Below are 54,328 nucleotides of genomic sequence, written 5' to 3' on the forward strand. Positions count from 1 at the left end.
CGAGGGAGACTTCCGGCCCGCGCGCGCTTTTCCCAGCCCACGCAGCACCTTCAACGACTCGTTCACGTTGACACCCCAGATCGTCACTTCGATCTGATTCCGCCACACCGAATCCAGAACCCCATACAGGTCGCGCCACGTCTCCGCGGACAGCAGATCGTCACCAACCCGAATCCGCGGGTACGCGGCCGTCATCGCTTTCGGGTTGTACCCGACGAGGTTGTCCGCGTCCACACCACGACGAGGCGGATTCTCAGCCACGAGAACATCCCACTCATCGGGATGCAGCTTCTCCACATCCAGAGTGACCTTCTCACCGCCGACCACAACGTCGACGCTCTGAAACACAACCTCGGTCAACTTCTCACGCTGCTTCTCGATCAGCGCCTTCAAATCAGTCATCTCTCACCTCTCACCACTCACCAGAAACGAAGAGAGACCGGGGGCAGGGTTGGTGAGAGAACCCCACCCCCGGAGCATTGAGTCACGCGACGAGAGTCACGTCCCGACGCGTCGGCTTCGTGATCGAGACGCTGTACTGAGCCGTGTCGACACCGTTCTCCACCGGAGCATCCGGCCGACGCACACCCACCACACCCGTGATGATGTCCACCAACTGGCCAACCTCGTGCTCGTCACCGTTGTCCACAGCACGGCGCACCGCGAACTGCGACTCCGCACCCGACACCGACAGCCCCGCGAGAATACGGTCCGCCGAATCCGGATCCGAAGAACCAACCACCGTCACGTTCAACGTCTCCGTGATCTTCCCCGGACGGGACAGATCCTGGATCAGCGTCAGACGCTTGTCCTCCACGGTCGCCTGAGTGATCTGGTGATCCCACCCGCCCTCAGTGATGCCGTACGTGATCGGCTTGCCCGCATCGAGCACAGCCACAGACGACGCATCCACAGCCGCCGCGACATTAGTAATACGCCAACGCCCATCGGACTGGGAGCTGGCAGGAACGGCTTCAAGCGCCATATTTCCTCCAAATGATCAGCCCCGATGGGGGCACCGTCACCGACGCCTGAACACGCCGGAACATGAGAAAAGCCCCGTCACACGACAGGGCTCATGAATGCGAACAGGGCTATGGGCGACGCGACCAGAAACGGAAACTGAAGTCCCGGAAGAACAAGTCGGCGGTCCGGTCGTAACCGTCCCCCTCCTCCACGTCCTCAACAAGCCGGATCGGGAAACAACGACGCCCAGGAACCGTCAGAACATGCCCAACAAGCTGCTCCAACACCGCGTCCCCAAGAACATCCAGACCCGTGTCATCCACCGCGACAACACGCACGTCGTACGTGAACCGGCGATCCGACTCGAACCGTTGAACTGCCGTCCACCGCCCATCCCCCAACCGGTCAGGCTTAGACGACTTCGCCACCACATAGTTCGCACGAACCGGCCCAACGTCGTCCTTACGCACAATCGGGAAGATCTTCCCCGCCAACTTCGGATGCGCGTCCATGCGGGCCTTGAACGCCTGAAACTCGGCACGCATCAGCCGTCCTCCACCTTGTCGATCAGGGCATCGGTGATCGCGATCTCCAGCCCCCGGTAGAAGTCTTCTTCGTTGGCCTCCACCGCGTTCCGCCCGGCATGCGTCGGCGGACCGTCCACCCCACCAGGCGCCTCCTCCAGGAACCCGGCAGACGCACCAGGAGTCTTGTGGAGAACCGGCCCGATCTCCGACTCGATCGCCCCACCTGGGTAGTGCAAGTCGTAGCTGATCGCGGCGGCGTACGACTTCGGGAACCCGTGAGAGATCTCCGCGCCTGCTCGCCAGTCGTCACGCAGGTTGATCGACGTGAACTCAATCGCGCTCTTGACCCGCCTGTTCGCCTCCGCAGGCACCTCGGAAAGATCCCGTGCCAGATTGGCAAGGTCGGAGAAATCATCAGCCATGCCGCCCCCTAGGAAAGTTCCTGCAACGGGTATCGGTGCGACGTGGTCTGCCCCGCCTGCGGAGCCCCCTGCACCCGATAGAAGCGCCCCACAAGCCCCGGATCGGACGATGACGACTCCACGTGAACCTCCAGGCCCTCCGGGATCGCAGGGGCCGTCGTCGGAACGCTCATGAGCGGCTGTTGCGCAGCCAACACCTGAGACGGCTCTTCCCGTTCGGTCACCGCCAGAGACACGTACTTGACTCGCGCCGGCCCCGAGTAGAACGCCTCGACCAGTACCCGCGTCGGGTTCCCCGTCTCCTCGTCCGTCCCGTCCTTGTACCTGCCAGCCGTGACCGTCTCCGTCATTCGCGCGTTGGCGAGCTGACGGCCCATCCCCAACGCACGAGTCAACAGGCTCACGTGTACGCCTCCACCACAGTCACATCACCGCGGCCAAACGCACGCCGAATCGACTTCTCCGCATGAGGCGACAGCGAGATGCCCGTCTCTGACCCGCCGTCCGCAAACGCAGCCCGGAAGTCATCGATCGACAGCGACGACAACCCGCCAGCCGACAACGCGCCCGTCGTCTCGAACATCTGCAACGCCTGAGCAGCCAGCACAAGAGTCAGACGCTTCAACTCCTCCGGCGGCGACGCGACCCCCCACGTGAAGGTCACGTCAACCGGCTCGTCCGAGCCCACCATGATGAACCCCGGCCGGTACGTGAACGGCACGTCCATCCCGTCGCGTTTCACCGACGACACCGCGACCACCGGCCACTGAGGCAGATCTTCGCGCCCGAACGTCGGGTACGCCGTGTACGTGCTTGTCGTCACCGGGTACACGTCCTGCCCGATAACGAACCGAAGGTGACCGGACGCCGCTTCCAACAACGCCTTCACCTGAACCCTGTCCGCACCCTCATAGGTGGTCTTCAACAGTGCTTCCAGATCCTCAACCGTCGCGAAAGCGGTCATCCCGGCCACCCCCGTTCTCAGGCCTTCAAAGCGGCGATGATCGCGTTCACCGTCGCCTTGGTGGCGTTAGCAAGCGCAATCGCAGTCGCCTCATCCGTCGCGTCAGCAACCGTGATAGCCGCAAGCGCAGCAACCTGCGCCTTCGCTTTCAACGCGTTCCCAACCTCAGTTGAGGTCGGAACGTAGTTGCCCGCCTTCGCCGTGGTCGCAGTCGTACCAACAGTCGGCGGGAACGTCGCAGGCTTACCCGTCAGAGTCGCCCACGTCACAGCTTCACCACCTGCACCCGGAACATCGCCAACAACAGCGAACTCCTTCGGCGGAAGACCCTTGTACCCCTCCGCCGCCGCAACCAACTTGATCGCTTCAGGAACACTCATCACAAACCCCCAAATCAGCACCACAACCGGGAAAGGGGGCAGGCAGAACGCCCACCCCCAATCACCGGTTACGGGGCGACCGTGACCTCAGCCGAAACGAGGTTGGTCGGGCGGATGACCTTCGCACCGTACAGGTGGAGGCCCTTCACGCCATCACCAAACGTGTCCTGAAGGCGGACACCCTCAACAGACGCGATCTGCTCCGCGTACGTAGTTGCGATGCTGTGACCACCGAGGACGGTGAACACTCCAGCAGCCTCCGGGACAGTGTTGCCCTCGAAGATGTCGAACCCGGCCGCACGCCCAACGAAACCGTTACGCAGACCCTCGGTCGTTCCCGACGCGTCCGCGCGGATGAACCGGTCATCCTTCAGCAGCACCGCATAAGCCTCGGGCGGAACAACCACCCAACGCCCACCAGCCGGAGTGTTCGACCGGTTCAGCTTCGTCCGGAAGTCGACCAGGAGGTCGTATGCGTCGCCCGCAGCAGCACCCACGGTGACTGCACCCATCTGGTTGCCGGCGTCAACGCCCGCCGCGATCAGACCAGACAGGTAAGTGTCAGTCTCGATCGCGAGGTTGTGCGCAGCGCCCTGCGAAGTCTCCTCAATGAACCCAGGGAGAGCCTGCCGCTTGTCGATGTCATCCACCTTGAAGGCGAAGTAGTCCGACTGGTCAACGATGAGCGCCTGAGACGAGTCGGTCAACAAGTCCCACGTGATCGTGCCGTTCTTCGTGTACTGACGCACCGCAGGGTCAGCAAACGAAGTGATGTGCACCGTGTCACCGGCACGAGCAATGTCGCCCTCGTAGTTGCGGTTGATGATCGGCGCCTGCCCGTACACGAGCTGATCACGCAGAGCCGACAGGATCGCCGGAGACCAGATCTCCGGAATGAAGTTCGTGATAGCCATCAGCTATCTCCTTTCAGGTTGTTGCGCCGAGCAACTTGTTCAGGCGTCCGCTCCTGCGGGCCTCGTTGATCTGCTCGGGCGTCATGTTCTTGAGATCGGCCTGGGTGAGTTGAGTGGGCTTCGCGCCCTTCCCCTTCGTCCCCTGATCAGCGCCGCCCTGGAATCGTGCTGTGCGCAGTTCCGGAGCCTCATCGAGCAGTGCCGTGATGGCCGCGTCGATCGACTCAGGGTCTACGTCCCCATCAGCGCTCACCTCAATGTCAGTGGTGTCGATGAGACGCAAAGCAAGAGCTGGGTTGGTGACCTTCCCGGCCATCGCGGCCTTCAGCTCCGCACGCACAAGTCGTACGTTCGCTGCGCTCATGGCTTCTTCGCGAGCTTCCCGGCGAGCGGCATCGAGCGCCGCTTCTTCAGCAGGCCTGTCCTTGTCTGCCAGTGCCTGCTCCGCAGCCTTCGCCCGGCGCTCCGCATCGCGGTGAGCCTTGCGCTCAGCCTGAAGAGCTTTACGAAGACCCGCAGTCGGATCTTCCTCTTCAATCGCGTCGGCGTCTACGTTCTCCTGCTCATCCGACTCGAACTCATCAGCTTCAACTTCTTCCGTCGTCTCAACGGCATCAGTCATGTGGAATCACTCCTTGATTGGGATACAGAAAAGCCACCCGTCACAGGTGGCTTGATTGGCACCCCAAACGGGGTGATTCACCGCTTCACGCGGGAAAACTAGGGGACATACCCGAACTGGCGCAGCAACTCCACGGCACGCACAGGATCACCCTCCGACATGCTGATGATGGTCTCTGGCATCAAACGCACTGAGGATGATCGCCGCGAACCATCCACCCGGTATTGGGAACCGAAGCGCATGCGGTTCTCCGTCGTGACGTACGCCTGGAACGTGCGCCCGTCCGGAGCAACAAGGGTCCGTGGCGTCGCACGGGCCACGAGACGCCCCGGTTGCTGCACCCGGAACATGCCACGTCGCGCGTTCACAACCGACACCGGGTCAGCGCCCATCCGGATCGCCTCAGCGCCCGCCTTCGTATAGATGCGGTCCTGCTCGGCCTTCGACAACGATTCGAAGTAGTCAGCCGGGGAGCCATACAAACCCTCCGGGAGAGGCGCATTCGGGTTGTCCGAGTAGATCGGGACTGTCGTACATCGGCACTCCGGATGCCGCTCAAAGTGCTTCGTGAAGTGCCCTACTCCGGCCAGGATTGCGCACCGAGAGCAAGCGCCCGGCGACACCATCCGCGCGTACTGGACCGTCCGTCCTCGCCGCAGGCCCGAGACCTTGTCGGCCATGTTCCCGGAGTCGCGAACCGTCGTCGCGGCGAGAATCGACATGAGCGCCGTACCCGCCTGAAACGCCGACCCAACACCCACACCACGCCCGATCAGACGCTTCGTCGTTGTCGCCGCTGCGAACAGCTCGGGGACGATTTCCCGTCCCTCCAGGGTCGCGCCCGTGAACGCCTCAGGGATGATCTGACCGGGCCCAGCAACGCCTTGTGCTCGCGCCGCCGCTGACGTGTAGCCGGCAGCCATGCGTGCCGCCTGCAACTGCCCGGCCGACACGACCTGCCCGAGCGCCGGCGCGATCCGATCCCAACTCGCGTCGATGTCAGACGCCTGTACGGACCGCCAGAGACGGGCCGCACGACGCGCGACCCGCTCCGACAGCTCAGTCCTCTTCCGCTGATGCTCCAACGCCAACCGGCTCAGGTCCGACATTCATCGCCCCCTGCACCGCTGCCTGGACACCAGCGCCCAACGCCTCATCCATCTCTCTCTTCCGGATCTCCATGATGTGCCGGATCTCATCCGGCGACTTACCCGCCTCTTCAAGCAGATACTCGAACGGATACCCCATCTGAGATTTCTTCAAAAGAGCGTCCGAGAGCTGCGACTCAGAACGCTTCTCCCGGTCCTTCCACGAGATGCCGGCGAGGCGTGCAGCGCTCACCAACGACGTGTCGTCCTTCACTAGGGCGACCAGTCTCACGATCTCTCGCAGGTTCGGGTCGGTGAAAGTGATGAACTCGTTCGCCTTCTGAACCAGCCCGATCTCGGCAGCCACCAGCGCATCACCCGATAGGTTCGACAGGCCCTTGTTCGACACGAGATAGTGCGGGGGCGTGCGAGTCTGTGCCGCTATATGGCCGACTGCGACCTCGATCGTGTCAGTGAAGATGTCGAGCGCCGCAGCCTTCCACGAATCGATCTTCGCGTTGTCCCCCGTGAGCGTGATCAGGCGCTTCTCTCGCAGATCCTTCATCTCAACGGGACGCTCGCCAATCACCTTCCCGTCCTTGTCCAGAACCGGGATCATCGGCGGACTTGTCGACAACATCACACGCGCATCCATCGACGCGTAATCAGCAGCGAGGAACAGATACGCCCACAGCAGGTTGATCGCATCCTGCATAGGCACGACGCCGCGAATCTCCGAGATCGGGTCGCCCTTCAAAGTGGGACGGTTCGAGATCTCCACCACCGGGACAACCTTCAGCGGGTTGTCGATGATCCACTCAGAATCATCCTCAAACCGAGGAATCCACCCACCATCCGACGCGGCACCCGTGCGGGCCTGCTTCGCCTGCGAATCCCGCTCGTTCGCGGTCGACATCCTCTCACGCTTCCACTTGAACAGAAGCTCCGGCGTGTACAGGGTTGCGTACTCGGTGCGCTCATCCACCCACGTCTTCAACGCGGCCTTACGGATGCGCGGGTTCTCCCAGTCGTACTCGATCTCCACGTTCGCCGGATGCTCGAACGTCACCAACGCGTCACCATCACCGTCATCCCAGACGATTACGTAGGCGCGGCCAGTCGTCAGCGCAGTCACGATTCCCTGCGAGAACTGAGCATCAAACTCGTTGATCTGCAACTGGTCCCACAGCTCACGCGCGAACCTCGGTTCGATGTTCTTCAGCCCGATCGGCTTCAGACGCTCCGCCTCAGCATTGACCACCGTCCCGCACCAGTTGTCGGAGAAGTCCCGATACCGCGCCGCGTTTGCTTCCTTCCACGCCTCAGTGGCGAAGTTCAACGGCTGCGCACCCGAGTAATACGACTCCATCGTGTCCACGTCGGAACGCCGCGCGTTCAACCGTGTGTAGATCCTCTGAGTGAGAGCCCTAGCCGCAGCGACATCCATAGGGACCCCCTAGAAATACACGTAGTTCTGTTTCTGCTCCAGTGCACCACCGGCGATCGCATCCATAACGGCCTCATGCGCCAACACAGAAGACATCGAATAGTCGATCTTCTGGTGCTCCTCAGGCTTCCCGAGAATGTAAACCCGCTCCTTAGTGAGGGGGTTCATCTTCCGAGACCGCACCACCGCGTTCCGAATATGCGCAGACACCCGCACATCACCGTCATGAGTAAATGGCGACTCCGAGTTGTACACATCCCCGCGCAACCGCTCCAACGCCGCATGCATCTGATCAACCCGGTTCGTCCGCCAACCCACGAACACCTTCTCGCCATACTTCGACGCCCACAGGTCGATCTCCGACTCCCACATGTGCACATCGCAGTAACCGCGGACGATCTCAAACTCAGTCGCCAGCTCATCAACGGCCGCGTTCACCTCAGCACGCGGGATACGACCGCCCCAATCGGACGGCTCCCACAACGTCGGCAACCGCCGGTCACCATAGACCGGAGTGAACTGGTGCTGATCCAACGTCTCCAACCGGATACCCGTGAAGTCGTTGTTGTCCGACCCATCAAACCCAAGACACACCCGAGTCCGAGGCTTGACCACCACCTGAGCGGTCTTCGCCTCCCACCGCGGCATATCCATCCACGACCCCGAGCCCGACACGATCCGGTTCCCAAAGAACCGCTCCGCATCAGCCGGCGCCGTGTCCAACATCTCCGCCGCTTCACCCTCGATCGCATCGATCGACACCCACGGGGCCGCGCGATAGTTGAACTCGAAGATCTTCCGCCGGTCCGCCTTCTTCTTGAAGTCCAAATCGGCGGGCGGCTGCTCAAAATCCTTGTTGATGTCACGTGACTTCGACTCGTACGTCTGCTGAGCCACCGAGTTGTCCGCAGGATTCCACGCGTTCGTCGTCTCAATCGCCCGACCGCCCATGCCGGCAAGACCCTGACGCTGCTTCTTCGCCAAGTTCCAACCACCGTTGGACTCCAACCACAGACCCGTCTCGTCCTGGACGACGAACGTGACACGCTGACCAAGCCGCGAGTTGCCCTTCGAGGTCACCGCATCGATGCGGCCACCATTCGGAAGGCGGATGAACTCCTCCCCCGTCTTCGTGATCACATCACTCAACGGGCCAAGATCGATCATCGGCCTCAACGCGTCATACGTGTTGTCCGTCTGATCCTCAGTCGTCGCGGTGATCTGAATCAGGGGTGACACCTGAGGTCGCCCCATCGGCTCCCCGGGCTCATACTCGTAGACCCACCCGCACCCGCAACCCCAGTCACGGCAGTCATACACCTCGCCGCCCTCAGCGAACCCAGCGAACACGGCAGGGCCAACACCCTCCAGACACACGAACGCCGACACCAGCGGAGACTTGCCCCACTTCTGAGCCCGAACGAGCTGCGAACGCCGAAACACGAACGCGTCCACCGGCTTCACGATCCGACCCTTGACCCGCAACCCGGCGGGCATCGCAGCATCCTTCACCGTGTAGTGGTTGCCCACGAACCGAAGCTGATCATCGCCAAGAGCAAACGGCTCTCCACGATGCTCCTGGTCCGGGATCACACAATGCGCCTCGATCCACGCCGCACCGACGAACATCACCTTAGGCATTGAGGGCCTTCAACCTGTCCCGCGCCGAGGCGCCAGCAGGCTTCACCGCCTCCTCGCGCCGCATCCCTACCTCATCCGTAGCGATCCGCCAGCGAAGCTGTCCCATACCAACGGTCGACAACCCCAACTCGGCTTCCTGGCGAAGCACACCCGCCAGCCACGCCGCCTTCGCGTCCGGATCCGACGCACGCACGAAATTGCGCACATAGTGAGCGACCTGCCACTTCAACCCAAGCGCCACCCACATGTGAGCCTGAGGCTTCAGCCACAACTCCGCCCACAGCGCCGTCTCTACATCCAACGCACCGCTCAACGGGAAGACCGGAACGCCCTCAACCGGAGTCAGCGGAAGATCAACCCACGCCTTGTCATCCTTCCGATCACGCCTCAACGCATTCGGATCCGGAGCAGGCCCAGAACGAGCACGAGCACCACCAGAAACCACGCGATCACCCCGTTCTCCGCATCACGCGGCACCGCATCACGCAGTGACGAACCTTCGAACAAACCTCGAAAACGAAACACTTTGAACCCGACAAACCAAAAGTTCCCCTCCCGGGCGACCTTTTAGGTAGGCCCTTTGAGGGGGTATCCCCCGGGGTATTGGTGGGGAGTTTCGAATGTCCCTACGCTCTAAATCCGCCGGGTGATGTTGCTGCGGTGTGTGCATTGTGGTGTTGTGCGCATAGACCACGTCCGTATTGTGGATCGTTTGGGTTTTGTCCGAGTTGCACGAGTGTGCGTCGGTCTTTTGGGTAGTGGTCGGCTACTGTTGCCCATTGCACGCATCCGGGTATGACGCAGATGATGTCGCGTAGGAGGACAGCTTCTCGGAAGCGTTGGTGTCCCGCTGTCCCGTATACCCGGTTGTCTACCCTGGCCCTACGGGCTTCCCGTTTGTGGGTGGGGCAGCGTCCACCGGGGCCGTTGAACAGTTCGGGGCAGCCTGGGACGTTACAGACCTTCATTGGTCGTCGTCTTGGTCGGGTGTGCAGCAGAGGGCTGCTGCTATCTCCCACCGGTAGGAGTCTCCGCACGTGTCGCACTTGGCCATGCGGTCACCTCCACCCATTGCCCGTTGACCCGGTAGCGGGGCGCCCAGTCGGTTGGGGTTGCTGGTTGGTCTCTGGTGAACAGCCATCGGATGGGGCGTTTCCAGAGGATGAGGGTGAGGATGATGGTCACCCAGAGGAGGGTTCTCATCGGGCCTCCCCTCAACGGGGGTGTGGAGTCTCGCTTATGAACGGCCTTGTATAAGCGGATCGCTTATCTCAGTCGTAGGACAGGCGGTATGAGAGGCGGTGTCTGCTCGGGTCGTATCCGGTGAGCTCGTCGTCTCCGCAGCATGCGTCGGCGGCGGTTTCCGAGTTCCATACGGTGTCGCACGACGCGCAGATGTACTCGTCAGGCATTGACCACTCCGGAGATGTTCACCGCGTAGTAGCGCTTCTCGTCCGGCTTCTCGGCCTTCGTTATGCAGGCTTGGATCTGGATGTTCGGACGGTGGAACTCGTCGACCCGTTCCATGACGAACTGCCAGACATCGGTGAGGGTGTCGAAGTCCTCTGTGTACCGGACGAACTTCTCAACCATCGGTGACCTTCTCCAGTGCCCTGTTCATGGCTTTCGCTTCCTGGCGTCGCAGATACGAGACCGTGCCCGCCAGGTAGCGGTACTCTTCGGCTTGCTCGATCTCGTTGTTGCCGATCGCGGCTTCTGCGAGGTCTAGGAGGCGTTCTACCCGTGCATCCATCGTCGTCACCCCAAAGTCACTCGCCCATGATCTGCTTCATGAGCATCCGCATGGCAGTGAGTTCTTCACGTTCCCTGCCGACGTAGCCGAATAGCAGCGCGCGACGGTAGGCACGTGTGTGCCGGATCAGCAGTTTCGCCATCTCGGCTCGATACGCTTCGGTCACTCGGTGTCACCCCATCGGAGGATCTGTTGGCCGGCGAGTTGTAGGAGGCCGAGGTAGGTGACGTCGGTTGCGTCGCCGCTGGTCTCGGTCTCGTAGGCGGTTGTGCCGTCTGGGAGCAGGTAGGAGGTGATGGTGACGCGGTGCAGCTCGATAGCCCCGTCAATCATCGTCTTCGCCTACGTGGTCGACCGTGGACAGCAGGTAGTCACCTTCGCCTTCAAGGTGCTGCAAGCTGAGATCGGTGATGATGTTCCGATCGCTCATCATGAGCGTCCCTTCGCAATGCGTTTGATGCCACAAGGGGCCGTGTGGGATCTATTCACACGGTGGAGAGTTCGACTACGAGTGCGCCGATCTCCTGCAACCGCGCCCAATGCTGCTTAGTGTGCGAGCCGCAATAGCAGAGCACACGGCCAGAAGGCAGAGCAGCAACCCAGCGGGCACGCACCCCGATCCCGCATTGGTCGCACGTCGCAGCTGAGTAATCCTCGTCATCCACCAGCCGCCTCCTTCAGAGGATGGTGAGCGAGGACAGATCCACCCGCGCTACCCGAGCACGCGACATGCGCCACTCGGTGATCGTTCTCGCGCCCTTCGACGAGTTGCAACTACCGCACGCCGGCGTCAGGTTGCCGATGCTGAACGCGCCGCCGCGGACCACCGGCACGATGTGATCCCACGTCACCGGGATCTCGTCAGAGAACCGCACTCGGCAGTACACACATCGCCCGTCAGCGCGGCGCAGCAGGCCGTTGAAGTCGCGGGCACGCATGCGGAAGACCGACTCGGCCTCCAGCGCGCGCCGCTTGTGCTTGTGGCGACTCTTGATCGCCCGCACGGCCTCACGGTTCTGCTGCACCCAGCGCGCGGCGGCTTCGCTCGCCTGCTCGGTGTTCTGCGCGTACCATTCCCGCGCCCGCTGCTGGTAGTACTCGCGTCGAGCCTCGTAAGCACGACTCGAAGACTCCCGCACCCGCTCAGGATGCTTGGCCCGGTACTCACGCTTCCGCGCGTTGACGACATCCGCGTTCTCGGCCCGGTACGCGTTCACCCGAGCGCGAACGCTCTCCGCGTTCTTTGCGTAGTGGGAGCGCACACACTCTTTGCACCTGGACTGGAGTCCATCGGGCCGCGCCGCGTTCTTCGAGAACCGTTCAGCCGGGCGGATCTGATCGCAGGTTCCGCATCGCTTCACGGCGCCTCCCTCAGAGGACGGTCAGCGACTGGAGGTCGAATCCGTCATCGGTCACGTCAAAGAGGAGCATGCCCGGATCACTGTCGTCCCCGGCCGTGTTCCGGTACCAGTCGGACCCGTTGTCGAGGGTCGGTGCGGTCAGGTGCCACTTCGAACGCCCAGTATACGGGTTCCTGCCGGTCGGGAGGATCGACAGGTGATGGTAGTGCCCCGACAGGAGAATGTCCGCGGCACCCACAGGTTGTGCGCCGTGGGTTTGTTTCGCCCACCATGTTGGAGCTTGACCGTCACGGAACTGGTTCCCGTGAACCATCCCCACCTTCGTGCCCCGCACGTCAACAACCATCGACTCGTTGAAATGCTCCGGGTACTCCCATACAACGTCAAGACGGGCCGCTTTCGCGACCTTCTCAACCTGCTTGTGTACGAAAATCCCGAGGTCGTCACCGGGTGCGCCAAGGTTCTGAGCGCCTCGCCGCCACGCGGTGTGATTCGACGGGACGACAGCTACCTTCACGGGACCGAACCGGCATGCGAGCTCAACGAACTTGTACAGCTCCGTGCCCGCGAGATCCATCTGCTGCGCCAACGACAGGTCGTTGGTGAACATCGGGTTCCCGCCTGATTCGAAGTTCTCGAACAGGTCATTGATGTCCGGGAGGAACACTTCCTCGGGGCGCCGGCGTTTCAGTTCCGCGGTCAACTTCTCCCGCTTCTCGGCCAAACGGTCGATCAGTTCGGGAGTCCCACCGCGAGACGCCACCTTGCCCATCTGAATGTCAGCAAGAACCGGCACACATGTGCGAGAGGTGGTAGTGGTTTGGATTCTCGCCCGTGGTTTCCGTCGCGCTTCGGCGTACAGCGCGGGAAGGTCTACCCGGTCATCGTCCGGGGTGATCTTCTCGGTCTGGAAGAAGAACGAGTACGTGTCGTCCTTGTCGTGGTGCGTCTTCGTCCACTGGGAGATCTTCCCGACGATGCGGAACACGTCGGGGTCGAACCCGGCGAGTTCCAGCAGTTGCCGTTCGTCGGAGATCTTCGTACGGACGGGGCCGGTGGCTCCTTCGCCCCTGCCCGTGTCGGTGTCGAACTCGGCCCGCTGCCGGTACTTCGCGGGAGGAGTCGGGGCGGTCAGGTCTGCGATGTCAGCGGCGAGATTCACGGAGTCTCACAATCGTCTCCCGGGTGATCGGGATGCCGTGCTTGCCGGAGAGTAGGACGGCTAGCCCGTTCTCAGGGATGCTGTTGTCGTACACGTAGGTGAGCACTTCGTCGCGCTCCTCGGGGGCCGCGATCTTCAGCCAGGCTTTGAAGTCCCTGGGGCGGCTCGTCTTCAGTGCTTGAACGTCGTCGGCAAGCGCCACGATCTGCTCCTTGGTTCGGCCCGGTATGGGCGCCAACATGACCTCTTGAGTTGTGAAGGGTGTTCCCGGCCTGTACTCGGCCCCGCGATGTCGATTGTTTGTCGGGGGTACGGTCGGGAAAGTGCCCAAGGTGGGGGTCGAACCCACATGCGCAAGGCGCACGCGCTTTTGAGGCGCGATCCTGAACCAGTTCGGAACTTGGGCGGGTGCCCGTAGATAACAACGACGGGCGGCGTCAGGGAGCGTCCTCCCACGACATCGGCAACGGACGGCTGTACAACCGCTACCCGTCCGACATCGGTCAATCTTTGCCACGGCAACGCGCCTGAAATCGGACTCACCAGGAGCGTCTTTACCGGCCCTCGGCCGTGGACTTCTGCGAGGGTGCACTCTCAGGATTTACGGCTGAGCGTCGGCTTCGCCGGCTTGCACAACCCAAGCACTCGCATTGTGGACGTGCGGGTAGTCGAAACCCGGTACCGCAGGGATCGTCCCACCGGCCTACCCGGTAGCGATGTGCGGGCGAACCTTTCACGCCCGTGCACGAGAAGCGGGGCAGGGCGGGCAGTTGCCACAATCGTGACGCCCGTGGTCCCTGTCCCCGCTCCCGCAGACGCCCCACCAGTCCCTGAGGAGGGTGGGGAGCAATGGCCTGCCTCGGCTTGACCCGGCTCAGGCGTGATGACACGACGGTATGCGCGCTTCGACCGGACGAGAGCATCGCCGTTGGACTGGCTACTCTCGGGGCCCATGGGCTGTCGTGTGTTTGTGTTTGTTGCCGCTTTGTCGTCGCGGCGTCCTCGGACCCGTCCTGCTGGGAGGTAGTCACCAGGCTTGCGGGGAGGAACAGAAAAGCCGCTGCACCTTCAGGTGAGCGGCCCGATCGGGATACAGTTCTCGATCTTCACTACTTATAGTCGCACTTGTCGCTAAGGATTGTCAACCACGACGACGGCGTGTCACCTTTTCCCGATCAGTGCGGATCAGATCCGGGACGTTAAGCCACAAAACCCTCCCCGGCCGCATAACCCGCACCAGCCCCTCCTTCACCCACCGGTAGATCGTCGCCCGATCCCTTTTCACGCGTTCGACCGCTTCCGGGACCGTCACCCAATCGTCTCTCACGTTTCTCCTTCAGGTTCGCGAACTCGGATGCGATGAGAGCAGTCATTGCCGCGAACTCCTCATCCGAAACAACATGTCGGCATTCCTGACACTGGACAGTCACCACGTCTCCCCCGAACTCGGGAGGCTGATACCGGAGCGACGTGTACCCGCACGCGGGGCAGCGAACGAACTGCACCTTGTGTGGGCGGTCCTCGAACGGCCACTTGTGTGCGGCGGTGGATACCTCGCGGGTGAACTGTCGGGCGATCTCCACCCCGTAGTCGTCAGCGGCGATGTCCTCCAGGTCGGACCAGCCGTTCATCTCCAGTGACAGTCGGGTGATGTCCTCCGCGGCAACCCAGGTTGGCGGGAGGCCAAGGGGTGGTTCGACCGCGGCGGATCGGATCTCGTCCTGTTCGCCCTTCACGTAGCCTGCGACTCGCAGCCAGGGGACGAGCTTCAGCGAGTATCCGACTGCCCACCGGAAGCGCCTGAACTCCTCCCACGACATGAACCCGACCTCATCCAGTTGTCGCAAATTCTGCGACAGTTCGGTCATCGCTCCCCCTCACTCCGGTTCGGGCGATCTGCCGCCCATCGAACGCCGTTCGCCGTCTCGTGCTCGGTGTGCCCCTCGTCGGTGCGGACGCACCAGACCTTCGCCCAGCCATCCACGAGCTGATAGTGCCGACACTGACCGTTCGGGAAGAACCCGGGTCGCGCGCTCATGACTCGCTCCCGTTCGGGCGGTCCGTGGCATAATCCGGGTAGGCGTCGGGGTGCACCTCGGCCCACTTCGGACCCTCCGGGCGGTTGGGTGTTCGGGTCTCTACGCCAGGAGTAGGCGCGGGCTGATCTACCGGAACCCACGGGCCAGCCTTGGCCTTCGCGCGCTTCATGACGTGCCCGTGATGCGTCAGGTCACCGGAGCTTCGGCCGTCCTGGATCTCGCGACGCAGATCTTCCGCGTACCGCTCAGCCCCGGCGAGGCTGGGGTGCTCGTGAATGCCCCATTTGGACGTGACGCCGTACTCCCATTCCTCGGTGCCCTGTTCGGCCAGGGCGGCGGCGCGCACCTCTGCATCGTGAGCGGCCAGGGCACGATCCCAATCCGCTTCGGAGGCGATGGCGGTGTAGGTCAACGCGGCGTGCTTGATCTCGTCCATCGTCGGCGTGTAGTCGCTCATCGGTCGGCTCCTTCTCGGCCGCGCTCCCGCCATCCGGACCGGGTGGTCTCGGTGACGGACACGGAGGTGTCGTCGATCATGACTTCGGAGTGCTCGTCGTAGTCCTCCGTGGCCGCCACGATGTCCCGTAGCGCCGCGAGGTTGAGCCTCGTACGTCCTCCGATCAGGCGCCGGGCCTGGACGTAGGACTTTCGCGACGTTGTCGTCTGCTCCTTGGCCCACTTCATCGGTTCCCTCCCTCGGCTTCGGCGGCAGCACGCAGAGCGGCGCGAAGGCCTCGCACGACCTCCGGCTTGGACGTGTGCGGGATGTTCAAGCCCGACGCCTCATAGAAGCGCTGGGCCATGACCCCGAGCGTCGCGTCGGACGGTTCGCCCTGCACGGTGCGGCGGAAGCCGAGAGCGATGACCATGTCGGCCACGTCCTTGCCCTCCGTGTCGCAGCCGCCCTCGGTGATTCGATGCATCTCATCGAAGGCGTCGCGCAGCGCTTCCCGCTCGTCGTCGGTCGGTTCAGGGTCGAAGCATCCGCCCCACTCTGCCGTCCGGGGGTAGCACTCGGAGTGGTAGAGGTGCCCACACTTGCATGAGCAATCGCCCAGTGCTTCCCGCTCGTCGTCGGTCGGGGCGTTCACGGTGCGGCGGAGAGGTGCTACCCACTCGGCAATCGCGCGCACGACATCAGCCCGCCATGGTTCGAGAACCCCATAACCGGCTTCATCCAAGATTCGTTCGACTGCCGTCTCTGGCTGCTCCCATTCACTGCCGTAGACCAGGGTCGGGACATGCGCAGTTTCCTGCACGTCCGACACAACGGGAACGAAACTTCCCACGGCGTGCGCCTCCTCGAACACGGAGAAGGCAGCACGGGCCTGCCGCATTGCGCTGATCCGGCGTGCCTCGGCCTCGTCTGCCCATCGTGGGTCATGCGCGATCCCTCCGGTCCATGCCGGCGGATCGATCGCCTTCGCGGCCTTCTCGATCAGATGCTCGCGGTTCATGCTCCTGCCCCTTCCTTCTCGATGCGGTCGGCGACCTGTCGAACGGCGCGTGTAGCCCGATGGACCCCTGCATAGTGCGCTGACTGCGACGGATGCCTACCAATGCCAAGCTCGGAATCCTCATCGACCCACCGGTCAGCCTCGTCCGCCGCTTCCCGCAACGCCTGTGCTGCCGCTTCTGCCCGTACACGGTTCAGTAGTGGGGTGAGGGCGGCGGCGTAGCGCTCGGAATCCTCGGTGTAGTCGTAGTCCGGGTCGAAGTCCGGGTCGTGCTTCATCTCCTCGCGCAGCTCAGCCGCGATCTCTTCCTGGATGTCCATCACTCGGCTCCGTTCTCGTTCAGGGCGCGGGAGAGGATGCGCCACATCCGCGTGCCAGATTCGGTGCACCGCTCTTCCTCTGCCAACGCCTCCACGAGCGCGGCCCGGTAGCGAGCCGCATCCTTCTCGGCGTCCTGGCATTGCAGCTCACTGCGGCGGGCAAGGTCCCGGTAGCGGTCGCGCTCGGCGGTCGTGGCTTCGAGGGTGTCAGCCAGGCGGCGCGTGTTGGCGACTCCGCGATCCAGATCTCGGATCACGTTGCGGCCCACCAGCACGGCCTTGCTTGCCCAGTCGCGTGCCTCTGCGATCAGAGTGCTGATGTTGTCAGTCATGACTACTCCTCGTGTTCCTTCTCGTGCGCCAGGATCCGAACCTGTACGGCCTGCCCCTCCCCCGGGATGAGGACAGGACAGGCCGGACACCGCCACAACGGATACTCAAAAGGGGCTGTCATCCCCGAAGCTCCCTGCCGTGTTCCAGGAATCCGTGGACTCCGTTGCGACCGGAACAGGCCCATTTCCGGAACGTCGCGGGATGACCCCGAGCGTCCCGAACTTCAACGACAGCCCCGCGTCCGCCGTACCGTCCTGCTTCGTGAACACCCGCAACTCCGGCTGACCAGTGATCGTCACGAGAGAGCCCTTCGACACCCTCTCGACCACGATCTCCGCGTCGTCCTCCCAGAACGACGCCTGCACCCACAACGTCGGGCCTGCGTCTTCCCACTGGTTCGTCTGCTTGTTCAACCGGCGCGGAGTGTGCGGAACGGTCACACTCGTCACCGCACGCCCGTTGTGATACTTCAGCTCCGGGTCCTTCGCAACGAAACCCTCGATCGTCAGTGTTGCCTTGCTCATGCTGCTCCTTCTCGTTTCTGCGCCTGAAGCGCCTTGTACTCAGCCGCCCGGCGACGATTCGCGGCACGCTCCCGACGCCGCTCGGCCTCCACCAATGCGGCCCGACGCCTAGCCATGTCCGCCTCAGCCCGCTTCATCACCGCCGCCTCACGAAAAATGCGCTTCCGCTCAATGTCGGCAGCGCATCCAGGGCGTTCGTTGAGAACCTTCCGCAACGGCGGGAACTGTTCCTTCAACGCGGCTCTCTTGCTGATCAGAACCATCCAGTCGAAGTCCTTAGTCACGTCTGTCTCCTTTCCGTGCACAACATGCACGTCCCATCGCCCAACCACCGATGCGCACCCTCCGCGCACGTCGGCGCAGACGAACGGTACGGATCAGGTTGATTCGACGGCTTCACCACGGGCGCGGTCTCGTCCTCCCACCGGGCATCGTTCAACCACCCCTGCGGATACTTCACCTTCGACCAGTCCGGCGAAGGACCGATCTCCCGCTTGTAGTTCTCCACCCCGGCAAGGATCTGCTCCAGGCTCGCCCCGGACTTGATCGCTTTCTCGAACGCCTTCCGTGCCGGCTGCTTGCCCTTCTTCAACGGCCACACGGACCAGAAGCTGTCGAAGAGTTCATCCACCTGTTTCGATGCGATCTTCGGCGCAGATGCGCGCGCATCCGGAGGGTGCGCATGTATCTGTTCCCCTGTTCCCCTGTTCCCCTGTTCCCCTGTTCCTACGGGTGATCCTCCGCGCGTTTGCACGGAACTTCCGCGCGTTTCCGTGTCAACAGGAATCCCCTGGTCAGGAGTCGGATTTCGTCTAGACGCGCGCCGCTCGTTCTTCTGGTGGTTGTCCCACGACGGGATGCAGTAGTACGGGCGTCCCTCGACCTCGTACCACTGCACTCCGTAGCACTCCGCAACTTCCGTGCGAAGGCGCGGAAAATCCGCCACTGTCACGTCGTCGTCGTTCGGGAACGCGAAACCGATGAGCTGCTTGGGGTTCGCTGTCCCGATCCCCCAGTCATCCGCCCAGTTCCACATCGCGATGAAGAACAAGCGCGCCCGGAGCGACGCCTGCGCGGTTCCGGGAGAGTCCCAGAACTCAGGCTTGATCGTGCGGATTCTGGCCATCTACCCAGAGCCTCCTTCCTGGCAGGTACGCCGGACCGGCGATGTTCTTCATCGGCACGAACTCAGCGATGCACGCCTTCTCGAGTGCGCAGATAGCGGTCTCGAGCTCCCACTGGTCGCCGCCCGTCAGAGCAACCACTTCGTAGGCGGTGACGTCGGGCCACCAGGCCTTCCGCGCGTGCTTCTCGAACCTGTACCGAACGCTCCACGCCTTGCCGATGTAGAGGAGGTCTTCGCCGCGATACAGGAAGTACACGTACCGCTTGTCGGCCGCCGGCGGCGCGGTCCGGTCTACGTCCGCCCACTTCAGGAGGGGCCCGGTGTAGAGGAACTCCGCGCCCGGCCATCCGTCCCAGAACTCCGGCTTGATGCTCCGGATTCTCACACCATCAGCTCCCTTCCTTGCCCCAGGCGTCACCGAGGATCGCTCGACGCACCACCCACTCATCCACCCGGCACGCACCCGAGATCTCCCCAACCTCCATCCCGTGGAAGTACAACGTCCGGTACACGTCATCCGCTTCATCCGGGTGGGCTCGTGCACGCCACGCCAGATGCTCGAACTGCCACGCCCTCACCGTCCACCTCCCATCAACATGTGCGCCGTCGATTCGTTGATCGGCTGCACAAGACGCCCGTTCTCGTCCGGCCCGTCCAGATACAGCAACCAGCCGATGCCGACATGCCAGGCAGGCCACAACTCGGGTCGGGCGTAAGACGGAACCGCGAACCCCTCCACCAGCGCGTCGGCCGGGTTCTCCGTCTTCCACTGGTGGCAGGTAACACACAGCAGTTGCAAGTTCGCGAGGGTCGTCAACCCACCCTGCGAACGGTTCTTCCGGTGATCACGCTGCACAGGGGAGCAGGAACACCGGGCACACCTCCCGCCGCCCCGATCGGTCGCCGCAGAGTACGCCGCCCGCTCCTCACCCTTAGACGGCTTCGGAGCCTTCGGACCAATCACGCGACATCGCCCCCTTCCCAGCCGCCGAAGATCGGTGGCTGCAGTGGTTTCCGCACCCGCTGCAGGATCAGCGGCAGGTGGTCCGCTTCGAGCTCGATCAGATCGACCTCCATGCTCTCGAGCAGCGCCGCCTCCCCTGTCGTTCCAGAGCCGGCGAACGGATCCAAGACGCGACCTCCGGGTCGAGTGACGAGACGAATCAGCCACCGCATGAGCTCGAGCGGCTTCACTGTCGCGTGCACGGTTCCATCAACCTCTGGACGCTCCGAGGACGGCGCCTTGCCGACATAGCGAAAGATTGGAAAGAACCGAGATGCGCCGCCCGAGTCGCCATAGGTCGCGCTCGTGGACTCCTGCGGCTTGAACTCACCGAGGATGCCCGCCGCCTTTCCGCGCTTCGGTGTTCCCGGTGGCATGAGTCCCGAGGTGAGCACACCCGACTGTTTGTCCAGCGCCGCGGCCTGCGACTCGTCCAGAAGGACGTTCGCCGGGAAGCGGCCGGACGGCTGCACGTACTCGCCGTGTGCCGTTGCACCCTCACGGTTCATCCCCGACGGGTTCAGCGATCCGGAGACCGACCGTCCGCCGTTCTTGGAATACGCTCCACCGTTCAGGTCGTCCGTCGTCTCCACCCGGCAGGCGTCGATGTTGAGCGCACCGGTGCCGTACGTGAGCACGTTCGCCGCGACCGTCCCGGCGAGCGGCTTGCGGGCGACGACGATCGGCTCAAACGCGGGCTTGAGGGCGGTGCCCCAGCCCTGCCACGCTTCCGCGGCGCTTCCAGCAATCGCCGCGTCGCGGCGCAGACCATCTCGCGACGTCAGCGCGTAGTTCGTGCGGTCGGTCCACTCAGCGACGACACCGGTCACCGCCCGGGACTTGAATGCCTCACCGAACTCCCCCTTGCGCGCGTTTAGTCTGCGGACCTCCGCGTCAACGTCGGAATCGGTGATCGCGAGCACGTCGCGCAAGGTCTCCCACTGTGCGATCGTCGGTAGCGACGGCTGAGAATCGGTGTCGCGTGCGGCCCAGTGGTCGATCAGTCGCGGGTGGCATCCGTCGAAGTGCTCGACGAGATCCCGCGACCGCAGACCACGGGCGTCCATCGCGGCCCGGATAACCCGGCAGACAGCCCGGATCGGCTCGACGTCCTCGACGCGCATCTTGTCGATCGCCTTTGCGACGTCCATCGACTTCGGGAACCCGGAGCCGTACATCCACGCGATCGAGTCGCGGATCTCGAAACCGGCGTCCTCGATCGCGGCGGCGATGCGATGCCACGTGCGAGTACCCCCGAACGCGAGCAGGTGCCCGCCGGGCTTCAGCACGCGTAGGCACTCCGCCCACATGTCCACGTCGTAGGCGATCCCGGTGGAGTCCCACCCCTTGCCCATGAACCCGAGCTCGTACGGCGGGTCAGTGACGATCGAGTCATACGACGCGTCCGGGAGCGTCGGCAGAATGACCTTGTTCGACCCGTGGAACAGACGCAGGCCCGCGTCCTCGTAGTGAAGCGTCACGCGACTCTCCTGCCATGTCGAATCTGTCGCAGCTCCATCGCCGTGAACCCACCCCACACACCAGACTGCTCACCCGACCGCAACGCATACTCCAAGCACTGCTCACGCACCGGACACACCGTCCTGCACACGCGCTTCGCCTGCCTGGTCAGGTTCGTTTCGTCCTGATCCGCGAACCACGCGTCAGGGTCGGACTGGGTACAGGCACCGTCCTGCATCCACCTCTCCGGGGGCAGGAACGACTCCGTCACCACACGAATCAGCTCAGCCATGGGCCACCTGCTTCACCGCGATGACGGCGCCGGGACCATCCGCCCCAGCCCACTGCTTCGACGCGTGCGCGACGATCACGAACCGGTCATCCGCGATGAGCCCGCCCTGTGTCAGCCCGTCCAGGGTTGCCCTCAGCATCTTGTCGACATCCCCGATGGCCGGCGCCACCGGGTACGCGGCGTCCGTCTTCTTCGGCCGCGGGATGAAGAAGTGCACAGTGACCGCGTACGGTGCAGCGATCGGTTCCATGTTCTTCACAGCCGCGACAACGGCCTCACGCCACGGCTTCACCCGCTTCGACGACTCGAACATCCCGTACCGGGTTCTCGTCTTCGACCCCTGAGGGGCCGGGACACCGTCAACACGAATCACGGTCACGGTTCCTCCTTTGGGTATGAGGAGGGGCGGTATCCGTTACTTCGGATACCGCCCCTCAGACTTGAATAGCGTCAGGCCAAGTCGGCTTTGCGCTTGTCTTTCGCTGCGATCACGTCGGGGTGCCCCTGCACTCCCCTGGTTCCGGCGAGATCCCACGCGGCTTTCAGGGCGGGGAGCGATTCGGCGCCGTTGATGTCCGCCAGCGCATCCGCCACGACTGCCTCAACCGCAGGGATGTCCGGGAGAGGCTGAACCGTGAACGGCTCACGCTTCCCCCTCGTCACGGTCAGCGCGACCGTAAGCGGGGCAGACAGGTGTGACATGGCACGAATCCGGATGCCGCCAACGGCTTCCTTCCCGAACCGGATCGACGGGTCACCGAACAACTCGATACGCCGCCCAACCCACACGGACGCCTCAGCACCCCACGCCGCAATCAGCACCCGCCGCATGCTCTTCCCCGGCTTGTACGGGCGACCAGGGAACTCGGCGTTGTGAAGGTGCACGGGCTGATCCGGTGGGCCAGCCTTCACCTCCGTGATCGTGATCACGAGGTTGTGCGTCTGCACATCGTCGTAGTTGAGCTGGTCGCTGCGGGGCTCAACCGTTCTCGTGATATCCATCACTTCTCCTTTCGGATGTAGCCGCATCCGTTGCAGGTCGGGCATGCGAACGCCCCTCGATTGCATCCCTCGACACGACATCGACCGCCGTTGCGGTATCCCGTTCCCTTGCACTTCCGACATTCAGCGCCGCGCGCGCTGCCGCCGCACGTGAAACACCTCAGCCCATCGTTGAGAACGCGCTTCATCTCGAAGTAGGTGAGCGGCGCTCGCCCATCGGTTCGGCTATCCATCTCCCGTTTCAGCAGCGCAACGAGGTTGTCCCACTCTGCGAGGAGGAGGTCCCATTGAGAGGACCGCCCGGACATGCGCTTACGCAGAGTCTCCGTAGAAATGCCATGCCAATCGCAGTATCGGATGCAGCGAAGCAGGTCACTCGGATCCCACGGGTGATCAGTACCGAACCCAGAGATGGCCCGCGCGGACAAGCCCATAACCGGGGTGTTCAAATCCGGATCTCCTGTTCTTCCTCGTGCTGGTAGACCATCCATGTGGGTGGGGCGAGTAGTTCCCCGTCCACGCCCGGCCAAACCCCCGACTGCACACACTCCGTGTACACGTCGCGGGCTCGCCTGGTCAGGTCTTTCGCGATGTCCCGGAACACGATGTCCAGCTCGTGCACTGCCACCTGGTAAGGGCCGGTCGTCTCGGCAGCGATGAACCGGAACGACTCCAACTCCTCACCCGTTTCCCACAGGTGCGCGTCCCGATACCAGCCCTCCTGAAAGAAGTACCCGTAGTCGATGACGTGCTTCAGGAAACCGCGGGGTGATGCGTCCTGGCAGGTCTTCAGGTCGCCGGCTCGTGTGCCGTAGATGTCGAACCGTGCTCGAACCGGCACCCCCTCCGGTGACGTGGTGAATATCGATGTTTCGCGGTGCGGTGCCTCCAGCACGTCCCGAGCATCCTGGTTAGCGAGGACCGCTTCCGCGATACGGTTCACGACGGCGACCTCGACGGCCTTCATGGGCACGAACCCGAGGGCTCGCTGCTCGTCCGCCCACTCCTTCGCGGCCTTCGTCGACGCGGCACCGTTCGACGCCAACACGTCGTCCGGGTACGCGACCGCCTGCAACCCGGTCCCGAGCACCTTCGCGTGCACCGCGTGACCCACGTCGTACGACTTCGTGGTCGTGCGGGGGTGCTGCTTGTCCCAGATGAACTTCGCCGGGCTCCCGCCGAACTCGGGCAGAAGCAGACGCGCCCCGGTGCTCGAAAGGTCGGGGCGCGCATGGTAAGCCTCATCAGGAAGGTCATGCAGAATCATGCGGATCCTCTCCCATCTCGTCGCGGATGGACCGTATGGCCGTCTCGGGGTGCAGATAGGCCCATACGATCTCGTCAGCCCACGCGCGATCACCAATGCGCCACTCGGACGTTAGGCGTGCGGCTTTCATGCCCTCCTGGTGTCGAATCGGATCGTCCATCACCAGCCTCCTTCTTCTGCGAGGCGTGCTTCCCGCAACCGTCTCTCCCAATCCCGCACATGCCCCTGGAACATCGCGATCGCTACCGGGTTCTCCGCGTGCACGGCTCGTTCGAGCGCGTTCTGCTCGATCAGCAGGCGCGCCTCAATCTCAGCGACGTTCACGACCTGCCCGTTCCGCCGCGCGGCGCTGACGTGCAGCACGCCCACGAACCGCCCTGTACGCCGCAGACGCAGCGTCGTGAGCGTCCCGGGTCTGGTGTCGCCACGAGAACCACCCAGGCATCTTCTTCATCCCGCTCGCGGTCATCTGAAACGTCTTCTGAGTCATGAGTGCTCCTTATTGATGTGGGCTCCGATCGACCAGCAGTAGACCGAAGCGAAGACAAGAAAGAGCCCCGCAAGGACGACCGTTGCGGGGCTAACAGGTGTGAACCAGAGACACACCAGAGGAATTGCGGCTAGCAGGAAGCTCAACCATCTGATCGCAGTCACGTTGCCTCACCCCTCTCCAGGTAGTTCGCCGGTCTGGGCCGAGGCAACGGCACCGACCCGATCTGTCCGTGGATCGCCGCGCGAATCGCGGCTTCAAGATCGGCCACGAACCACCAACCGTCGATCGTGACCGCATCCGGCCCGTCTGTGAGGTCATCCCGCACGTGAGGGTGGGGACGCGACACGTAGTTCATTGCCAGGTCGGGTTCGTGTTGCTTCAGGAAGGCCAGAAACGCACTCACATCGACGTTCACGACATCACCCCCAGCACGCCGTACACCTACAGTGCGCGAGGCTTTCGAGGATGATCCTCTCCGCTTCGATGCGCAGCCGTGTGGCTCGGATGCCCTCTTCGTCTACCGATTCCACGTCGTCATCCCCAGCAAGCTCGACACGTACAGTGCGCCACGTACGTCGGTCGGTAGTGGCATCTCCTCGACGGCTCATGCGGTGGACCCCCAACCCATTCCGCGCACCGCACACACGCGGGCGTCGGTTCGGGTTCGTCCCACCTGTGTGAGCAGTCCCCGCAGTACAGGCCGGTGCGGGTGCCGTGGTGGGTTCGGGTGATGTTCGTGGTCGCCTCACACGACGGACACGTGTACATCAGTCCGACTCCGGCCAGATACGACGCGCGGCGGTGATCTGGGAGTCGTGCAAGTCGATGCGCATCAGCCCCGTCGTCGCCACGAAATCGCCCCGGTCTACTGTGACCGCGATCATGCCGTCGTACTCCGCTCTGACAGCCGCGTGCTCGACCGTTATCGCCCACACCTCGCCCTCCTTCGCGCCCTCCCAGGGATTCCGCTCCGGGTGTGCGTCGAAGTAGGCGCGAGCGGCACCTGGATACTCGCGAGTCAGATCGCCGCCCTGATCCTCCGCGCGGCAGTAACCCTTGAGCACACCGGTCGGTTCGTGGAAAACCATCACCGACAATTCCTGGCCGAATGCGATCTCGTGCGCCGCCTGGATGACTGGATATACCACGTAGTCGGGGTTCTCCGGCCATCGCCAACGCCCCAACTCCTCGTCACGCTCAGCCTGGTAGAACTCGCGGAGAGCCACCCCCGCTTCGCCGTTCGTCGCCTCACCACAGCCGCCGCGTGCAGACGCTCCCACCGGCTCCATCACTTCTTCTCCTTCGACGCGAGCCGGATCCGCCAATCCAGCCCGATCACCGTCATGGCGCCACCCGCCACCTGGAGCCAGAACCCCAACGGTTCCGACACCTCGTGCCCGATCACCGCCCACATCAAGATCCCGAGGAGGAACAACATCCCCGAACTGACGTCAGCCAGAAACCGGCTCATCGTGGGCTCCTTCCGCGCTTCCGCATCTTGGCTGCGTACCTCATCCGCCGCTCCCGATCCGCATCCAAACGACCAGACCGAGACCGCACCGTCTCCCGATCCACCACCCACGCATGCGCCGTCGCCCACGTGAACGTAATCACCGCCCAAAACCCATCACGCGCCTCCATCACCGCCGACAAACTCCCCCGCGTCCACAACTCCCGCCCCGCAGTCCCCGGTCTCACATGCCGCGGATCCCCCAACACACCCCTGATCGCGTCCTCATCAAGCGCCATATCCAACGCCCGGTTGATCGCATGCGGCGTCAACTCAAACCACGCCCCGTTCAACTGCCACATCACAGCTCCCTTGCTCAAACAAGAAGAACGGGGGCCGACGCACCACACGTCGACCCCCACGGGGAAACTCCTGGGAGGTACTACGACACCCCTGCCGCATTGACCTCAGAACCAGAACCCCGAAGTGCCCGTGCGCCGATCCGCGAGCGCACGCACGGGCCAGTTACTAGCCGTCCTCACCGACCTTGATGTCGAACTCGGGCAACAAGTTCTGCGGCTTCAGGATGATGCGAGTGTGGTACTCGCTCACGTCGATCGCCTTCTCCTGGGTGACAACCACCGAGTCCTGGTCACCAAGAATGAAGGTGTGCTTCCGGTACTCCTCCGGGCCGTACTTGCACGTCACATCCACGCGCCGCCCGGACGGATACTCGAACGAGCACCGCCCCTCAGCGAAGAAGATCGTCGCGCCCGTGATGCCGTTGACGCCTGCGATCGTCCGCTGCACCTCGAACGCCTCAGCCGCGGTAGCGATGTTCTCTGACGCCTTGTCGGCGTCACTGGTACACCCGGCAAGCCCGAACAGCGCGAGCGCGCCGACCACACCGACTCCAACCTTCATCGAGGTTTTCATGCAGACCCCTTTCGTTGTCTATCTGCGTGCGTCCTGGGGAGTCGAACCCCAGCAAAGGACCATCAACGCCACCCCCATGTGTTCACCGACACGGCCCGGAACGGGGCTCGGTCCATCAGTCCATCCACACAGGAACACTCACGCGCCCTTCACAACCCGGCATACGTTCCCGACTCGTTCAGTCATCCATCAGACGCGTTACATTTCCTCCACACCCCGCCCAGACGCCCACGACGACGCCCTCGCTCACAAGTGCTCTCTGTAACCGCCCTGACTCGGGACACCCTTCGATGCCTCCGCCGCAAACGCTCCCGGCACATTGACGCTTCGTACGCCGTCCGAGGGGCTATGTAGTTGTCGTGCCACCCGAAAACGGGCGCACTGAGTACCGGTCCCGACCAACCAAGGGCCAGGAACGCGGCCGATCAGATAACGGAGATCAACCGGTAGGGGCGTCCCCTACAGTCGAGCCATGAGCATCCAGACAGACACCCTGACCGCGATGAAGCTCTTCGTCGCCCGCCTCGACGACGCCAACGCCGACTTCGTCCGAGACGAGGACGCGATCCGCTACCTCAGCCGTCAGACCGTCCTGCTGACGGACCTTCTTGCCGTTGTCAGCGAAGGTCTCGCGGAAGTCGCAAACCGACTCGACGCTCTGGAGCGCCAACCGCATTGACTCCCCAGCATTCAGGTTGACGCTGGTCACGACACCCTCCTGCGTCGTGCCCGGGGGTTGACCCACGGGTCAACGTGCTTGGCCGTGAGTGCGGTCTTCACTTCGTCCCAGTCGAAGCGGTATTCGGTCCCGACCTTCACGGCGGGGATCTCACCCTTGCGCGCCATCCGGTAGACCTTGTCCAGCGAACAGTTGAGGAGATCGGGTGCAGCGAGTTCGCGGGCGGTGATCATGACGCGACCACCTCCGCGCTGAGCGCGGCATGGATGCCGAGCTTCCGTCGAATGAAGTCGACGCCGGAGGGCTGCACCTTGGTCGTGTACGAGACCGACCGTTCACCATTGGAGCGCTCGAACGGGTGAGCCACCACCGAGAAGTACTGCATGTACTTCTGGTAAGGGGTGTTCCTCATCGCCCCCTTTGCGATGAGGACGCCCGCGTTTCGCAGCAGGTCAAAGAGCTTGTTCTGGGACAGGCCCAGCATCTTCGCGACCGCTCCGACGCCATAGGTCCCGTCGGCGTCCATGAAGGTGTCGTACGCCTCTACCTTCGGGGCATCGAGCGCGATCTTCGCCTCCGCTGCCTCCGCTCGCTCCGCGGCCTCTGCGGCGAGACGCAAGAGCTTCGCGGACGGGAGCGCTGCAAGCATGTCCACGTCCGAGCCGTATCGACCGGTCTTGCGGATCGTGGGGAGCACATCATTGGTGATCCACCAGCGGAAGCGTCGCGCTTCAGGTTTGTCGGACCGGAGTACGACCTCGTACATGCCCGGCTCGGATACGATCACCATCCGCTGCGAGCCACCAGCAGTCTGAAGGGTGTGCGTCTGACGCACATCCTCGTCTAGGCGAGCGGCCAACCGACCGGGAGCCGCGATCTCTAGAACTCGGGCGAGGTCTGCGAGGACGAACCACGGCTCGCCGTTGACGACCACCGTGCGCACATGGTGCTCGCCGTATTTGAACACTTCCAGGGCGCTCATGCTGCATCCTCCGTCTCGTAGGGAGAACGGAGCACCTGCGTGATACGGACACCGAAGTGCTTTGCAATCAGGTGCAGCTCGTCGATGGTGAAAGGGGTAACGCCGAGAAGTCGGCGCTTCAGAGTAGAGTGAGCGATGCCGGTCTGATCACTGAGCTGCTCGATCGTCTCTCGCTTGTCAGCGAGAAGCAATCGAATGGCTCGGGCAGCCTGGTTGCTCGGCGTCGAGTAGTTCATGTGGACTACGTTAGTTCAGTAGGACTAGAAGTCAAGCAAGACTCGCCGTTCAGGGTCAGATTTGACATACTGTAGTCATGACGAACTCGAAGCCCTCTCTTCTGACTGCCGAAGTTGGACGCATCGTCGCCGGCCTCATGGCCCGGTACAACGTGACACAGAAGCAGATGGCCGACTCGGTCGGCGTCTCCCAGTCGCAGCTCTCCAAGATGCTGCGCGGAGAGCGGTCCATCGACCTTGACCAGCTCGATGTAATGGCTGCTGGATTCGAGAAGACCGCCGTTCAGATCCTTGCCGAAGCCGAGGAGCTGGTTGACGAGATGCAGGGACCTATCGACGGAACCGTGTTCTTCGTTGAGAACGGCCTGCGCGTACCCGAGCCGAGAGTCTGGGGCAATGTCCGTGCTGCACGTGACACTGAGACCCAAGATGACTACGCCCGGGCCGCGCGGAAGCGGTCCAAGGATCGCGGATGGGACACGGAATGACCAGACACCTCTACGACATGGCCGACGCGCTCGGCGTCGCTATCGAGTACGAGGATCTGTCGCACCTTGACCGAGACGGCGACTACGACGCGAGGACACACACGATCCGCTTGCAGGCGGGCATGTCCTATCGTCTCCTCCGATCCACCCTGGCGCACGAGTTGTGCCACGCGGTGTTTGGGGATGTTCCGTCAAAGTTCGGCCCCGTCAACGCAAAACAGGAGCGTCGCGCAGACGAGTGGGCGGCGTTGCGCCTCATCGATCACCGGGAGTACCGCATCACGGAGGAAGCCCGCGAGGGCAACGTCCACCTGATGGCGCAAGACCTCGACGTGATCGACGACATAGTGGTCGCCTTCCAGAGGGTGCTCCTCCGGGTCGGAGAGACCGTATACGTCGGGCCACGCATGGGGGCCGGGCAATGGGCCTCTAAAGTGGCCGCGGAAGCTTGACGCCGAGCCAACAAGGAAGGCTGCTACGCATGAAGAAGTCGATCTGGATTCCTGGTCTGATCATCCTGGTAGGGATCCTCGCCGCCGTAGCAGTCTTTGTGGTGGTCGCCCTCACGAATCAGAACCGGGAAGCGACCTTCCTGGAGGAGCTTCGATCCAACCCGCGCTCGCACGTCGAGTCGGTTAGTGACGAGCAACTGCTCGTTGGGTTGAGTGACCGATGTGATCGAATCGCCAAGGGGCACACTCTAGATGACGAGCTGGAATCGGCGCGGGGCAACGTAGCTGCCGGCGTCCTCTCTAGTTCGCCGCTGAGCCCGTCTGAGTACTACGACAACGTAGAGGCAATCTACGAGGCTGCCTCTAAGGCGTGCGGCGGCTGAGCACGTGTAGTCATGACTACATTTTGCAGTCTTAGAGGGCATTTTGTGGCCCTCTGGCACTCAGGCCGGTATCCTTGAAGAACCGCGGAATTACGGGGCAGAACGGGGATCGGGCGGGGTTGTCGATCTGGCCGGACTGTTGGTTCAAGTCCCGTTACTCACCCCAATGTGGCGAGGTTCACTCCTGAACCTCGCCACTTCTCTTTCGGCGGGCGGACCTCCCGAGCGGAGCCGGCCGGATCCGCTCGCGCGGCGACGCTGACGGCCCGCGCGCTCGGTAGCATCGAAGGCATGCCCTCCTTCGTCCGCGACGCGACCGATGCCGACCTCGCCCGGCTGTCGGAGATCGAGCGAGCCGCGGACGCCGCCTTCACCGCGGTGTTCGGCGACGTCGACTGGGGCGAGCCGCCCTCCGGTGCGGAGCGGATCTCGGAGCTGGGCTTCGTCCTCGTCGTCGCCGAGGCCGAGGAGGGCGATCCGGTGGGCTTCGTCCACGTCCTGGAGCACGACGGCGAGGGGCACCTGGAGCAGCTCTCGGTGCTGCCCGACCACGCGCGCCGAGGCCACGGGCGCGCCCTGGTCGAAGCCGCGTTGGCGGAGGCCGAGGAGCGCGACTACACCGCCGTGACGCTCAGGACGTACGCCGACGTGCCCTGGAATGCGCCGTTCTACGCGTCCCTCGGCTTCGCGCAGCGGCCCGCGCCGGACGACGAGTTCCACCGCGCGCTGGCGGCGGCGGAGGATCGCTGGGGGCTCGCCGACCACGGTCCCCGGGTGCACATGGCGATCGACCTGCACCGCCCCGCCCTGGAGATGGATGCGGAGGCCTTCGAGGCCCTGGTCGTGGACGAGCTGGACCGCCTTCCCGATGACATGGTGGACGGGCTCGACAACGTGGTCTTCGTCATCGAGGACCGCTCGGAGGACGGCTCCACCGACCTGCTCGGCCTCTACGACGGGCTCGCCGTCACCGAGCGCGGCAACTACGGGATGGGAGAGCTCCCGGACCGCATCATCGTCTACCGCGAAGCACATCTCGCGCAGTGCGCGACCGAGGAGGAGCTGCGCGACGAGGTGCACACCACGCTCGTCCACGAGATCGCCCACTACTACGGCATCGACGATGCGCAACTGCACGAGCTGGGGTGGGCATGAGCACTCCGCTCGCCACCCCCGACCTCGATGAGGAGACCGACCTCCAGGCGGTCGCGGCACGCCCGTGGCAGCTCGTCGTGTGGGACGACCCGGTCAACCTCATGAGCTACGTGGTGCGGGTGTTCCGCACCTACTTCGGCTACCCGTCCGACGTGGCCACCCGACTCATGCTCGCCGTCCACCACGAAGGCCATGCCGTCGTGGCGACCGGACCCCGCGAGACCATGGAGGTCCACGCCCAGGCGATGCACGACTACGGCCTCTGGGCCACCGTCCGCGAATCCGCGGACTGACCACGCACATCAGCGCTCCCGCAAGGACACCCGTGAACGATCGCATCATCCTCGTCCCGCTCGCCCGTCTCGAGGGCCGCCACCTCGCCGACCTGGTCGAGCAGTTCCTGGAGATCCTCGCCGACACCGACCTCGAGCACGACCCGGGGCTCGACCGGCTCACCCCCGCGGTCTACCCCGACGACCCCGAGGCCTCCGCCGAGTTCGCGCGCGCGACCTCCGACGACCTCCTCGACCGCCGCGCGGCCGACGCGCGCATCGTCCGCGCCGGGCTCGAGCGGTTCACCGCGGACGACGGCAGCCCGGACGACATGGACCCGCTGGACGTCGTGATCGCCGACGCGGAGCTGGACGCCTGGCTGCGCACGCTGACGGCGCTGCGGCTGGTGATCGCGTCCCGACTCGGCATCGAGACGGATGCGCCGCACGATCCCGAGGATCCGCGCTTCGGCGTCTACGACTGGCTCGGCTACCGCCTGGAAGGACTCATCGAGGCCGCCGACGCGCGTGACGACGCCTGATCCGCCGCGTCACGGAACCTCGATCAGCACCGTCGCACGCTCCTGTGGGCGATGAGCACGGATGTGCTCCTCCTCCTGCCGCGCCCACCGCTCCCAGTGCGGACGGAATGCGTCCCCGTCACGGGTCAGCGCGCGGCGTCTCCGGCTCGGCTCGGGCGACTGCACCCACACGCGCACGTCCGCGATGCGCGCGGAATCGGCGGTGAGCGCGCCACACCCTTCGAGGATGACGCCGCGGGCCGGATCCACCGCATGGCTCTCGGCGTAGGCGCCCGTCTCCCAGTCGTATCGTTCCCAGGTCCCGATCAACCCCCGCCCGTGCGGACGCAGGATCTGCTCGACCGCGCGCGAGGACCCTTCCTCCAAACCGTCCCACCCCGGATAGATCGAGTCCAGGGCGATCAGCTGCGCGTCGGCGCTCAAGGGCCACCGCGCCGCCAGGAGCCGCGCGATGCTGGACTTCCCCGCCCCGCTGCGGCCGTCGATCAGGACGACCGGGTTCGACGCCGCGACCGCTCGCACAGCCGCGCGCAGACGCGCGACCCCCTCGTGAATGGCGCGGGCGACCGGGTCGTCACTTCTTGAGAGCACGGATGATGCGGGTCACCGCGCGCCCGGCGACCCACACGAAGGGCACGGCGACAGCGAGGAACGAGATGATGTTGGGCTCGAACCGGAGCCCCTCCTCCCGCCGGACGTAGACGCCGAGGGGGATCGCCAGCCCTCCGCCTCCGCCACCGCTGCCCTCACCGTTGCTGCCCGACGCGTCGAAGTCTCCTCCGCCGAAGCCCGAGAACGTGAGCGCCACGGGCGTGAACGCGGCGCCGTCGACCTCCTGCGTCTCCCCGTAGGCGCTCTTCACCCCGAAGGACGCGGAATTCTTGCCAAGCTCGAGTGCGATGTGCGGCATGCGTCCACGCTAACCCACTCTCCCCCGCTACGGGAGGCCGCTCTCGCCCGTGTCCCGCGCCCCGCCTCGGCCGTGGGCTCAGTCCACGCCATGGGCTCGCGGATGCCGGGGCGCCCCTCGCCCTTCACCGGCGCCGACATGCCGCGCGCGGGTGATCATGGCCGACCCGAACCGTGCGCGCGCGTCGTCCAGCGCGCTCTCCACCCGGCGCCAGTCCGCGTCGTCGTCCCAGAGCGTCATCCCGCCGCCGGCGGGGCCGAGCCGCTCCGCGCGCACCCCGATGAGCCGAACCGGATCGCGACGGTCGATCGCGTCGAACAGCGCCCGCGCCACCTCGCCGATGCGCTGCCCGACGGCCGACGGCTCGGGCAGGGTCTGGGACCTGCTGAGAGTGGTGAAGTCCGAGAACCGGACCTTGATCGCCACACCGCCCGCTTCCCAGCCCGCCCGTCGAAGCCTCGCGGCGACGCGGTCCGCCAGCCGCAGGAGCTCTGAGCGCAGCGTCTCGGGATCCGTCACGTCGTGCTCGAAGGTCTCCTCGTGCCCGACGCTCTTCTCCACCCGCGTCGTCTCCACCGCTCGCGGGTCGCGCCCGAAGGACAGGTCACGAAGCCGCGCCGCCAGCGCCGGTCCGACCGTGCGCTCCAGGGCCGGCTCCGGCACCGTGCGGAGGTCGCCGATCAGCCGGATGCCCCGGGACTCCAGCGCCTCGGCCGCCTTGGGACCGACCCCCCACATGGCCCGCACCGGCTTCGGGGCGAGGAAGTCCAGCGTCTCCGCCTCCGGGACGATGAGCAGTCCGTCCGGCTTCGACAGGGTCGAGGCCATCTTCGCCACATGCTTGGTCGCCGCGGCTCCCACGCTGCACGTGATGCCGACCTCCTCGCGGACCCGGCTCCGGATCAGGCGGGCGACGTGCCCGGGGCTGCCCCACAGCCGACGGACGCCTCGGACGTCGAGGAACGCCTCATCGATCGACAGCGGCTCGACGAGCGGCGTCACGGATTCGAAGATGGCCATCACCGCCCGCGAGACCTCCTGGTAGCGCTGGAAGTCCGGGGGCACGATGCGCGCCGCCGGGCACAGCCGGATCGCCTGCGACACGGGCATGGCCGACCGCACGCCGTAGCGGCGTGCCTCGTACGACGCGCTCGAGACGACGGAGCGCCCGTCCGGGGAGCCGATGATCAGCGGCACGCCGCGCAGGCTCGGGTCGTGCAGGACCTCCACCGCGGCATAGAACGCGTCCATGTCGACGTGGAGGATGTCGGCGCCGGTGTCGTCCGCATCGTCGGGCGAGACGATGCGCCCCGATCCGTCACCGCGTCCCATACGCCCATTCTCGCGCAGGCCACCGACACGGCACGCCGCCGAGCGGTGCGGTCCTTCCGGTCAGCGCTGCGCGGCGGCGGCGACCAGGGAGGCGAGGATCGACACCGTCATCGCGACCACCACCGCGTTGAAGGCGAACGCGATCACCGTGTGGACGCGCACCGCGCTGAGGCCGGCGCGGGTGCGCGGTGTGCCGCCCGAGATCGCGCCGACGGCGGAGATCATCACCGACATGGACACGAAGTCGATGAACCGCGGATCGTCGTCGAGATCGAAGGCGATGCGTTCTCCCCCGGCGTGCAGCCGGAAGTATCGCAGCGCGAAGGCGTAGACCATCGTCGCCCACGCCCCGGCGGCGGTGAGCAGCACGATGGCCGGCATCAGCAGTCCGTGGCCCGCGTCCGGAGTGGTCGACGCGGCGATCGCGACCACGATCGCCGCGGCCGCGGCGGAGACGGCCCAGTTCTCGGCCGCGCCGAACCCCAGCAGACGCGTCAGCAGTCCCGGCGGCCGATGGTGCTGCGCGCTCGCGATCCGCAGCGCGCGATCGGCTGCGGTGCGGACGAACAGCACGTGGGTCCAGACGAGATAGATCCCCGTCGAGACGAGGAACATCGCGCAGACCGCCAACAGCACCGAACCGGACGCCAGCCGGTCCTGCCCGACGACGGAGACGACGAACGGGACGACCACGATCGGTGCCGCGACGAGCGCCGCGATCGCTCCGCGGACGTCATCGCTGTACGCGATCGGGTACGCCCCGTTCCTCGTTCGTGCCATCGGTCGCGCCCTACTGGGCCGCACGCTCCAGGATGAGCTCCCGGACGCGCGCGGCGTCGGCCTGGCCCTTCATCGCCTTCATCACGGCCCCGATCACCGCGCCCGCAGCCTGCACCTTGCCGTCCCGGATCTTGGCCAGCACGTCCGGCTGCGCGGCGAGGGCCTCGTCGATCGCGGCGATCAGCGCGCCGTCATCCGACACCACGGCGAGCCCGCGGGCGTCGACGACCTCCTGCGGCGTGCCCTCCCCCGCGATGACGCCCTCGAGCACCTGGCGCGCGAGCTTGTCGGTGAGGGTGCCCTCGTCCACCAGCCGCTGCAGCGCGGCGACGTTCTCCGGGGACACGAGATCCGCCGCGTCACGCTCCTGCGCGTTGGCGATGCGGGAGATCTCCCCCGTCCACCACTTGCGGGCCGCCGCCGGTGTCGCACCCGCGGCGATGGTGGCCGCCACCTCATCGAGCAGGCCGCCGTTGCGGACGTCCTGGAACTCCAGGTCGGTGAAGCCCCACTCCGCCTTCAGCCGCCTCCGACGGGCGACCGGCTGCTCGGGCAGGGCCGCCCGCAACTCTTCCACGAGCTCGCGGGAGGGGCGCACCGGCAGCAGATCCGGCTCCGGGAAGTACCGGTAGTCGTCCGCGTCGGACTTGGGACGCCCGGGCGACGTTGTCCCCGTGTCCTCGTGCCAGTGCCGCGTCTCCTGCGTGATGGTGCCGCCGTCCGCGAGGATCTGCGCCTGGCGCTGGATCTCGTACCGCACAGCGCGCTCGACCGAGCGCATCGAGTTCACGTTCTTCGTCTCGGTTCGGGTGCCCAGCTTCTCCTGCCCGCGCGGGCGGAGCGAGACGTTGGCGTCGCAGCGCAGATTGCCGCGCTCCATCCGCGCCTCCGAGATGCCGAGCCCGCGGACGATGTCGCGGATCGCGGCGATGTACGCCTTCGCGATCTCCGGCGCACGGTGTTCGGCGCCGAAGATCGGCTTGGTGACGATCTCGACGAGCGGGACGCCGGCGCGGTTGTAGTCGACGAGCGAGTACTCCGCACCCTGGATGCGGCCGGTGGACCCGCCCACGTGGGTGAGCTTGCCCGCATCCTCCTCCATGTGCGCCCGTTCGATGGGAACGGTCACGAGGGTGCCGTCCTCCAGCTCCACCTCGACGGATCCCTCGAACGCGATCGGCTCGTCGTACTGCGAGATCTGGTAGTTCTTGCCGAGATCCGGGTAGAAGTAATTCTTCCGGGCGAAGCGGCTGGACTCCGCGATGGAGCAGCCCAGCGCGAGCCCCAGGCTGATCGAGGAACGCACCGCGGTCGCGTTCACGACCGGCAGCGAGCCGGGAAGCCCGAGGTCGACCGGGGCGATCAGCGTGTTCGGCTCGGCGCCGTGGTAGGCCTCGTTCGCGGGGTTCGGCGCGTCCGAGAACATCTTCGTCGCGGTGTTCAGCTCGACGTGCACCTCGAAGCCCAGCACGGGCTCGAAGAGCTCCAGAGCCTTGTCGAAGTCCATCAGCGCGGCGGCGGCCATCAGCGCTTCCCTCCTTCGAGGACCGGGGCCCGATCGAGCAGCGGTCCTCCCCATGCGTCGACGAGCAGAGCCTCCAGCGCGGCGCCGACGCGGTACAGGCGCGCGTCCTCACGGGCGGGGGCGAGGAACTGGATCCCGACGGGCAGACCGTCCTCGGGGGCGAGGCCCGACGGGATGGAGATCCCGGGGACGCCCGCCAGGTTCGCGGGGATCGTGGTCAGATCGTTCAGGTACATCTGCAGCGGGTCGCCGATCTTCTCGCCCAGCCGGAACGCGGTCGTCGGCGCCGACGGCGTGGCGATCACGTCGACCTGGGCGAAGGCGGCGGCGAAGTCCTGCTGGATGAGCGTGCGCACCTTCTGCGCGCTGCCGTAGTACGCGTCATAGTAGCCCGCGGACAGCGCATAGGTGCCCAGGATGATCCGTCGCTTCACCTCCGGGCCGAACCCCGCCTCGCGGGTCGCCGACATCACGTCCTCGACCGTGGGCGTGCCCTCCGGCGTCACCCGCAGCCCGAAGCGCACGGAGTCGAACTTCGCCAGGTTGCTCGACGCCTCGGCCGGGAGGATCAGGTAATAGGCCGCCACTCCGTATTCGAAGTGCGGGGCCGAGACCTCGACGATCTCGGCGCCGTGGGCTTCGAGGGTGGCGAGCGCCTCGCGGAACGACGACGCGACGCCGTCCTGGAAGCCGGAGTCGGGCAGCTCGGCGACGACGCCGACCTTGAGCCCCTTCAGCACCTCGCCCCTAGCCCCCTCGCGGGCGGCGGCGGCGAACGACGGCCACGCGTCCGGGAGCGACGTGGAGTCCTTCGGGTCGTGCCCGCCGATCACGTCATGGAGCAGACCGGCGTCCAACACCGTGCGCGTCACGGGGCCCACCTGGTCCAGGCTCGAGGCCAGGGCGATCGCGCCGTACCGGCTGACGCCGCCGTAGGTGGGCTTCACGCCGACCGTGCCGGTGACGTGTGCGGGCTGTCGGATCGAGCCGCCGGTGTCGGAGCCGAGGGCCAGCGGCGCCTCGAACGCGGCGACGGCCGCGGCAGAGCCGCCTCCGGATCCTCCGGGGATACGGTCCAGGTCCCACGGGTTGTGGGTGGGCCCGTAGGCGGAGTGCTCGGTGGACGAACCCATGGCGAACTCGTCCATGTTCGTCTTGCCGAGCGCCACGAGGCCCGCGGCGCGGGAACGCGCGACGACGGTCGCGTCGAACGGCGACCGGTACCCCTCGAGGATCTTCGAGCCGCTGGTCGAGGGCTGATCCGTCGTGACCAGGACGTCCTTGATCGCCAGCGGGACGCCGGCGATCGGGCCGAGCTCCTCGCCGGCGGCGCGGCGGCGGTCGACCTCCGCGGCGGCGTCCGCAGCGCCCTCGTTGACGTGCAGGAACGCGTGCACGTCCCCGTCCACGGCCGCGATGCGGTCCAGATGCGCCCGGGTGGCCTCCACGCTGGAGACGTCGCCGGCGGCGATCCGCTCCCCCAGCTCCGCCGCGGTCCAGCGGATGATCTCGCTGTCGGCTCGTTCCGTCACTGTTCTTCTCCCAGGATGGCGGTGACCCGGAATCGGTCGTCGTCGGAATCCGGCGCGTTCTGCAGCGTCTGCTCGATCGTGAGCGTCTGGCCGGGCACGTCATCGCGGAACACGTTGTGCAGGGCGATCGGGTGGCTGGTCGCCACGACCTCCGGGGTCGCGACCTCCGACACCTTCGCGATGTTGTCGACGATGGCGTCGAGCTGACCGGTCAACTCGGTCACCTCGTCGTCCGAGAGCTGGATACGCGCGAGCACACCGAGGTGGCGCACGAGATCGGGGGTGATTTCAGACACGCCTCCAGTCTAGGAGAGGCCCGGGACGCTTCTTCGCGACGCCGCGGCCGGCGCCCGACCCGGACGCACGCCGCGCAATAGGCTGAACAGCATGACGACGTTCGACCCGCCGCGCCCCTGGACCGCCAGCTACGCCGACGGGGTCCCCGAGGATCTGGCTCCGGTCACGGGCTCGCTCGTGGACATCGTCGAGGCCTCCGCCCGCGACTACCCGGACGCCCCCGCCCTCGAGTTCTTCGGGAGGACGACGAGCTACCGCGACCTGCAGGCCGCGATCGAGCGCGCCGCCGCGGGCCTCGCGGCGCGGGGCGTGCGCGCGGGCGATCCGGTCGCGATCGTGCTCCCGAACTGCCCGCAGCACATCGTCGCCTTCTACGCGGTCCTCCGCCTGGGCGCCGTCGTCGTCGAGCACAACCCGCTGTACACGCCGCGCGAGCTGCGCAAGCAGTTCGAGGACCACGGCGCGAAGCACGCGATCGTCTGGAACAAGGTCGTCGACACGGTCCAGGCGTTCCCCACAGACCTCGCGGTCACGAACCTCGTCTCGGTCGACGTGACCCGGGCCATGCCCGCGCTCACGCGTCTCGCGCTGCGGCTGCCGGTCGCCAAGGCACGGGAGTCCCGAGCGGCGCTGACCACCCGGGTGCGCGGCACCGTGCCCTGGGAGTCCGTCGTCGCCGCCGCGCCCCTGCCCACCGGGCACCCGCGACCGCGGACCGACGACCTCGCGATCATCCAGTACACGTCGGGGACGACCGGCACGCCCAAGGGCGCGTCCCTCACGCACCGCAACCTCCTCGCGAACGCCGCGCAGGCGCAGTCGTGGGTGCCGTCGATCACCCGCGGAGACGGCTGCGTCGTCTATGCGGTGCTGCCGATGTTCCACGCCTACGGGCTCACCCTCTGCCTGACGTTCGCGATGTCGATGGGCGCGCGCCTGGTCCTGTTCCCGAAGTTCGACCCGGATCTCGTGCTCGCCGTGACCAGGAAGCACCCCGCGACGTTCCTTCCGCTGGTCCCGCCGATCGCGGAGCGTCTGCTCTCCGCCGCCCGTGCCAAGGGGGTCTCGCTGGCGGGGACCGAGGTGGCCATCTCCGGCGCCATGGCGCTGTCCCACGACCTCGTCGTCCCGTTCGAGGAGGCGACCGGCGGCTACCTCGTCGAGGGCTACGGGCTCAGCGAGTGCTCCCCGGTCCTGATGGCGAACCCCGTCGCCGACAACCGCGTGCCCGGCACCGTGGGTCTGCCGCTGCCGGGAACCGAATGCCGCGTGGTCGACCCCGAGGACCCGACCACCGATGTCGCCCCGGGAAGCCCCGGCGAGCTCGTCGTCCGCGGCCCGCAGGTGTTCTCCGGCTACTACGGCAAGCCCGAGGAGACCGAGGCCGTCTTCGTCGACGGCTGGTTCCGCACGGGCGACATCGTGACGATCGACGACGACGGCTTCGTGCGGATCGTGGACCGGATCAAGGAGCTCATCATCACCGGCGGCTTCAACGTCGCCCCGACCGAGGTGGAGGGCGCGCTGCGCCAACACCCGGACGTGGCCGACGCCGCCGTCGTGGGCCTTCCCAGCGAGCACTCCGGCGAGGAGGTCGTCGCCGCCATCGTCGTCGACGGATCGACGGACGTCGACGTGGAGGCGATCCGCGAGTTCGCACGCAGCATCCTCACCCCGTACAAGGTTCCGCGGCGGATCTTCGTCGTCGACGAGCTTCCGCGCTCCCTGATCGGCAAGGTGCTGCGGCGACAGGTGCGGGACAAGCTCCTGGCCCTCACGAGCGGATCCTGAGCCGAGCCCGAGGCGCCCGGGACCGGTGGATCCGCAGCCGAGGCGCTACGGTTGGGAAGTGGCCCCTGACGATGCGCAGCTGAACGACTCCCCCGACGACGCCGAGGGCGGCGCGACCCCGCCCGGTTTCGACGCGCTCGGCATCACCGGTCCTGTCCTGAAGGCGATCCGCGACCTCGGCTACGAGACGCCGTCGCCGATCCAGCAGGCCACCATCCCGACGCTGCTGAGCGGACGCGACGTCGTCGGGATGGCGCAGACGGGAACCGGCAAGACCGCCGCGTTCGCCCTGCCGATCCTGGAGCGGCTGGACACCTCTGCCAAGACGCCCCGCGCGCTGGTGCTGGCGCCGACGCGCGAGCTCGCCCTGCAGGTCGCCGAGGCCTTCGAGTCGTACTCCGCCCATATGCGCGGCGTCCACCTCCTCCCCGTGTACGGCGGCCAGGGCTACGGCGTGCAGCTGTCGGCTCTCCGCCGTGGGGTGAACATCGTCGTCGGCACGCCGGGTCGCATCATGGACCATCTGGCCAAGGGCACGCTCGACCTCTCCGAGCTGGAGTACCTCGTCCTGGACGAGGCGGACGAGATGCTCAAGATGGGCTTCGCGGAGGATGTCGAGCAGATCCTCGCGCAGACGCCCGAGGACAAGCAGGTCGCGCTGTTCTCCGCCACGATGCCCGCGCAGATCCGGCGGATCGCGCAGCAGTACCTGCGTGACCCCGAGGAGATCTCGGTCAAGTCGAAGACCGCCACCAACGCGAACATCACCCAGCGCTACCTCGTCGTCTCGTATGCGCAGAAGGTGGACGCGCTCACGCGCATCCTCGAGGTCGAGAACTTCGACGGGATGATCGTGTTCGTCCGGACCAAGAACGAGACCGAGACGCTCGCCGAGAAGCTGCGCGCCCGCGGATACTCGGCCGCCGCGATCAACGGCGACATCCCGCAGAACCTCCGAGAGCGCACCGTCAACCAGCTCAAGGACGCCAAGCTCGACATCCTCGTCGCCACGGATGTCGCCGCCCGCGGACTCGACGTCGAGCGCATCAGCCACGTCGTCAACTTCGACATCCCGACGGACACCGAGTCCTACGTGCACCGTATCGGGCGGACGGGGCGCGCGGGGCGCACGGGCGATGCCATCAGCTTCATCACGCCCCGTGAGCGCTATCTGCTCGGCCACATCGAGAAGGCGACCCGCCAGCAGCCCACCCTCATGACGCTCCCCACGACCGAGGACGTGAACTCGACCCGACTCGCCCGCTTCGACGACGCGATCACCGCGGCGCTGCAGGAGACGAGTCGGATCGAGGGCTTCCGCGACATCATCGCGCACTACGTGCGCCATCACGACGTGCCGGAGGCGGACGTCGCGGCTGCCCTCGCGATCGTCGCGCAGGGCGAGACGCCGCTGCTCCTGGATCCGGAGAACGACCCCCTCGCCCGCGCGGTGGCGGCCGACAACCGCCCCGTCCGGACGAAGGAGAGGGACGCCCGCGGACCCCGGACCGAACGGCGCGGACGCGGCGACTACACGCCGTACCGGATCGAGGTCGGCCGCCGTCAGCGCGTCGAACCCCGGCAGATCGTGGGGGCGCTGGCGAACGAGGGCGGGCTGGGCCGCGACGACTTCGGCGCGATCTCGATCAAGCCGGACTTCTCGATCGTCGAGCTTCCCGCGAACCTCGACCCGGGGGTCCTCGATCGGCTGCGCGACACGCGGATCTCCGGCCGGCTCATCGAGATCAAGCCTGATCGGGGCGTGCCGAACCGCCGTGCTCCGCGCGACGCCGATGGTCGCGCTCCCCGCGACACGGACCGCCCGCGCCGGACCGACGACCGTCCGCGGCGTGACGAGGACCGGCCGTATCGCAAGCCCCGCCACAAGGGCTGACACGGGGCTGAGCGGCGCGACGGTTCGCGCCGACACGTGATGGTGCGGTCGCGGGGGTCACCCGCGCCGCCCGGCCGCCATGGCGCGTCCGTCAGTCGAGGGCAGCCGGCCCCTCGGTGACCAGGACGTGGAACTGCGCCGCGTCCAGGATCCGGATGCCGAGCTCCTCGGCCTTGGCGAGCTTCGAGCCGGCGCCAGGCCCCGCGGCCACGAAATCGGTCTTCTTCGACACCGACGAGGCGGCCTTCCCCCCGGCCTTGATGATCGCCTCCTGCGCGCCGTCGCGGGTGTACCCGTCGAGGCTTCCGGTCGCGACGACGGTGAGCCCTTCGAGCACGCCGCCCTCGGCGACCGCCGCGCCCGGTCCGGGATGACCGGGCGTCGTCCACTGCACACCCGCCTCCGCCCACTGCCGCACGATCTCCTGGTGCCAGTCGACCTGGAACCACTCCACCAGGGAGTCGGCGATGATCCCGCCCACCCCCTCGACGGCGGCGAGCTCCTCCCGCGACGCCGCGCGGATGGCGTCGAGCGATCCGAACCACTGCGCGAGCGCCCGCGCCGCAACCGGGCCGACGTGACGGATGTTGAGGGAGACGAGCAGCCGCCACAGCTCCTTGGTCTTCGCGCGGTCCAGCTCGGCAAGGAGCTTCATCGCCTGCGACGACGGCTGCGGCCCCGTGCGCCCCTCCTTCTTCTCCGCCGCCGTCGGGTTGCGCCGGAAGGGCGCACGGGTCTTCACGATCCCGTCCTCGTCCTCCTTGGGCAGCCCGGTCTCCGCGTCGCGCACGACGACCTCGATCGGGACGATCTGCTCCAGGCTCAGCGTGAACAGCCCCGCCTCCGTCTCCAGCGGCGGCGTCTCCGGACGGCTGGGCTGGGTCAGCGCGGCCGCGGTGACCTCGCCCAGCGCCTCGATGTCCAGCGCGCCGCGGGAGCCGATGTGCTCCACCCGCCCGCGCACCTGCGCCGGGCACGACCGTGCGTTCGGGCAGCGGAGGTCGATGTCCCCCTCCTTCATCGGCCGGAGCGGCGTCCCGCACTCCGGGCACCGCTCCGGCATCACGAACTCGCGCTCGGTGCCGTCGCGCTTGTCGACCACGGGTCCGAGGACCTCGGGGATCACGTCGCCGGCCTTGCGGAGCACCACGGTGTCCCCGATCAGCACGCCCTTCGCCTTCACGACGTCCTTGTTGTGCAGCGTGGCCTGGCGGACGACGCTTCCCGCGACATGGGCGGGAGCCATCACCGCGAACGGCGTCGCACGCCCGGTCCGGCCGACCGAGACGACGATGTCGAGCAGCGTCGTCTGCACCTCCTCCGGCGGGTACTTGTAGGCGATCGCCCACCGAGGAGCGCGGCTCGTCGCGCCCAGCTCGTCGTGCAGCGCGAGCTCGTCCACCTTGACGACGATGCCGTCCAGCTCGTGCTCGATGTCGTGCCGGTGCTCGCCGAAGTGCGCGACGACCTCCACGACCTCGTCGACCGACGAGCACACCCGGGTGTGCGGGCTCGTCGGGAGTCCCCACTCGGCAAGAAGCTCGTACACCTGGCTCTGCGCGGCGACCGGCGGGTCGGGCCACGCCCCGATGCCGTGCACGTACAGCGCGAGCGAGGCGATGCGAAGGAGCCCGGCCTCGAGCTCCATGCCGTCCTTCTTGTCGATCTGCTGCCGGAGCCCGCCGCTCGCCGCGTTTCGGGGATTGGCGAAGGCCGGGAAGCGTCGCGCCGCGGCGGCCCGCGCCTTGTCCTCGTCGAAGGGGCGCTTGGAGCCGGTGCGCGCCTCCCATCGCGCGAGCGCCTCCGCGTAGGCGCGCTCCCGGAACTCCGCCTGGGCGGCGTTGAGCCGTTCGAACGCGGCGACCGGGATGAACACCTCGCCGCGGACCTCGACGATGCGCGGGTGACCGGTGCCGCTCAGCCGCTGCGGGATCCCCGCCACGCGAAGCGCGTTCTCGGTCACGATCTCGCCGACGCGCCCGTCACCCCGCGTCGCGGCGGAGGTCAGCACGCCGTCCTCGTACCGGAGGTTGATCGCGAGGCCGTCGATCTTCAGCTCGGTGAGCCAGGCGACCGGGCGCCCCGCAGCGGCCTGCGTCTTCGCCGCCCATTCGCGCAACTCCTCCACGGAGAAGACGTTGTCGAGGCTCAGCATCCGCTCGGCGTGCTCGATGGTGGCGAGCCCGGTCGCCTCGGCGGCGCCGACCATCTGCGTCGGCGAGTCCTGCCCCTGGAGCTCGGGATGGAGCCGCTCGAGCTCCTCCAGCCGGTGCATCCAGCCGTCGTAGGTCGCGTCGTCCACGATCGACGTGTCGCGACCGTAGTACGCGTCCTTCGCCTCGAGGATGCGGGTGGTCAGCTCCTCGGCTTCGACGCGGGCGTCCTGCAGCGAGATCTCGTTCTCCGGCACCGCCCCAGTCTACGAGCGGCCACGGACGTTGTCCGGGCGCGGCGTCCCCTGCCCACGAAACCCCCTCCTCTCACCGACACCCCCTCCCAGATACGACTTCAGGAGGGGGTCTCGGCGGGGAGAGGGGGTTTCGGCGCACGGGGGCGCCCCGCGACGACCGCGCGCTCAGGGAATCCGGACAGCGCGGCAGGCGAGGTGCAGCGCCAGACGGGCCTCGGGATCGCTCATGTCGATGCCGAGCAGCTCCTGCACCCGGCGGATGCGGACGGCGACCGTGTTGCGGTGCAGTCCCAGCGCGGACGCCGTCGCGGCGATCCCCGACTCATGGTCCAGGTACGCCGCCAAGGTGGTCAGCAGCTCTCCCCCGCCCTCGCGCAACGGGGCGAGCAGCGACTCGGCCGCCGGCACGAACGCATCGTTGCCGGTCCACGCCAGCAGCAGCTGCTCCAGCCCGAGGCTGTCGACGCGCACGAACCAGCCGGTCGCCGAGCGCCCCGCGGCGATGCGCGCCGCATCCCCGGCCTCGTCCAGCGTCACGGCCAGCCCAGCGACGGCGGACTGCAGCGAGCCCACCCCGGTGGCGACGGGGAAGTCGCGCATCACCGCGACGTGGAGCTCCCGCAGCGCGGCCACCGCCCGCTCCACGCGTGCAGGCCCCGGCGCTTGCGCGAACGTCAGCCAGCCGGTCACACCTCGTCCGGCGGTCGTCGCGTGCGCCTCGGCGTCGATCGCGCCCAGCCCCGCCCGGAGCGAGCGCAGCAGCGAGAACGGGTCCAGCCGGCCGCGTGCGGCCATGTGGAACCCCAGATGATGCCCCTGGGTCCGCCACCCGCGCTCCGCCATCCGTCGCTCGACGTCGTCGTCCGCGGCGCCGCGGAGATCCAGGAAGTCGCGCAGCAGCGCAGAGGACACCGCCGCGTCGTTGACCGCGGCGACCTCGTCGATGAGGATGCGCGCGGCGATGGCGGGCATCGCGATCTCCGCGGCGACGGACAGCGCCTGCAGCTGCGCCTCGCCGAGTCCGTCCCCGAAGATCGCGAGCCGCAGCCCGGTCCGGCCGGGGCTGTCGACGCGGACGGACGCCGCCGCCGCGCCCTCGGCACGGGCCAGGTCGGTCCACGAGTCGAACCCGATCGCCGCATGCAGCTCCTCGCGGAGGTGCCCGCCCGTCTCCAGCACGACGCCGGTCCGGTCGATGAGCGCCACGCCCCGCCCCAGGTTCGCCGCGATGTGCCGCAGCAGATCGGCGAGGTCCGCCGCGGAGTACTCGAACGACTGCGCCACCTTCCGCACCAGCCCCAGGGTGAGGGCGTCGCGCGCCTCGATCAGCATCCAGCAGGACCGCGCGAGCTGGACCGGCCGGGCCACGTCCAGCAGGCTGAGCCCGAGGCGATCGGCAAGGCGGCGCGCTCCCTGATCGACCTCCGACGCGCCGGGGACGGCGAGAGCGGTGTAGCCGCGGTCCCGCACCCGCCGGATCATCGCGTCCTGCTGCCACGTGGTCGCGGGCATCCGCGTCATGAGGATCGCGAGGCGTCCCGCGCCGGGATCGCCCAGATCCTCCTCCCGGCTCTCGACGGCGACCGCCTCCCACTGCGCCTGCGCGGGCCCCGCGATCAGGCGGAGGCCGCCGGTGCCCGGCTCCGCGAGCAGCGCCGCCAGGCTCAGGCCCGCACTCACGCGGCATCCAGTTCGACGAGCCCGTAGGCAGAGGGCCGAACGTGGCGCGCCCGATCGGGCCGCGCCTCCCACCAGGCCGGGGCCGGGATCGCCAGCACCGCGACATGACGGGCGAGCGAGAGGTCGGTCACCTCGAGGATCTCGCGCGACACCGCGTCGATCACGACGATCACCGTGGGTGACGACGCGACCAGCCGGCCGTCGCTGACGAGGGCGAGCGTCTCGGATCGGGTGATGATCCGGTGGACCGTTCCGTCGGTGCCGGACACCTCGACGGCGCTCACGTGCGGATCCGAGGCGTACGGTGCGGACGAGAGGATGCGCCCCTCCGCGAGCAGGCGTGCGCCCAGCGCGTCGGCCAGCTCGGCGAGGGAGCGCCCCGAGGACCGGAGAAAGGCCCGTCCCAGATCGCGGGCGTGCGCGAGGTGTCCCGGGATCGCGTGCTCGCGCAGATCGCCGACGGTGAACCCCGCGAGCACGGCGCCTCCCGCGCCTCCCGCCTGGATGATCGCCGCCCGCACGACGCGCTCGGCGTCGATCGCGCGTCCCGCCTCGACGAGCGCCACGCCTCCGGCGCCCGTCTCGCAGGCGAACACCAGCCCGGGCACCCGGTCGACGAACAGCGACATCTGATCGAGGCCCGGCACGGCACGCCCCGTGCAGTCGGCGTCGACCACCGTGTGCGACCCGGCGAGCAGCAGCGGGGCCAGGCCGTTCAGTCCGCCCCCTTCGAGGGAGCAGACCGCCGGCACGGGGTGTCCGAGCCAGCGCTCGACCGCGCCCAGCAGCGGACGGAACGGATCGCTTCCCGGCATCCGTTCCCCGAGCAGCATGGTCGCGCCGACGAAGGCGACCCCGAGGCACGGCGTCGCGGGATCCAGCTCCTCCGGCAGGGCGGCCTCGACCGGCCACGGCCCCGGCCCGGCGAGCATGAGCTCCAGCATGGTGGTGGAGCCCCCGCCGCCCGAGCCGAGCAGCGCGTAGCCGCGTCCGAGAGCGGCCAGGTCCTCACGCCCGATCCGGCTCGCCATGGGACCAGCCTAGAGCGTGGCCCCTCGGTCGCCCGATGCGGCCGGCTCCTCCACGACCAGGTCCTCCACGGGGACGAACGGCTCGTCCAGTCCGAACGCCGAGGGGCCGAAGGCGGCGAGCGCCTCCGGGGTGCGCATCATGTCCGGTGTCGAGATGCCGAGCACACGCACCCGCTGACCGTAGCGGAGGCCCTCGGTGGTGACCGGCTCGGCGCTCTCGTGGTCGACCACGCAGATGAGGTCCGGCACGATCGCCACCAGCCGTCCGCCCCGACGCGCGACGAGGTTCTCGTTCTGGAACGAGATCTCGAAGGGATCGCCCCCGTCGCCGAGCGGCGCGATGATCGCGCGTCCCTTCGCGAAGCCGTCCGTCGTCCGCCGTTCGACGTCGATCACCTTGCCCACGCAGAGCTCACGCACATGGGCGTAGAGGGTGCGCGACAGCGTGTCGGCGATCGCCTCGAACGGCGAGCGGTGCTCCTCTCGCGCCAGACGGATCGCCCGCCCCAGCGCCAGCGCCATCGAGAGCGTTCGGGGAACGGCCGTGCGGCGCACGTCCGCACCGCTCATCGCGTATTCGGCGATGTGGCCCACGCCGCCGAGCCTGATCGTGATCCCCCGCGCCAGCCATTCCATCTGCCTGTCGTCGTCACCGGTGTCGATCACGACCCTCTCCCCGCGCTCCCCCGCGAGCGCGAGCGGGGAGCCGTGCACCCCGTAGACGGCGAAGGTCTCCATCGACAGTTCGGGGAACGCACGGCCCATGCCGTCCGCATCGACGACCGGCAGGCCGGTCTCGGCAGCGACGACGAGGGGGATCATCGAGTTGATCCCGCCGCATTCGATCGGCATGGTCGCGTCGGCCGTGCGTCCGAGGTGCTCCTCCAGCGTGCGCAGCGCCAGGGTCGGCTCCGTGCCCGCCGGGATCTTCTCCACCATCACCGTGGGCGCGCCCATCTGCGCGGTCGGGATGACGAACAGGTCGTCGGCGAGCTCGTCCGGGTCGAGCACGGTGATCGCGCCGTCTCCCAGGACGCGCTCGACGAGCATGGTGCCGATGTAGGGGTCGCCGCCCCCGCCGGTGCCGAGCAGGGTCGCGCCGCGGGCGAGGTCCGGCAGATCCGCCGCCGTCAGCTGCCAGCTCATGCCACCGGCTCCGTGGCGCCGTCCGTCGAGAGTGTCCCGTCGAAACGACGCGCGGGCGTGTCATAGCCGAAGTACCCGGGGCCCACCATGGCCAGGGCCTCCGCGGAGTGCCAGCGCTCGTCCGCGGGCGCGGCGATCACACGGACCCGCTGGCCGTACCGCAGGCCCTCGGTGGTGATCGGCTCGCCCGACTCGGCCTCCAGCACCATGATCAGATCCGGTGTGGTCGCGAGCACGTCGCCGTCCTTCTCGGCGACGAGGTGCTCGTTCTGGAACTGCAGCGTGAGGGTGGTCCCGGCGTCCCCGTCGACCCGGGCGCGGCCGCGGGCGAATCCGGTCGTGGTCGCGCGCTGCACGTCCACGACCTTGCCGTCGAAGAGCTCACGGCCGCCCAGGAGGACGAGGGCCGCGTCGACCGGGTCGGTCTTGTCCTCCCGTGCGGCGGCGATCGCCTGGCCGATCGCGATGCAGCGCGAGAGCGATCCCCGCACGAGCGAGGTGCGCGCCTGCGTCCCCGACATCGAGAAGCCCGAGATCATGACGGAGCATCCCATCTCCACGCAGGCGACGCGGGCGATGCGTTCCGTCCACGCGTTGTCGACGGTCTGCAGGACGCCGGTGTTGCCCTTCTCGTCGCTGAACGCGAGCGGCGACGCCGTCACGCCGGAGAGGGTGGGAAGCACCATCTGCAGTTCGGGGAACGCCCGCCCCATTCCGTCCGCGTCGATCAGCGGGAGGCCCAGTGCCGCCGCTGCGGCGATCGGAATGGTGGAGTTGACCCCGCCGACCTCCGCACAGGCGATGTGGGTGACAGCGCGACCCAGGTGCACGCCGAGGGCGCGCACCGGCTCGACGACCTCGGCCAGACTGGGCAGCTTCTCGACCATGACCGTCGGGGCGCCCATCATCGCCACGAAGAGCACCAGGGCGTCGTCCGGGACGTCGTCCAGGTCGACCACCGTGACTTCGCCGGAGCCGAGCGCCTGGCGAGCCAGCAGGGCCCCGATGTACGGGTCTCCCCCGCCCCCGGTGCCGAGCACCGCTGCGCCGCGGGCGAGTCCGTCGATGTCCTCTGCCGTGATGGTCCGGGTCATGTCACGCCCCCATGTCCAGGTCGCCGACCGCCTTCGCGCGGATCCGCGTGGCGTTTCCCGGCAGGTACGGGATCGGCACCTCGTCGAAGTCGATGATGGAGACGGTGGACGGCTTCGCCCCGGCGGCGATCGCCTTGTCGACCGCCTCGGCGCGCACCTCCGCGATGGTCTCGTCCCTGCGGCCCGGCGCGATCGCGTAGACCTTGTCGATCTCGCCTCCGACCTGGGCGATCGAGGCACCGATCGCGTTGGCGACCGCGTAGTTCTCCGGGCGGTGCACGGTCCCGAACAACGGCAGCTCGTCCGGCAGCAGGATCGATCCGCCGCCGACGGCGACGACCGCGATCGGATCGGGCGAGGTGCGCATCCGGTCCACGGCCTCGGAGACGCGGTCGGCGATGCGCTCGAGCACGCGCGCGACGAACGCGGGGTCGAGGTGCGCGACCTTGGAGGCGTCGCCCACCTCGGCCCGCCCGGCCGCCACCGCGATGTCGGTCGCGGTCAGTGTGCTGCCGCCGAAGACGAGCGCCTCGGTGGTGAGGCGATAGCCGACGGAGGCGGGGCCGACCTCCCCCGTCTCCTCGTCCACGATGCTGCCCCCACCGATGCCCAGCGAGAGCACGTCCGGCATCCGGAAGTTGGTGCGGATCCCCGCGACCTTCACCTCGTTGGCCGTCTCCCGGGGGAAGCCGTTGATGAGGAGTCCGACGTCGGCCGTCGTTCCGCCGACGTCGATCACCGCGCAGTCGGCGAGCCCGCTGGTGGCCGCGGCCCCGCGCATGGAGTTGGTCGGGCCGGAGGCGAACGTCGCCACCGGGTATCGGCGCACGTACTCCTCGTCCATCAGGGTGCCGTCGTTCTGGCTGAGGAAGATCGGCGCCTCGATGCCCTGCGCACGGACCGCCGCAGTGAGGCCGTCGACGATCTCCGAGGCGAGTTCGCGGAGTGCGGCGTTGATGATCGTGGCGTTCTCGCGCTCCAGCAGCCCGATCCGGCCGATCTCGTGCGAGAGCGAGATCGCCACGTCCGGCCCCAGCACCGCGCCGACGATCTCGGCCGCCTGGGTCTCGAGGTCGTGGTTGACGGGGCTGAAGACCGAGGAGATCGCGACCGAGCGCACCCCGTTGGCCTTCATGTCCTCCGCGTGCGCCCGGAGCTCTTCCGGGTCCAGGGGCGAGATCGGTCGACCGTCGAACTCGTACCCGCCGTGCGCGAGGTAGCTGCGCGCCTGGGTGGCCTCGACGAGGACCTCCGGCCAGTCCACGAGGGGCGGGAGGGCTCGGGTCGCCGGAAGGCCCAGCCGCAGCGCCGCCGTCGGCGCCAGCCGGCTGGCCTGCACGAGCGCGTTGATGAAGTGCGTGGTTCCGATCATGACCGCGTCGATGTCCCCGCCCTCGAACGAGTGCCCCGCACGGAGGTCCTCGATCGCCTGGACGATCCCGCTCGTCACGTCCGGGGTCGTCGAGTGCTTCACCCCGGCCAGGGTGCGGGTGCCGTCCATGAGGACGGCGTCGGTGTTGGTGCCGCCGACGTCGATGCCGATGTGCATGGTGCTCGCTTTCGTGTGGAGGATTCGGTACCGGTCAGGCCGCGGCGCGCGCGGTGTCGGCGGAGGCCGTCTGGCGTGTGGTGGCGACCCCGACGCCGTGCACCCAGCCGAGCTTGCCGGCGACGATGTAGAGCACCATCGAGAGGAACAGGCTGAGCAGGGACGGGATGCCCCAGGTCACGAAGTAGCCGACCAGGGACGAGACCAGCCAGACGACGATCGTCGCCGGGACGATCCGCGGGGCGGTCGCGGGCAGCGTCCCGGCGTCGCGCGTCGCGTCCAGCGCGGGGCGCCAGCGGCGCACCACGTAGTACTCCGCGACCATGATCCCCGCGATCGGCGGGAACGCGACGCTCAGCACGACGAGGAACTCGGTGAACTGCCCGAGGATCCCGACGGCCGCCAGCACCGATCCGACGACGCCGAGGACGATCGTCGTCGTCACGCGGTGCAGATTCTTGCCGAAGGCGGTGGAGATGAAGTTCACCAGGCCGAGGGTCGAGGAGTACAGGTTCCAGTCGTTGATCTTCAACGTGCCGGTGAGGACGATGAACAGGCCTACGAATCCGACCGAGGACGTCACGATGGCGACGATGTCGCCGGTCGCCGCCGCGTGCGCCAGCAGGACGCCCGCGAGACCGATGACGAACTCCCCGAGCGAGACGCCCACGACCGTCTGCTTCACGACGTCCGCCCGCGACCGGTTGAACCGTGTCATGTCCCCCGTGATGATCGCACCCACGATGAGGCCGCCCGCGACGATGCCCGTGCCCGCCCACACGCTCATCGTCGGTCCCGGCGCCGGACCGGTGACCAGCTCGACGAGGTCGTGGCGGGTGAGCTCGCTGATCACGGACCAGCCGACCAGGATCAGGAACAGCGGCACCGTGATGTTCGCGAGCCACTGCATGCCGACGAAGCCGAAGGCCACGATCGCGGTCACCGCGAGGCCGAAGATGAGACTCCAGGCCCAGACCGGCAGCGCCCCGGGCATGAGCGCGTCCAGGGACTGCGCCGAGATCGCTGACTGGATGCCGAACCAGCCGATCAGGCTGATGCCGATCGCCAGGCCGACGAGCGATGCGCCGATCTCGCCGAAGCCCGTCCACCGAGCCAGCAGCGCGGTGTTCAGCCCTTCGCGCTGACCGATGAAGCCGACCACGCACATGATCACCTCGAGGATGAGCGAGCCGAAGAGGAACGCGAGGAACGCCTCGCCGAAGGTCATGCTGTAGCCGAGGGTCGCGCCGAGGAGGAATTGCGACAGCGCGGACACCTGACCGAACCGCTGGACCGCGATCCCGAACCAGGGCTTGCGCGCGTCGGGAGTCACCCGGGAGAGCGCGAAATCATCGGTGTGCGCCATGCGTGCCATGAGGTTTCCTTCGGGAGGAGGACGGGTTGTGGCCACCGTAGTCAGCGCAGTCCTCCAGCGAAATGTGCATACTGCACTCCCGAGCGCATCGGATGTGCACTGTGCACGCTCCCTCGGCCGCTCTCCGGATCTCTCTCCCCCTGCGCCATCGACCGAAGCCGGTCCCGCGAAACCCCCTCTTCCCACCCAAACCCCCTCCCAGATACGACGCTGAGAGGGGGTCTCGGCGTGGAGAGGGGGTCTCGGCGGAAGGCGGGAGGGACGGAGACGGGTCAGACGGCGGCGGGGACCGCGGACACCGTGGCGTCGATCGTGAACTGGCCGAGCACGCGCGTGCCCGCGTAGAGCACTGCGCTCTGCCCGGGGGCCACGCCGTCCAGCGGCCGGTCGGGGACCACGCGGACCCCGTCCTCGCCCACGAACGCCCGGGCGGGCACCGGATCCGCGTGCGCGCGGATCTGCACGTCGCACACGAACTCGTCCTCGTGGGGCGCCGCTCCCGCCCACGACCGGCGGTGACCCGAGATCTCCGCGATCGCGAGAGCCTCCTTGGGCCCCACCACGACGGTGTTGCTCACCGGGCGGACCTCGAGGACGAAGCGCGGCTTGCCGTCCGGCGCCGGGACGCCCAGGCGCAGCCCGCGGCGCTGGCCGACGGTGAACGCGTGCGCGCCGTCGTGGGAGCCCACCACGGCGCCCGAGCGATCGACGATGTCGCCCTCGGCGCTGCCCACCTTCTCGGCGAGCCAGCCGCGGGTGTCGCCGTCCGGGATGAAGCAGATGTCGTGGCTGTCCGGCTTCTGCGCGACGCTGAGCCCGCGCTCGGCCGCCTCGGCGCGGACGAGGGCCTTCGAGGGGGTCGAGCCCAGCGGGAACAGCGTGTGGGCGAGCTGCTGCGCGGTGAGCACGCCGAGAACGTAGGACTGGTCCTTGGCGGCGTCCGACGCCCGGTGCAGCTCGAGACCGTCCTCCCCGTCGACCAGGGTCGCGTAGTGCCCGGTGCAGACCGCGTCGAAGCCGAGCTCCAGCGCGCGCTCCAGGAGCGCCGCGAACTTGATCTTCTCGTTGCAGCGCAGACACGGGTTCGGGGTGCGTCCGGCGCGGTACTCGGAGACGAAGTCCTCGATGACGTCGTCCCGGAAGCGCTCGGAGAAGTCCCACACGTAGAACGGGATGCCGAGCCGGTCCGCGGCGCGGCGGGCGTCCATCGCGTCCTCGATCGTGCAGCATCCCCGGCTGCCGGTGCGCAGCGTGCCACCGGCCCGGGACAGCGCGAGATGGACGCCGGTGACGTCGTGCCCCGCCTCCACGGCGCGCGCCGCGGCGACCGCGGAGTCCACTCCACCGCTCATCGCCGCCAGGATCCGCATGTCCCCAGTCTACGAGCGCTCGCCAAGGCGAGGGCCGGACGAGTGTCGCTCAGCGGTGCCCGGCGGCGCGTCGATGCACGTCGCCGATCGCGGCGATCACCGCGTCGACGTCCTCGTCCGCCGTCGTCCGCCCGAGACTGAACCGCAGCACGCGCCGCGCCTCCGCCTCCGAGCGCCCGAGCGCCTGGACGACGTGGGACGGCTCGGCGACTCCCGCCTGGCAGGCGGATCCCGCGGACGCGGAGATGCCGGCCTGATCGAGCAGGAGCAGCATGCTCTCGCTCGGCGCCGCGGGGAAGAGGATGTTCGCGTTGCCGGGGAGCCGGGACGGCCGGTCGCCGTCCCCGTCCGGGTCGCCGAGGAGCACGGCGCCGGGGACCGAGGAGAGGACGCCGTGGACGAGGCGCTCCCGCAGGGCACGCAGTCGCCGCCCCTCCCCCTCGCGTTCCTCCTCCGCGCACTCGGCCGCCCTG

71 protein-coding genes, 1 tRNA gene and 1 pseudogene (2 of these 73 cut by a window edge) are annotated in these 54,328 nt (G+C 67.0%); 10 read left to right on the forward strand and 63 right to left on the reverse strand.

Annotated elements, in window-relative coordinates:
- From V6R91_RS23070 to V6R91_RS23275, 44 genes are all read right to left on the reverse strand, one after another.
- Positions 1-402: the 5' portion of a hypothetical protein gene (locus tag V6R91_RS23070; RefSeq protein ID WP_336397238.1), read on the reverse strand. Its footprint begins 12 nt before the window's first position; the window shows 402 of its 414 coding nt (coding positions 1-402); it begins with the start codon at positions 400-402; the stop codon falls past the left edge of the window.
- Positions 403-484: 82 nt separating this feature from the next.
- Entirely contained in the window at positions 485-985 is a 501-nt protein-coding gene (locus tag V6R91_RS23075; RefSeq protein ID WP_336397239.1) for a phage tail tube protein, read from the reverse strand.
- 109 nt (positions 986-1,094) lie between these two features.
- Positions 1,095-1,511, reverse strand: a complete 417-nt coding sequence (locus tag V6R91_RS23080; RefSeq protein ID WP_336397240.1) for a hypothetical protein — start codon at positions 1,509-1,511, stop codon at positions 1,095-1,097.
- Entirely contained in the window at positions 1,511-1,915 is a 405-nt protein-coding gene (locus tag V6R91_RS23085; protein ID WP_336397241.1) for a hypothetical protein, read from the reverse strand. Before V6R91_RS23085 ends, V6R91_RS23080 begins: the two co-directional genes overlap by 1 nt.
- 8 nt (positions 1,916-1,923) lie before the next feature.
- On the reverse strand, positions 1,924-2,319 hold the full coding sequence (locus V6R91_RS23090; RefSeq protein WP_336397242.1) for a DUF6093 family protein: 396 nt from the start codon (positions 2,317-2,319) through the stop codon (positions 1,924-1,926).
- Positions 2,316-2,879, reverse strand: coding sequence for a hypothetical protein (locus V6R91_RS23095; protein ID WP_336397243.1), 564 nt, complete (start codon positions 2,877-2,879; stop codon positions 2,316-2,318). Before V6R91_RS23095 ends, V6R91_RS23090 begins: the two co-directional genes overlap by 4 nt.
- Positions 2,880-2,896: 17 nt before the next feature.
- A complete protein-coding gene (locus V6R91_RS23100; protein ID WP_336397244.1) occupies positions 2,897-3,259 on the reverse strand; it encodes a hypothetical protein in 363 nt (120 codons plus the stop codon).
- A gap of 68 nt (positions 3,260-3,327) precedes the next feature.
- Positions 3,328-4,173 (reverse strand): P22 phage major capsid protein family protein, encoded by an 846-nt coding sequence (locus V6R91_RS23105; protein WP_336397245.1) that lies wholly within the window; start codon positions 4,171-4,173, stop codon positions 3,328-3,330.
- A 13-nt stretch (positions 4,174-4,186) separates the two neighbouring features.
- On the reverse strand, positions 4,187-4,795 hold the full coding sequence (locus V6R91_RS23110) for a hypothetical protein (protein ID WP_336397246.1): 609 nt from the start codon (positions 4,793-4,795) through the stop codon (positions 4,187-4,189).
- 98 nt (positions 4,796-4,893) lie between these two features.
- A complete protein-coding gene (locus V6R91_RS23115; protein ID WP_336397247.1) occupies positions 4,894-5,904 on the reverse strand; it encodes a VG15 protein in 1,011 nt (336 codons plus the stop codon).
- Positions 5,855-7,330 carry a phage portal protein gene (locus V6R91_RS23120; RefSeq protein ID WP_336397248.1) on the reverse strand — a complete coding sequence of 492 codons (1,476 nt, stop codon included), beginning with the start codon at positions 7,328-7,330 and terminating at the stop codon, positions 5,855-5,857. The genes V6R91_RS23115 and V6R91_RS23120 overlap by 50 nt, the downstream gene beginning before the upstream one ends.
- Positions 7,331-7,339: 9 nt before the next feature.
- The gene (locus V6R91_RS23125; RefSeq protein ID WP_336397249.1) at positions 7,340-8,971 is read right to left on the reverse strand and encodes a hypothetical protein; all 1,632 of its coding nucleotides are present in this window, start codon (positions 8,969-8,971) and stop codon (positions 7,340-7,342) included.
- Positions 8,964-9,416 carry a hypothetical protein gene (locus V6R91_RS23130; RefSeq protein ID WP_336397250.1) on the reverse strand — a complete coding sequence of 151 codons (453 nt, stop codon included), beginning with the start codon at positions 9,414-9,416 and terminating at the stop codon, positions 8,964-8,966. Before V6R91_RS23130 ends, V6R91_RS23125 begins: the two co-directional genes overlap by 8 nt.
- 959 nt (positions 9,417-10,375) lie before the next feature.
- Complete coding sequence (locus V6R91_RS23135; RefSeq protein ID WP_336397251.1) at positions 10,376-10,564, reverse strand: hypothetical protein; 189 nt, start codon at positions 10,562-10,564, stop codon at positions 10,376-10,378.
- Positions 10,557-10,733: a hypothetical protein gene (locus tag V6R91_RS23140; RefSeq protein WP_336397252.1), complete on the reverse strand. Its 177-nt coding sequence runs from the start codon at positions 10,731-10,733 to the stop codon at positions 10,557-10,559. The genes V6R91_RS23135 and V6R91_RS23140 overlap by 8 nt, the downstream gene beginning before the upstream one ends.
- A gap of 7 nt (positions 10,734-10,740) precedes the next feature.
- Positions 10,741-10,866, reverse strand: coding sequence for a hypothetical protein (locus V6R91_RS23145; protein WP_336397253.1), 126 nt, complete (start codon positions 10,864-10,866; stop codon positions 10,741-10,743).
- 20 nt (positions 10,867-10,886) lie between these two features.
- Positions 10,887-11,057, reverse strand: a complete 171-nt coding sequence (locus V6R91_RS23150) for a hypothetical protein (protein ID WP_336397254.1) — start codon at positions 11,055-11,057, stop codon at positions 10,887-10,889.
- 152 nt (positions 11,058-11,209) lie between these two features.
- A complete protein-coding gene (locus V6R91_RS36395) occupies positions 11,210-11,389 on the reverse strand; it encodes a DUF7455 domain-containing protein (RefSeq protein WP_442928171.1) in 180 nt (59 codons plus the stop codon).
- A gap of 12 nt (positions 11,390-11,401) precedes the next feature.
- On the reverse strand, positions 11,402-11,941 hold the full coding sequence (locus V6R91_RS23155; RefSeq protein WP_336397255.1) for an HNH endonuclease: 540 nt from the start codon (positions 11,939-11,941) through the stop codon (positions 11,402-11,404).
- Between the two features lie 154 nt (positions 11,942-12,095).
- Positions 12,096-13,247: a hypothetical protein gene (locus V6R91_RS23160; RefSeq protein ID WP_336397256.1), complete on the reverse strand. Its 1,152-nt coding sequence runs from the start codon at positions 13,245-13,247 to the stop codon at positions 12,096-12,098.
- Positions 13,231-13,449: a hypothetical protein gene (locus V6R91_RS23165; protein ID WP_336397257.1), complete on the reverse strand. Its 219-nt coding sequence runs from the start codon at positions 13,447-13,449 to the stop codon at positions 13,231-13,233. Before V6R91_RS23165 ends, V6R91_RS23160 begins: the two co-directional genes overlap by 17 nt.
- Positions 13,450-13,571: 122 nt before the next feature.
- Positions 13,572-13,653, reverse strand: a tRNA-Leu gene (locus V6R91_RS23170).
- Positions 13,654-14,446: 793 nt separating this feature from the next.
- A complete protein-coding gene (locus V6R91_RS23175) occupies positions 14,447-15,115 on the reverse strand; it encodes a hypothetical protein (RefSeq protein WP_336397258.1) in 669 nt (222 codons plus the stop codon).
- Positions 15,116-15,281: 166 nt separating this feature from the next.
- Entirely contained in the window at positions 15,282-15,743 is a 462-nt protein-coding gene (locus V6R91_RS23180; protein WP_336397259.1) for a hypothetical protein, read from the reverse strand.
- Positions 15,740-15,970, reverse strand: a complete 231-nt coding sequence (locus V6R91_RS23185; RefSeq protein ID WP_336397260.1) for a hypothetical protein — start codon at positions 15,968-15,970, stop codon at positions 15,740-15,742. Before V6R91_RS23185 ends, V6R91_RS23180 begins: the two co-directional genes overlap by 4 nt.
- The gene (locus V6R91_RS23190) at positions 15,967-16,743 is read right to left on the reverse strand and encodes a hypothetical protein (RefSeq protein WP_336397261.1); all 777 of its coding nucleotides are present in this window, start codon (positions 16,741-16,743) and stop codon (positions 15,967-15,969) included. Before V6R91_RS23190 ends, V6R91_RS23185 begins: the two co-directional genes overlap by 4 nt.
- The gene (locus V6R91_RS23195) at positions 16,740-17,063 is read right to left on the reverse strand and encodes a hypothetical protein (RefSeq protein WP_336397262.1); all 324 of its coding nucleotides are present in this window, start codon (positions 17,061-17,063) and stop codon (positions 16,740-16,742) included. The genes V6R91_RS23190 and V6R91_RS23195 overlap by 4 nt, the downstream gene beginning before the upstream one ends.
- A complete protein-coding gene (locus V6R91_RS23200) occupies positions 17,063-17,395 on the reverse strand; it encodes a hypothetical protein (protein WP_336397263.1) in 333 nt (110 codons plus the stop codon). Before V6R91_RS23200 ends, V6R91_RS23195 begins: the two co-directional genes overlap by 1 nt.
- A gap of 105 nt (positions 17,396-17,500) precedes the next feature.
- Positions 17,501-17,920, reverse strand: a complete 420-nt coding sequence (locus tag V6R91_RS23205; protein ID WP_336397264.1) for a single-stranded DNA-binding protein — start codon at positions 17,918-17,920, stop codon at positions 17,501-17,503.
- Complete coding sequence (locus tag V6R91_RS23210) at positions 17,917-18,204, reverse strand: hypothetical protein (RefSeq protein ID WP_336397265.1); 288 nt, start codon at positions 18,202-18,204, stop codon at positions 17,917-17,919. Before V6R91_RS23210 ends, V6R91_RS23205 begins: the two co-directional genes overlap by 4 nt.
- A complete protein-coding gene (locus V6R91_RS23215) occupies positions 18,201-19,046 on the reverse strand; it encodes a hypothetical protein (protein WP_336397266.1) in 846 nt (281 codons plus the stop codon). The genes V6R91_RS23210 and V6R91_RS23215 overlap by 4 nt, the downstream gene beginning before the upstream one ends.
- Positions 19,018-19,431: a hypothetical protein gene (locus V6R91_RS23220; protein WP_336397267.1), complete on the reverse strand. Its 414-nt coding sequence runs from the start codon at positions 19,429-19,431 to the stop codon at positions 19,018-19,020. Before V6R91_RS23220 ends, V6R91_RS23215 begins: the two co-directional genes overlap by 29 nt.
- Positions 19,432-19,620: 189 nt before the next feature.
- On the reverse strand, positions 19,621-20,010 hold the full coding sequence (locus V6R91_RS23225; RefSeq protein WP_336397268.1) for an HNH endonuclease: 390 nt from the start codon (positions 20,008-20,010) through the stop codon (positions 19,621-19,623).
- On the reverse strand, positions 20,007-21,530 hold the full coding sequence (locus V6R91_RS23230) for a DNA methyltransferase (RefSeq protein ID WP_336397269.1): 1,524 nt from the start codon (positions 21,528-21,530) through the stop codon (positions 20,007-20,009). Before V6R91_RS23230 ends, V6R91_RS23225 begins: the two co-directional genes overlap by 4 nt.
- Positions 21,527-21,802, reverse strand: coding sequence for a WhiB family transcriptional regulator (locus V6R91_RS36400; protein WP_442928172.1), 276 nt, complete (start codon positions 21,800-21,802; stop codon positions 21,527-21,529). Before V6R91_RS36400 ends, V6R91_RS23230 begins: the two co-directional genes overlap by 4 nt.
- The gene (locus V6R91_RS23235) at positions 21,795-22,181 is read right to left on the reverse strand and encodes a RusA family crossover junction endodeoxyribonuclease (RefSeq protein WP_336397270.1); all 387 of its coding nucleotides are present in this window, start codon (positions 22,179-22,181) and stop codon (positions 21,795-21,797) included. The genes V6R91_RS36400 and V6R91_RS23235 overlap by 8 nt, the downstream gene beginning before the upstream one ends.
- A gap of 71 nt (positions 22,182-22,252) precedes the next feature.
- Positions 22,253-22,849, reverse strand: coding sequence for a hypothetical protein (locus V6R91_RS23240; RefSeq protein WP_336397271.1), 597 nt, complete (start codon positions 22,847-22,849; stop codon positions 22,253-22,255).
- A gap of 400 nt (positions 22,850-23,249) precedes the next feature.
- Positions 23,250-24,071, reverse strand: coding sequence for a PD-(D/E)XK nuclease-like domain-containing protein (locus tag V6R91_RS23245; protein WP_336397272.1), 822 nt, complete (start codon positions 24,069-24,071; stop codon positions 23,250-23,252).
- Positions 24,058-24,231, reverse strand: a complete 174-nt coding sequence (locus V6R91_RS23250; protein ID WP_336397273.1) for a hypothetical protein — start codon at positions 24,229-24,231, stop codon at positions 24,058-24,060. The genes V6R91_RS23245 and V6R91_RS23250 overlap by 14 nt, the downstream gene beginning before the upstream one ends.
- On the reverse strand, positions 24,231-24,440 hold the full coding sequence (locus tag V6R91_RS23255) for a hypothetical protein (RefSeq protein ID WP_336397274.1): 210 nt from the start codon (positions 24,438-24,440) through the stop codon (positions 24,231-24,233). The genes V6R91_RS23250 and V6R91_RS23255 overlap by 1 nt, the downstream gene beginning before the upstream one ends.
- Positions 24,441-24,721: 281 nt before the next feature.
- Complete coding sequence (locus tag V6R91_RS23260; RefSeq protein ID WP_336397275.1) at positions 24,722-24,979, reverse strand: hypothetical protein; 258 nt, start codon at positions 24,977-24,979, stop codon at positions 24,722-24,724.
- A 352-nt stretch (positions 24,980-25,331) separates the two neighbouring features.
- Positions 25,332-25,856 carry a hypothetical protein gene (locus tag V6R91_RS23265; protein WP_336397276.1) on the reverse strand — a complete coding sequence of 175 codons (525 nt, stop codon included), beginning with the start codon at positions 25,854-25,856 and terminating at the stop codon, positions 25,332-25,334.
- Positions 25,853-26,035, reverse strand: a complete 183-nt coding sequence (locus V6R91_RS23270) for a hypothetical protein (RefSeq protein ID WP_336397277.1) — start codon at positions 26,033-26,035, stop codon at positions 25,853-25,855. The genes V6R91_RS23265 and V6R91_RS23270 overlap by 4 nt, the downstream gene beginning before the upstream one ends.
- A 507-nt stretch (positions 26,036-26,542) precedes the next feature.
- Positions 26,543-26,950 (reverse strand): beta-sandwich lipoprotein, encoded by a 408-nt coding sequence (locus tag V6R91_RS23275; protein ID WP_336397278.1) that lies wholly within the window; start codon positions 26,948-26,950, stop codon positions 26,543-26,545.
- 472 nt (positions 26,951-27,422) lie between these two features.
- On the opposite strand from V6R91_RS23275, the gene V6R91_RS23280 reads away from it, so the two are divergent.
- The gene (locus V6R91_RS23280; RefSeq protein ID WP_336397279.1) at positions 27,423-27,629 is read left to right on the forward strand and encodes a hypothetical protein; all 207 of its coding nucleotides are present in this window, start codon (positions 27,423-27,425) and stop codon (positions 27,627-27,629) included.
- 26 nt (positions 27,630-27,655) lie between these two features.
- Here V6R91_RS23280 and V6R91_RS23285 read toward each other — a convergent pair whose 3' ends face one another.
- Genes V6R91_RS23285 through V6R91_RS23295 form a run of 3 tightly spaced genes read right to left on the reverse strand, consistent with a single transcriptional unit; the run spans position 27,656 to position 28,847 of the window.
- Entirely contained in the window at positions 27,656-27,862 is a 207-nt protein-coding gene (locus tag V6R91_RS23285) for an excisionase family DNA-binding protein (RefSeq protein ID WP_336397280.1), read from the reverse strand.
- Positions 27,859-28,611, reverse strand: coding sequence for a phage antirepressor (locus V6R91_RS23290; protein ID WP_336397281.1), 753 nt, complete (start codon positions 28,609-28,611; stop codon positions 27,859-27,861). The genes V6R91_RS23285 and V6R91_RS23290 overlap by 4 nt, the downstream gene beginning before the upstream one ends.
- Complete coding sequence (locus V6R91_RS23295) at positions 28,608-28,847, reverse strand: helix-turn-helix domain-containing protein (protein WP_336397282.1); 240 nt, start codon at positions 28,845-28,847, stop codon at positions 28,608-28,610. The genes V6R91_RS23290 and V6R91_RS23295 overlap by 4 nt, the downstream gene beginning before the upstream one ends.
- Positions 28,848-28,924: 77 nt before the next feature.
- Between V6R91_RS23295 and V6R91_RS23300 the strand changes: the two genes are divergently transcribed.
- The 7 genes and pseudogenes from V6R91_RS23300 (at position 28,925) to V6R91_RS23330 (ending at position 32,139) form a co-directional block, all read left to right on the forward strand.
- On the forward strand, positions 28,925-29,335 hold the full coding sequence (locus tag V6R91_RS23300; RefSeq protein WP_336397283.1) for a helix-turn-helix domain-containing protein: 411 nt from the start codon (positions 28,925-28,927) through the stop codon (positions 29,333-29,335).
- Positions 29,320-29,787, forward strand: coding sequence for an ImmA/IrrE family metallo-endopeptidase (locus V6R91_RS23305; protein ID WP_336397284.1), 468 nt, complete (start codon positions 29,320-29,322; stop codon positions 29,785-29,787). The genes V6R91_RS23300 and V6R91_RS23305 overlap by 16 nt, the downstream gene beginning before the upstream one ends.
- Before the next feature lie 29 nt (positions 29,788-29,816).
- The gene (locus V6R91_RS23310; protein ID WP_336397285.1) at positions 29,817-30,170 is read left to right on the forward strand and encodes a hypothetical protein; all 354 of its coding nucleotides are present in this window, start codon (positions 29,817-29,819) and stop codon (positions 30,168-30,170) included.
- Positions 30,171-30,461: 291 nt separating this feature from the next.
- Positions 30,462-30,854, forward strand: a pseudogene (locus tag V6R91_RS23315) (GNAT family N-acetyltransferase); the annotation flags it as partial.
- A 129-nt stretch (positions 30,855-30,983) separates the two neighbouring features.
- Positions 30,984-31,325 carry a metallopeptidase family protein gene (locus V6R91_RS23320; RefSeq protein ID WP_442928177.1) on the forward strand — a complete coding sequence of 114 codons (342 nt, stop codon included), beginning with the start codon at positions 30,984-30,986 and terminating at the stop codon, positions 31,323-31,325.
- Positions 31,322-31,618: an ATP-dependent Clp protease adapter ClpS gene (clpS, locus tag V6R91_RS23325; RefSeq protein ID WP_336397286.1), complete on the forward strand. Its 297-nt coding sequence runs from the start codon at positions 31,322-31,324 to the stop codon at positions 31,616-31,618. Before V6R91_RS23320 ends, clpS begins: the two co-directional genes overlap by 4 nt.
- Positions 31,619-31,650: 32 nt before the next feature.
- The gene (locus V6R91_RS23330) at positions 31,651-32,139 is read left to right on the forward strand and encodes a DUF2017 family protein (protein WP_336397287.1); all 489 of its coding nucleotides are present in this window, start codon (positions 31,651-31,653) and stop codon (positions 32,137-32,139) included.
- 9 nt (positions 32,140-32,148) lie between these two features.
- Here the strand turns inward: V6R91_RS23330 and V6R91_RS23335 are convergent, their stop codons facing one another.
- The 7 genes from V6R91_RS23335 to gatC all read right to left on the reverse strand — a co-directional run bounded on the left by V6R91_RS23335 (position 32,149) and on the right by gatC (position 38,514).
- The gene (locus tag V6R91_RS23335; protein ID WP_336397288.1) at positions 32,149-32,730 is read right to left on the reverse strand and encodes a hypothetical protein; all 582 of its coding nucleotides are present in this window, start codon (positions 32,728-32,730) and stop codon (positions 32,149-32,151) included.
- Entirely contained in the window at positions 32,714-33,049 is a 336-nt protein-coding gene (locus V6R91_RS23340) for a hypothetical protein (protein ID WP_067243244.1), read from the reverse strand. The genes V6R91_RS23335 and V6R91_RS23340 overlap by 17 nt, the downstream gene beginning before the upstream one ends.
- Positions 33,050-33,127: 78 nt before the next feature.
- Positions 33,128-34,381, reverse strand: coding sequence for a DNA polymerase IV (dinB, locus tag V6R91_RS23345; protein WP_336397289.1), 1,254 nt, complete (start codon positions 34,379-34,381; stop codon positions 33,128-33,130).
- A 60-nt stretch (positions 34,382-34,441) separates the two neighbouring features.
- Positions 34,442-35,161 carry a DUF1345 domain-containing protein gene (locus V6R91_RS23350; RefSeq protein ID WP_336397290.1) on the reverse strand — a complete coding sequence of 240 codons (720 nt, stop codon included), beginning with the start codon at positions 35,159-35,161 and terminating at the stop codon, positions 34,442-34,444.
- Positions 35,162-35,171: 10 nt separating this feature from the next.
- Positions 35,172-36,686 carry an Asp-tRNA(Asn)/Glu-tRNA(Gln) amidotransferase subunit GatB gene (gene gatB, locus V6R91_RS23355; protein ID WP_067243241.1) on the reverse strand — a complete coding sequence of 505 codons (1,515 nt, stop codon included), beginning with the start codon at positions 36,684-36,686 and terminating at the stop codon, positions 35,172-35,174.
- Entirely contained in the window at positions 36,686-38,218 is a 1,533-nt protein-coding gene (gene gatA / locus V6R91_RS23360) for an Asp-tRNA(Asn)/Glu-tRNA(Gln) amidotransferase subunit GatA (RefSeq protein ID WP_336397291.1), read from the reverse strand. The genes gatB and gatA overlap by 1 nt, the downstream gene beginning before the upstream one ends.
- A complete protein-coding gene (gatC, locus tag V6R91_RS23365) occupies positions 38,215-38,514 on the reverse strand; it encodes an Asp-tRNA(Asn)/Glu-tRNA(Gln) amidotransferase subunit GatC (RefSeq protein ID WP_067243239.1) in 300 nt (99 codons plus the stop codon). The genes gatA and gatC overlap by 4 nt, the downstream gene beginning before the upstream one ends.
- Before the next feature lie 91 nt (positions 38,515-38,605).
- On the opposite strand from gatC, the gene V6R91_RS23370 reads away from it, so the two are divergent.
- On the forward strand, positions 38,606-40,306 hold the full coding sequence (locus V6R91_RS23370) for a long-chain-fatty-acid--CoA ligase (protein ID WP_336397292.1): 1,701 nt from the start codon (positions 38,606-38,608) through the stop codon (positions 40,304-40,306).
- Positions 40,307-40,364: 58 nt separating this feature from the next.
- A complete protein-coding gene (locus V6R91_RS23375; protein ID WP_442928173.1) occupies positions 40,365-42,200 on the forward strand; it encodes a DEAD/DEAH box helicase in 1,836 nt (611 codons plus the stop codon).
- A gap of 91 nt (positions 42,201-42,291) precedes the next feature.
- Here the strand turns inward: V6R91_RS23375 and ligA are convergent, their stop codons facing one another.
- The 9 genes from ligA to V6R91_RS23420 all read right to left on the reverse strand — a co-directional run.
- Positions 42,292-44,610, reverse strand: a complete 2,319-nt coding sequence (ligA, locus tag V6R91_RS23380) for an NAD-dependent DNA ligase LigA (RefSeq protein WP_336397293.1) — start codon at positions 44,608-44,610, stop codon at positions 42,292-42,294.
- A gap of 165 nt (positions 44,611-44,775) precedes the next feature.
- A complete protein-coding gene (locus V6R91_RS23385) occupies positions 44,776-46,290 on the reverse strand; it encodes a PucR family transcriptional regulator (RefSeq protein ID WP_336397294.1) in 1,515 nt (504 codons plus the stop codon).
- Positions 46,287-47,321, reverse strand: a complete 1,035-nt coding sequence (locus V6R91_RS23390; protein WP_336397295.1) for an S-methyl thiohydantoin desulfurase domain-containing protein — start codon at positions 47,319-47,321, stop codon at positions 46,287-46,289. The genes V6R91_RS23385 and V6R91_RS23390 overlap by 4 nt, the downstream gene beginning before the upstream one ends.
- Before the next feature lie 9 nt (positions 47,322-47,330).
- Positions 47,331-48,467, reverse strand: a complete 1,137-nt coding sequence (locus V6R91_RS23395; RefSeq protein WP_336397296.1) for a DUF917 domain-containing protein — start codon at positions 48,465-48,467, stop codon at positions 47,331-47,333.
- A complete protein-coding gene (locus V6R91_RS23400; RefSeq protein WP_336397297.1) occupies positions 48,464-49,561 on the reverse strand; it encodes a DUF917 domain-containing protein in 1,098 nt (365 codons plus the stop codon). The genes V6R91_RS23395 and V6R91_RS23400 overlap by 4 nt, the downstream gene beginning before the upstream one ends.
- Position 49,562: 1 nt before the next feature.
- Positions 49,563-51,110 (reverse strand): hydantoinase/oxoprolinase family protein, encoded by a 1,548-nt coding sequence (locus V6R91_RS23405; RefSeq protein WP_336397298.1) that lies wholly within the window; start codon positions 51,108-51,110, stop codon positions 49,563-49,565.
- A 34-nt stretch (positions 51,111-51,144) separates the two neighbouring features.
- Positions 51,145-52,485, reverse strand: coding sequence for a purine-cytosine permease family protein (locus tag V6R91_RS23410; protein WP_336397299.1), 1,341 nt, complete (start codon positions 52,483-52,485; stop codon positions 51,145-51,147).
- Between the two features lie 272 nt (positions 52,486-52,757).
- Positions 52,758-53,855: a tRNA 2-thiouridine(34) synthase MnmA gene (gene mnmA, locus V6R91_RS23415; protein WP_336397300.1), complete on the reverse strand. Its 1,098-nt coding sequence runs from the start codon at positions 53,853-53,855 to the stop codon at positions 52,758-52,760.
- Positions 53,856-53,904: 49 nt separating this feature from the next.
- Positions 53,905-54,328, reverse strand: the final stretch of a protein-coding gene (locus tag V6R91_RS23420; protein ID WP_336397301.1) for a cysteine desulfurase family protein. The gene runs 758 nt beyond the window's last position; the window shows 424 of its 1,182 coding nt (coding positions 759-1,182); its start codon lies beyond the right edge, outside the window — the gene reads right to left on this strand; it ends in the stop codon at positions 53,905-53,907.

The organism is Microbacterium sp. CCNWLW41 (genome assembly GCF_037083505.1).

Bases quoted from the DNA above. Each gene is read 5' to 3' on its own strand.
- V6R91_RS36400 (WP_442928172.1), bottom strand. From the start codon at position 21,802: ATGGCTGAGCTGATTCGTGTGGTGACGGAGTCGTTCCTGCCCCCGGAG.
- V6R91_RS23240 (WP_336397271.1), bottom strand. From the start codon at position 22,849: ATGCCCGACCTGCAACGGATGCGGCTACATCCGAAAGGAGAAGTGATG.
- V6R91_RS23250 (WP_336397273.1), bottom strand. From the start codon at position 24,231: ATGGACGATCCGATTCGACACCAGGAGGGCATGAAAGCCGCACGCCTA.
- V6R91_RS23190 (WP_336397261.1), bottom strand. From the start codon at position 16,743: ATGAACCGCGAGCATCTGATCGAGAAGGCCGCGAAGGCGATCGATCCG.
- mnmA (WP_336397300.1), bottom strand. From the start codon at position 53,855: ATGCGGATCCTGGCGGCGATGAGCGGTGGAGTGGACTCCGCGGTCGCC.
- V6R91_RS23285 (WP_336397280.1), bottom strand. From the start codon at position 27,862: ATGATCACCGCCCGCGAACTCGCTGCACCCGATCTCCTCAACTGTTCG.
- V6R91_RS23300 (WP_336397283.1), top strand. From the start codon at position 28,925: ATGACGAACTCGAAGCCCTCTCTTCTGACTGCCGAAGTTGGACGCATC.
- V6R91_RS23310 (WP_336397285.1), top strand. From the start codon at position 29,817: ATGAAGAAGTCGATCTGGATTCCTGGTCTGATCATCCTGGTAGGGATC.
- V6R91_RS23350 (WP_336397290.1), bottom strand. From the start codon at position 35,161: ATGGCACGAACGAGGAACGGGGCGTACCCGATCGCGTACAGCGATGAC.
- V6R91_RS23200 (WP_336397263.1), bottom strand. From the start codon at position 17,395: ATGACTGACAACATCAGCACTCTGATCGCAGAGGCACGCGACTGGGCA.
- V6R91_RS23195 (WP_336397262.1), bottom strand. From the start codon at position 17,063: ATGGACATCCAGGAAGAGATCGCGGCTGAGCTGCGCGAGGAGATGAAG.
- V6R91_RS23110 (WP_336397246.1), bottom strand. From the start codon at position 4,795: ATGACTGATGCCGTTGAGACGACGGAAGAAGTTGAAGCTGATGAGTTC.
- gatB (WP_067243241.1), bottom strand. From the start codon at position 36,686: ATGGCCGCCGCCGCGCTGATGGACTTCGACAAGGCTCTGGAGCTCTTC.
- clpS (WP_336397286.1), top strand. From the start codon at position 31,322: ATGAGCACTCCGCTCGCCACCCCCGACCTCGATGAGGAGACCGACCTC.
- V6R91_RS23245 (WP_336397272.1), bottom strand. From the start codon at position 24,071: ATGATTCTGCATGACCTTCCTGATGAGGCTTACCATGCGCGCCCCGAC.
- V6R91_RS23395 (WP_336397296.1), bottom strand. From the start codon at position 48,467: ATGAGCTGGCAGCTGACGGCGGCGGATCTGCCGGACCTCGCCCGCGGC.
- V6R91_RS23270 (WP_336397277.1), bottom strand. From the start codon at position 26,035: ATGAGCCGGTTTCTGGCTGACGTCAGTTCGGGGATGTTGTTCCTCCTC.
- V6R91_RS23215 (WP_336397266.1), bottom strand. From the start codon at position 19,046: ATGGCCAGAATCCGCACGATCAAGCCTGAGTTCTGGGACTCTCCCGGA.
- V6R91_RS23320 (WP_442928177.1), top strand. From the start codon at position 30,984: ATGGATGCGGAGGCCTTCGAGGCCCTGGTCGTGGACGAGCTGGACCGC.
- V6R91_RS23280 (WP_336397279.1), top strand. From the start codon at position 27,423: ATGAGCATCCAGACAGACACCCTGACCGCGATGAAGCTCTTCGTCGCC.
- V6R91_RS23145 (WP_336397253.1), bottom strand. From the start codon at position 10,866: ATGGCGAAACTGCTGATCCGGCACACACGTGCCTACCGTCGCGCGCTG.
- V6R91_RS23295 (WP_336397282.1), bottom strand. From the start codon at position 28,847: ATGAACTACTCGACGCCGAGCAACCAGGCTGCCCGAGCCATTCGATTG.
- V6R91_RS23400 (WP_336397297.1), bottom strand. From the start codon at position 49,561: ATGACCCGGACCATCACGGCAGAGGACATCGACGGACTCGCCCGCGGC.
- V6R91_RS23125 (WP_336397249.1), bottom strand. From the start codon at position 8,971: ATGCCTAAGGTGATGTTCGTCGGTGCGGCGTGGATCGAGGCGCATTGT.
- V6R91_RS23180 (WP_336397259.1), bottom strand. From the start codon at position 15,743: ATGAGCGACTACACGCCGACGATGGACGAGATCAAGCACGCCGCGTTG.
- V6R91_RS23340 (WP_067243244.1), bottom strand. From the start codon at position 33,049: ATGCCGCACATCGCACTCGAGCTTGGCAAGAATTCCGCGTCCTTCGGG.
- V6R91_RS23175 (WP_336397258.1), bottom strand. From the start codon at position 15,115: ATGACCGAACTGTCGCAGAATTTGCGACAACTGGATGAGGTCGGGTTC.
- V6R91_RS23410 (WP_336397299.1), bottom strand. From the start codon at position 52,485: ATGGCACGCATGGCGCACACCGATGATTTCGCGCTCTCCCGGGTGACT.
- V6R91_RS23115 (WP_336397247.1), bottom strand. From the start codon at position 5,904: ATGTCGGACCTGAGCCGGTTGGCGTTGGAGCATCAGCGGAAGAGGACT.
- V6R91_RS23390 (WP_336397295.1), bottom strand. From the start codon at position 47,321: ATGGCGAGCCGGATCGGGCGTGAGGACCTGGCCGCTCTCGGACGCGGC.
- V6R91_RS23405 (WP_336397298.1), bottom strand. From the start codon at position 51,110: ATGCACATCGGCATCGACGTCGGCGGCACCAACACCGACGCCGTCCTC.
- V6R91_RS23275 (WP_336397278.1), bottom strand. From the start codon at position 26,950: ATGAAAACCTCGATGAAGGTTGGAGTCGGTGTGGTCGGCGCGCTCGCG.
- V6R91_RS23135 (WP_336397251.1), bottom strand. From the start codon at position 10,564: ATGGTTGAGAAGTTCGTCCGGTACACAGAGGACTTCGACACCCTCACC.
- V6R91_RS23085 (WP_336397241.1), bottom strand. From the start codon at position 1,915: ATGGCTGATGATTTCTCCGACCTTGCCAATCTGGCACGGGATCTTTCC.
- V6R91_RS23205 (WP_336397264.1), bottom strand. From the start codon at position 17,920: ATGAGCAAGGCAACACTGACGATCGAGGGTTTCGTTGCGAAGGACCCG.
- V6R91_RS23120 (WP_336397248.1), bottom strand. From the start codon at position 7,330: ATGGATGTCGCTGCGGCTAGGGCTCTCACTCAGAGGATCTACACACGG.
- V6R91_RS23185 (WP_336397260.1), bottom strand. From the start codon at position 15,970: ATGAAGTGGGCCAAGGAGCAGACGACAACGTCGCGAAAGTCCTACGTC.
- V6R91_RS23095 (WP_336397243.1), bottom strand. From the start codon at position 2,879: ATGACCGCTTTCGCGACGGTTGAGGATCTGGAAGCACTGTTGAAGACC.
- V6R91_RS23305 (WP_336397284.1), top strand. From the start codon at position 29,320: ATGGGACACGGAATGACCAGACACCTCTACGACATGGCCGACGCGCTC.
- V6R91_RS23150 (WP_336397254.1), bottom strand. From the start codon at position 11,057: ATGATTGACGGGGCTATCGAGCTGCACCGCGTCACCATCACCTCCTAC.
- dinB (WP_336397289.1), bottom strand. From the start codon at position 34,381: ATGGGACGCGGTGACGGATCGGGGCGCATCGTCTCGCCCGACGATGCG.
- V6R91_RS23075 (WP_336397239.1), bottom strand. From the start codon at position 985: ATGGCGCTTGAAGCCGTTCCTGCCAGCTCCCAGTCCGATGGGCGTTGG.
- V6R91_RS23370 (WP_336397292.1), top strand. From the start codon at position 38,606: ATGACGACGTTCGACCCGCCGCGCCCCTGGACCGCCAGCTACGCCGAC.
- V6R91_RS23105 (WP_336397245.1), bottom strand. From the start codon at position 4,173: ATGGCTATCACGAACTTCATTCCGGAGATCTGGTCTCCGGCGATCCTG.
- V6R91_RS23080 (WP_336397240.1), bottom strand. From the start codon at position 1,511: ATGCGTGCCGAGTTTCAGGCGTTCAAGGCCCGCATGGACGCGCATCCG.
- V6R91_RS23290 (WP_336397281.1), bottom strand. From the start codon at position 28,611: ATGAGCGCCCTGGAAGTGTTCAAATACGGCGAGCACCATGTGCGCACG.
- V6R91_RS23100 (WP_336397244.1), bottom strand. From the start codon at position 3,259: ATGAGTGTTCCTGAAGCGATCAAGTTGGTTGCGGCGGCGGAGGGGTAC.